Genomic DNA, 53664 nt, shown 5'->3' with positions numbered 1-53664 from the left:
GACGCCGGATTCGTCGAGACCGAGCAGTACTGACACACCCCGCAGGACACCCTGCCCCTGGCCGCGCGGAAACCAAGCCCCCCCCCCTCGGACCGCGCGGCCAGGCAGCAATCCAAGAGTCGGATTCACCGGATTCACGCAGGATGCCTCGACGCGACAGCGGACGGCACGGCTCCTGGGCTAATCTGCGGGTGTGAGCACCGGACGGGAAGGCCCAGAAGCCGAGAAGTGGTTGGCTGACACCCGGGCGTCCTACGATGCCGACGCCGTCAGCTACGCGGACGAGGTGCGAAACCTCCTGGCCGAGCTGCCTCCCGAGCGGGAGGTCATGGCGCTGTTCGCCGAGTGGGTGAGGGCGCGCGGCGGCGGGCCCGTCGCGGACGTGGGGTGCGGACCCGGGAGGATCACAGCCCACCTGAGGGACCTCGGAGTGGATGCCTTCGGCATCGACCTGTCGCCCCGGATGATCGAGGTGGCACGGCGTGAGCACCCCGGTCCGCGGTTCGAGGTGGGATCGATGACCCAACTCGACCTCGCGGACGGAGAGTTGGCCGCCCTGGTCGCCTGGTACTCGATCATTCACGTTCCCGATGACGCGATCGGCGCGGTCCTTGCCGGCTTCCGTCGGGTGCTGCGGCCCGGCGGTCTGCTGCTGCTGGGTTTCCACGTCGGTGAGGCCTCACCGCCCAAGCCGCAGGAGAACGGCGAGAGCTGGCCGGAGTCCTACGTCCGCCGTCGCCAGCCGAGTCAAGTGGCCGCCTGGGTCGACGAGGCCGGCTTCACCCTTGAGACCCACCCCACGCTCACGACGGCCGCGCGCACGCTCGGCGGAGTGCTGGTGGCGCGCCGCTAAGTGATGGTGGGCCTCGTCGTCGTATCGGCATAACCACGGCCCTTCGCCGTACCCGCGTGGGCGTGGAGGTAGGGGCCCGCATCCCCTATTGCGCCGGTGGCGGTCGCTCGGCTGACGAGTTATCAGCGGGTTATCCACCGGGTCTCAGGTAGGGCTAGCCCCATGTTCTTGGGCGGACTGGTTCCACTAGTTTCATCATCCGCACAGCGGTTTGGGCAACAGCCTGTGTATCCGTCAGATCCCAGATCTCGGGAGCGCTGTGCGGAGGAGTTCTGCTGCGTCGGGGCCTTCGTTCTCGACGGATTCACCGCCGAGCACATCAGCGCTTCCGAGCCACGGTTCGGAAGGTGAGCCCGACCGAGCTGATGGGCTCACCTGAGACTAGGAGATCTCCATGCGTTCGGAGCAAGTGCTGCCGGGCACAGCCGAGTTGCTGCGCTTACATGAGGTCCACAAGGTGTACGGGCGCTCGCGCAACAGCGTGGCCGCGCTTGCGGGCGTGTCACTCGGCTTCCAGCGGCACACGTTCACCGCTGTGATGGGACCCTCGGGCTCCGGCAAGAGCACCTTTCTGCACTGTGCGGCCCTCCTGGATCGACCGACGTCCGGCAGCGTCTTTCTGGACGGTCAGGATCTGACGTCGATGAACGAGCGCTCGTTGACCAAACTGCGCAGGAACCGGGTCGGGTTCGTCTTCCAGAGTTTCAACCTGCTGCCCGCGCTGAACGTCGTGGACAACGTCACGCTGCCGCTGCGCCTTGCGGGGAAGCGGCCCGACCGCGGGCTGGTGGACGACGTCATCGAGCGCACCGGCCTCACGCCCCGCCGCAAGCACCGCCCGGGCGAGCTCTCCGGCGGTCAGCAGCAACGCGTGGCGATCGCACGGGCCTTGGTCACCCGGCCGATCCTGCTGTTCGGGGACGAGCCGACCGGCGCCCTGGACACCGAGACCGCACTGGAGATCCTGGGACTGCTGCGCCAGGCGGTGGACAACGGCGAACAGACCGTGGTGATCGTCACGCACGACCCGGTGGCCGCATCGCACGCCGACCGCGTGGTCTTCCTCGTGGACGGGCGGGTGAGCGCCGAGCTCGAACGGCCCTCCGTCCAGCAGGTGGCCCGGGAGATGACCCAACTGGGCGCGTGGGCCCGGAGGCAGCAGCCCATGGACGCGGGACGGGTGATCTAGTGCTGCGTCTCGCGCTCAAGACCTTGTGGTACCGCAAGGGCGGGTTCCTCGCGTCGCTGATCGCGCTGTTCGTCGGCGCCGTCGTCGTACAGGGCTGCGGCGGTCTGCTGGAGACCGGCATCCGCGCCGACGTCAAGGCCGAACGTCTGGCCGCGGCGCCCGTCGTGGTGACCGCGAGTCAGGACTATCCCGGCCACGTGGTCGGCTCCGCGACCGATCCGATGACCGAGCGCGTCCTGCTGGACGAGAACCTGGCGGACGCCGTGGCAAGGGTGCCCGGCGTGACCCGGGCCGTGCCGGACGTCTCGGTGCCGATCACCGCGCTGGCCGGCCGTCCGATCTCCGCGTTCGGCCACGGCTGGGCCAGCGCGTCGCTCTCGCCCTACGAGCTGGTTGCGGGCGCCAAGCCGACCGGGTTTGGCGAGGTCGTGGTGGACAGCACCACCGCGAGAAGACTGGAGGTGCGGCCGGGCTCGCGGTTGAAGGCGTCGGTGCGCGGCGTCCCGCAGATGTTCCGGGTCAGCGGGATCGCCGAGAGCCACACCGCCACCCAGCCCGCGCTGCTGTTCTCCGACCGTGAGGCGACCCGGCTGTACGACCGGCCCGGAAAGATCGACGACATCGGGGTACTCCTCGCCCCGGGCACCGACACGGCGAAGCTTGCCACCGCGCTCGACGACGTCGTCGCCGGCCACGGTGCCCAGGTGCTCCGAGGCGATGACCGCGGGGTTGCCGAGTTCCCGGACGTGATCAGCGGCAAGCGGAACCTGATTCCGGTCGCGGGCGCGTTCGGCGGTCTGTCCACCATGGTCGCGATCTTCGTGGTCGGCAGCACCGTAGGCATGTTGATGCAGCAGCGCCGCAGGGAGATGGCACTGCTGCGCACGACAGGAGTCACGCCGGGGCAGTTGCGCCGCATGGTCATGGCGGAGACGTTCGTGATCGCGCTGCTCGCGGCCGGCCTGTCGCTGGTGCCAGGACCAGTGTTCGGTCACTTCATGTACGACGTCCTGGTCGAGCAAGGTCTCATCCCGGGCGAGATGGTCTTCAGCCAGGGGTTCGTCCCGAAGCTCGCCGGTTTCGGTGCCACGCTGTTCGCGGCGCTGGCCGCCGCGTTCATCGCCTCCCGCCGGGTGTCGAAGGTCCGGCCGACCGAGGCGATGGCCGACGCGACGCTGCAGACCCGCTGGATCAGCCCCATCCGCATGATCCTGGCCTTCCTGTTCCTGGGCGGTGCGACCGCGCTCGCGATCGTGACGGCCTCGGTGATGACCGGGCCGATCGCGGCCAGCACGGCCGGGCCCGCCGCGATGCTGTGGGCGGTCGGAGTCGCCCTGGTGTCCCCGGGGCTGTGCCGCTGGCTGGCGGCTCTGCTGCGTTGGCCCATCGGCTGGTTCACCGGTCTTGCGGGGCGGCTGGCGATGCAGAACGCCTCGGTGCGCAAGGTCCGCCTCGCGTCGGCGGTCATCCCCATCATGCTGGCGACCGGGCTGGCCACAGCACTGATCTACCTGCAGACAAGTCAGGACGATGCCAACAGCCGGATGTTCGCCGACGGACTCAAGGCGGACAGCCTGGTCAGTTCGCAGAGCGGCGCTCTTCCACCCGCGCTCGTGGAAACGCTCTCCCAGCTGCCACAGGTCGCCGGAGCGTCCGCCTCGGTCTCCAGCGAGGCGCGCCTGGAGACCGGTACCGGCCCCGATAAGGGCGACGGGGCGACGGCGGCGGACCGTCAGATCGAGCCGAGTCGGATCGACCTGCAAGGGGTCACTGCGTCCGGCGCGCGGCAGACGATCGGGTATCCGGCGGTGCGCGGCGACTACGGACGTCTGACCGGCGACAGCATCGTGCTGCCCAGGGGAGTGCTGAAGGACAGGGGCAAAGACATCGGCGACCGGGTGCGGCTGCGCTGGGGCAACGGAGAGGTGACCACGATGACGGTCGTCGGATCGTTCACCCCTCCACGCGGGTTCGCCTACGCGATGGTGCCCGCGGCCGAGCTGCTGCCCCGTACAACGACGGGCGTACTGCCGCAGATCCTGGTGAAAGCGAAGCCGGGGGTGTCGCCATCGGGCCTGAAGGCAGCGGTGCGGAAGGCGGCGAGCGGTGTGCCCGGAGTCGTCGTCGAAGACCGCACGGAAGCGACGGCGGCGCACGCGCGGAGCGACGAGAGTGGCCGGGTGGCGAGCTTCCTGCTGGCCGCAGTCGTCGTCGGCTATGCGGTGATCGCACTGATCAACTCGCTGATCGTGGCGACCGCCGAGCGGCGCGGCGAGTTCGCGCTGCAACGGCTGATCGGTTCGACCCGCGGCCAGGTGATGTGGATGATGTCGGTCGAGGCGCTGGTGACGGCGCTGGTCGGGATCGTGCTGGGCACCGCCGTCGCCGCCGGGTCACTGGTTCCGTTCGGGCTGGCCCTGGACGGATCGGTGCTGCCCAGCGGGCCCGCGTGGGTCTACCTTGCGATCGTCGCGAGCGCGGTGGTCCTGACGTTCGCCACGATCCTGCTCCCGACGTCGGTCGCGCTGCGGGCCAAACCCGCGGAGGCCGCCGTCGCTCCATGAACCGGGCCATGGTCGGGCGATGAACGGAAACCTGCCGTCGGGCATCCGCGGCGGGGCGCCGTCCAACGTGTCGACCTTGAGGGCCTGTTCCTCCACCCGGTGTTCTATCCGTACGCGCTTGGCCGAGTTCAGGAACGCGTGCAGTTCGTCCGTCACCGGGGCGCCGGCGCCGAGCCCTCGCGTGAGGTGCGGCCAGCCGGGAAGCGGCCCAGCCACGCGGGGTGGCCCTTGTGTATCACCACGTACCGGCCCGGTGCGAGCATGCCAGTGCCGACCGATCCGCCGCTGGAGCCGTTCCCGATCGGCCTCTGTGTGCGCCGGGCCGATCTACGGCGCCCCGTGATGGCCGCGCTGTGGAGCTTGGTGCCTTAGGAGTCTCCGGCGGACAGCGCGCAGCACTACACACATCCCTCCGCGGCATCGACGTATGCGCGCACGAGAGGGGTCTCGGCGTTGGTGCGCCAGACAAGGGCCCAGCGGCCGATCGGTGCGTCGTCGATGGGGAGATACCTGACACCGGGCCAGGGGTAGTAGACGGCAGCCTCGGCCTGGATCGGTTGGACTATCCGGCCGGAGCTGACGGCGATCAGCGTCTCCTGCCAGGTGGCGACCTTGGTGCCTCGCCTGATGGGGCGCCCGCTGGGCGTGTGGAAAGGAAGCAGCCCCTCTTCGAAGTACGCGGGAAGAGAATGCTGGGACGAGGCGACCTCGTAGTCCCCGAAATCTTCCATGCGTATCGAGTCCCGCTGCGCCAACGGATGCTCGGACGCGACCATGCAGACCAGTGGGTGCTCACTCATGACCGGGCCCACGGTGAGGTCGCTCTCGCGGACCGGCAGCCAGAGCATGGCGATGTCGACCTCCCCGGAACGCAGTCCGGCAAAGGGCATCGAGGGCTGGACCTCGACGAAGTCGACCTCCGCGCCAGGGTGCCGGCCGCGAAAGAGGGAGTTGGTGGCCGTGAGGATCTGGGACAGCGCCCCCATCGTGCCGATCCTGAGTGTGCCGTGCACGCCGCGTGCCGCCGACGCCGCCGCAGATCGGGTGCTGTCGAGAATCTGCTGGTAGGCGGGTCTGAGCTCCGCGTACAGGCGCCGCCCAATGGAGGTCAACTCCACCCGGCGGCTGGTGCGTCGAAACAGCGTGCCGCCGATTTGCCGCTCCTGTTTGGCGATCGACTGGCTCACCCGGGCTTGGGTCACGTGTAGGCGCTCGGCCGTCCGGCCGAAATGCAGCTCCTCGGCCAAGGCCAGGAATATCTCGATGTCTCGCAGCTCCATGCTTCTCCCCCGACTTCCTGCACCCGCCGTCCGCACAGACGCCGGACCCGATCCGCGCTCCCCCGCCCGCATCGATAAGCGAAAGGTAATCGATGGCCTGCGCAGACGGCTGTTGATCCGCCATTCCGGCGCTGACACCGTGAAGTGTCCGCCCAATTCAGGGCGCGACCACCATCGGGAGGGGCGCTTGTCCATGGGGATATGGCGACCTGGGCCCCGCCCAGCCGATCCGGTCCTACAACAACAGGCTCCCGGTCAAGGCTGAGCTCTGGTACTGGGACTCCGTCCGGGGAACGGGGTGGGTTTCCGGTGGCGCGATCAGGCCGGGCGGCTCCAGCAGCGACACGGGCGGCAACTTCGAGGGAGCGGATCTGGTGTGCACGGGCGGCCGGAGTCCCTACTGGTCCCAAGCCTGAGGAGTTCACCAGTGCCCACAGCAGCCGTGTAGGTAGTGGCAGTTCGGGCTGAGAGCCGCGCCCGGGTGGAGCCATGGCCCTTGGTCATGGCTCCACCAAACGCTCTTTGCCAATCATCGACAACAGGGGGAACGCGTGGAGTTGAAGCGTGCGGGATCGCTACTGGCGGCGGCACTTGTTCTGGGGTCCGGCGGTTCGCTGACGCTCTCGTCGGGTGCCTCGGCGGCCTCGCCGGAGTTCCGGTACGAGGTGACCCGCAGGGCGGAGGCCTACCGGGACATCCCCGGCACGGACATGGTGTTCACCGCCGCGGCGGGCCAGAAGTCTTATCTGTGGTCCCGCAACCTCTCGGTCGCCAGCGTCACCCCGCTCGGCAGCGGGGACAACATCGGCTCGACCGTGGCCGTGCGCTGCAAGAACTCCGACGGCACCACCCTGCCCGCTTCCACGGAGGCAGGGGCGTACTGGGCGACGAACCAGGTGCCGCCGGGTGAGACGTCGGTGGCGCCCGCGCTGCGCTGGGTGTTCACGGCGCAGACGGCAGGTACGTACAACTGCCGTCTTTCGGTGACCAGTTACTCCAGCATCATTCAGAACGGGCGCAGCGTGACCATGCGGATCCCCGCTGGAGCGGAGCTGGCGCGCGCCGTGTATCCGTCGGCAGCCCGCTGGACGCTTCCCGCCCGTACCACCGTGATCTCACGTGGGACCACGCACACCACACTCGGCTACTCGTACACCCCCAGCGGCGGCGACGGCATCACCGTCGTCCAGGATGCCGCCCTGACCACCTGCGTGGCCGGCTCGTCCATCTGCCCGGGCGGTTCGACCGCCAACGGCGGCACACGGGCCGAGACCTGGATCGAGGCGCAGCCACAGAACGCCGACGGGGCCAAGTGCGGCGGGCCGATCAAGTCGGCCGTGGGCAAGTGGAACATTTCCAACGCCAAGCATCACCAGACCGCCACGAACACACTGCACCTCACCAAGGCCCAGCTCGGCGGCTGCACGCAGATCCGCACCACCCTGAAGATCAAGAATGTCGAGGGGAACCCCGTCAATCTGCACACAGGCCACGCCCCCGGCGAGATCGCCGCCAGTCACGGGCTCGCCTTCACCGCACCGGCGGCCCGGATGTGACGTGCGCCGGTCCGCGCCAGCCCGCTCTCCCACCACCAGAACCAGGAAGTCCCTTCATGAGCGCGATGAACGCCACCCGTTCCGAACTCGTCATCGACGGCCGCCGGCTGTCCTACCTCGACTTCGGCGGTCCTGGCCGACCGCTTGTGGCCCTGCACGGCCACCTGTCCGAAGGGGCCACCTTTGCCGCTCTCGCGCAGGCCTTGAGACCCCAGTGGCGGGTCATCGCACCCGACCAGCGCGGACAGGGCGAATCCGACCGCGCCGCCGACTACTCCCGCGCCGGCTATCTCGCCGACTTGCAGGCGCTCCTGGACCATCTGGAGCTGGCCAGCGTCGTGCTGCTCGGCCACTCCCTGGGCGGCATCAACGCCTATCAGTTCGCCGCCCGTCACCCCGAGCGCGTCACGGCCCTGGTCAACGCCGAAGGGCCCACCGCCCTTGGGCTGGACGGCAGGAACCCCTTCGCGTTCCTGCTGAACCTGCCCTACCAGGCGGCCACGCGAGAAGCGCTCGTGGAAGGCCTGGGCCCCGCCGCACCGCACTTCAGCGACCGGCTGCGTGAGAACGCCGACCACACCTGGCGACTTCCCTTCCACCCGGTGGAGATGTACGAATCGGAGGAACAGATCCACGGCGATCACTGGAGCGACTGGACGGCGACCAGCTGCCCCGCCCTGCTGATCCACGCCACCAGGGGCGTTGTCCCGCCCGAGCAGATCAAGGAGATGATCGGACGTCGCCCCGGCACGACGGAGGCCGAGATCGATGCCGATCACCTGCTGTACACCACGGCGCCCGGACCCTTCGCCGCGGCGGTACGGGCATTCCTCAGCACCCTCCACCAGCCGGCGCGCATGCTGTGAGCAGCAAGAACGACGCCGCGTATGTCCACATCGTGGTCTCGGATACGGTGTCAGCCGCGTACGGGTGATCGGTCTAGGGGGATCCGCAGTGGTGGGCTGGCAGGGGCGGTTGGCGTGCGCCGTGGCGGTTGTCGTGCTGACGGCCGGGTGCGGCGCAGGCTCCGACGACGAACCCTGGAAGGCCGTCGGGGACCCTTCCGCACCCGGCGTGGACGGCTCGGCCAAACCCGGACGCGTCTTCAGCGACGGCGATCTGGCGCAGCAACTGGCGCCCTCCGAGACCTTCGGCAAGGGCGTCAAGGCCGGACGCCTGCACGAGGGGAAGTTCAATACGGACTGGGGCCTTCGGTCCTTGGACTGGGACGAGTGCGAGCCGGTGGAAGACGCGGAACCGTTCGCCTCGTACATGCGCGAACTTGGGGCGTACCGGGGAGCCAGCGCCCAGCAGACGGCCGTCAAGTGGAAGCGGCCGCAAGACAAGACGGACCCGGACGAGGGACCGGAGGTGGAGGTGATCCAGTCCCTGGTCTCCATGCGTGGCACGGACGCCAAGCGTTACCTCAAGCTCCAGCACGCCATCTACTCCCACTGTGCGGTGGTCGGTTACGACGCGGAGGCGGGAATCGCCGAGGACCACAACGAGGTCGCGCGGCTGGAGGGCGTGGGCGATGAGGCGCTCTTGCAGTCGACCGCGGTCACGGGAGACGACGGGGCCGAGAGCGAATACGACTCCCCGCGGCGCTACACCGTCGAGGCCCGCGTCGGCGGTGTGATCGTCAGCATCGGCAGCCACCACGACAAGGACAAGGTGATCGCCTGGGCGGCGCTGCTCGCCCGCGGTGTCGGCAAGGACCTCTACGGCACCAGGTAGGCAACCCCTCCCCCGCGGCCCGCACCGGGGGCCAAGTCCAGAGGGGGGGGCTCCCCAGCGGCCTGTGGTGGAGGCGGATGTCTAGTCAGGTGTCCCGTCGCGCGAGGTTCTTGGGGCGAGGCGCTGGAATTGACCCTCGTGCAAGTCGCTCACCCACTCCCAGCCGGGCTTGGCCGATGAGCCGATCCGTGGGTCGCTGGGAGCGTGCGCGTCACGCAGAGCGTGCACGTACGCTCGGTCCAGATTGATCCTCGCGCGTACCTGATCATTTCTGCCGACGGACCCGTGCCCGGGGATGACGACATCGGCGTCGTCCGCCACGTCCTCCAGCAGCCGCAGCCCGACGAGGTAGTCCCCGATCGGGTCGGCGGTGTCGTCGAACATCGGCACCAAGACATCAGAGAGCATGTCGCCTGCGACGAGAACCCTGCGTTCTTCGATCAACAGCGCCGCGTGGCCCTGAGCATGCGCCGGATGCTCAATGATCCGGACCTTAGGGCCGTCCCAGGGAATCTGCGCGGTGTCAGCAGGCAGACCCGTAATGAGGCCGAACAGGTCCAGCGGTACGTCCTCGGCGATTTCCGGTGGTAGCCCCTCGGCGGCGCGGGCCTTCCAGCCCGGTTTGGACAGCAGATCTTGCATGTAGGCCGCACAGCGGGCCGTACCGTACCGAGGCGCTTCGCCGAGTTCGGCATGCCAGAGAACGTGATCCCAATCGGGATGCGTGGAGAATCCCGCGACAACGGGCTGGGCCAGCTTACGAAGGTCGTTCGCCAGACAGGCCATCTCATCGCCTGTGATCCCGGCGTCGATGACCAATACGCCGTCCCTGCCCTCCACGACGACGGAGTTGTTCTGGAGTAACTCGCTCTGGTGGGTCAGCACACCCTCCGCGACCTGCTTCAGCATGGGGCTCCTTCCGCTCAAGATCGAAATCTCGGTCAGCCGTGGAATACCGTGGTCTCCCCCAGCGTGGCACGCTCAGTGATGATCTGGTTGACCGGTGCGGCGGCGTCGGCGTATCCGAAGGAGATGCCGACGAGTAGTTTCCCTGCGGTATCGCCGAGTTCGGAACGTACCTCGTCCGCGTAGAAGCTCAACAGTCCCTGCGGGCAACTGGCCACGCCGTACGCGGTCATCGCCAGCAGGAGCGTCTGCATGTAGGCGCCGACGTCGGCAGCCAGCCGCGCGTTGTCCTGTTCGGAGACGAAGAGGAACGCGACATGCGGTGCGCCGTAGAACCCCAGGCTCTCGGCGTCATAGGCCGCGCGCGCCGCATGGTCGTCAGAGCCGATGCCCAGTGTCCCGTAGAGCCGACCGCCGAAGGCGGCACGCCGCTGCTGCTGAACCGGCGAGTAGAGGTCATCGCTGTACGGGAAGTCGACCGAAATGCGCCGTGCGGCGTGGGCCGCCTGAAGGGACGCTGCCAGACGGTCGCGCGGCGCGCCACTGACGACCTCCACCCGCCACGGCTGCGCGTTGGAGTTCGACGGCGCCGTTCCCGCCAGCGAGAACATCGCGCGCATCGTCTCCTCGGGCACGGGCTCGGGCAGGAACGCGCGCGTGGCACGTCGGGCACGGATCAGCTTCTCCGCGTAGCTGCTCAGTTCGGTGTGGTCGGACCAGCTCATGGGGCTCCTCAACGACAATCAAAGTAAACGCGTTCGTTTACTTGAGATCGATGGTAGGCCCGCACCCCGGGCAAAGTAAACGTGACCGTATACTTTCTTCATGGACGCGACGAGTGAGACGACACGGCGAGGAGGGCGAGGGGCAAGGGAGCGCATCCTGGCTGCCGCCGCCCGGCTGTTCGCGGAACAAGGAATCACGGGGACCGGCATGGAGCAGGTCGCGGAGAAGGCACCGGTCTCCAAGCGGACCCTCTACGTCCACTTCCACTCCCGAGACGAACTGGCGATCGCCTACCTGCGCGCGCTGGTCTCGTCGGGAAACACCATGGAGAGTGTGCTGATCCGCGACGACCTCAGCCCTCGCGAGCGGATTCTCCGCTTGTTCGACCAGCCCGCCACGGACGCGTCCTCGGTGCGAGGGTGTCCCTTCATCGACGCGGCGGCAGAGTTCCCCGACCCGAAGAATCCGATCCACGCCTATGCCCGTGAACAGAAGCTCCGGATGGCGCAGTTGGTCACGGACCTGGTGGCGGAACTGGGCTGCCGTGAACCGGCCGCACTCGCCGAGCAACTGGTGACCCTCGCGGACGGAGCAGCCAGCCGTGCCATGGTGCTGGACCAGGCGGACTACGGCCGGCACGCCCGCGCGGCCGCGAAGATCCTCTTGGAACAGGCTCTCACGCCTCCCTCAGGACACTGACGCGCCGAGGAGGACAAACGCCCCCTACAGCCGAAGCCATCCAGGGTCAACCACCGCGTCCACCTCGGCAGGCGCGCGGGCGCGTTGATCCTGGACGCTCACGCTCACGCTCACGCTGCGCTTCCGCTTCCCAGCGCATCTGCTGAGCCCGTAACCGCACCTCCACGGCATCCGCCCGCGCGGCACGGGCCCGGTCGCAGGTCTGCCGGAAGGCGAGGCGCAACTGCTCGTGCTTCTCGACTGCCCGGGCCACCTGAACTCGCTCAACGGCATCGCCCATGGTCACTCCGTGCGGCTCGGAGAACAGTCGCAGCCCACCTTGCCTCACAAGAGGCCGACGGGCAGGGCGCATTCGCGCCGATGAGTTTCCAGGGCCGGGTCGGCCTGTAAGGACGGGCGGCCCGGCAGCCGTGCGCGCGCGGGCCGGTGTCCGGGAGGCGTACGAGCAGCGGGTTCCGCGACGGCGAGTTCGGATACCCGGGGAAGCCGGACGAGTTCGCGCATCGGCTGCGGGAGGTCCTCGACGGCGCCTCGTGAGCACCCGCCGGCGGCCGTCTCTGCCCCCGGTGTTGCATCCCGGTGCCGTCGTGCGTCCGAACGACCCCAGGACCGTACCGCCACGCGTCCCGGCAGCCTGGACGAGTAGGTCGGGTCTCGATCGTGGGCCCGGGTGGACTGCCTTGCGCGACGTCGCAGGAAACCGATTGACGCTCTGTTGGCGTTCGGGAACCATTTTGGACCGTGACGACGAACACCGATCATGACCAGTCCACCCACGGGCAGGGCCCTCACGCCGACCGCCCGATCGCCCTGATCACCGGCGTGGGCCGCACCGTCGGAATCGGCGCCGGTATCGCCCGTCGGCTCGCCTCATCTGGATGGGACATCGCTTTCACCTACTGGAGCCCCTATGACGACCGTATGAGCTGGGGCAGCGAGCCCGGCGCGACCGGAGCGATCGGCCAACTGCTGGCCGAGCAGGGTGCGTCCAGCATCGCCATCGAGGCGGATCTCGCCGACCCGGACACCCCGGCACGCGTCTTCGACGAGGTCGAAGAACGGCTGGGCAGCGTCACCGCACTGGTGATGAGCCACTGCGAATCCGTCGACTCCGGACTCCTTGACACCACCGTCGAGAGTTTCGACCGGCACTTCGCCGTCAACGCGCGTGCCGGCTGGCTGCTCATCCGCGAGTTCGGACGCCGCTTCGCCGCAGAACGGGGAACCGGCCGGATCATCACCCTCACCAGCGACCACACCGCCGGCAACCTGCCCTATGGAGCGAGCAAAGGGGCCCTGGATCGCATCACCCTGGCCGCCACGCACGAACTCGCCCACCTCGGCGTGACCGCCAACGCGATCAATCCCGGGCCGATCGACACCGGTTGGATGCCGGAGGAAGTGCGGGAGCAGTGCCTCCGCAGCACCCCGCTCGGCCGGCTGGGGACTCCGCAGGACACCGCGCACCTCGTCGACTTCCTGTGCTCCAGGGAGGGCGAGTGGATCAACGGTCAGCTCCTGATGAGTAGCGGCGGCATCGCATGACAGGTAGGTCCGAGGCGTGTACACGTGACAGCCGGTTGCGCGCGAGGCCGCCCTATATGCCGATGTCCCCAGGCCAGTTGAGGCCCGGGGACATTCGGCGTCACACGTGCGGTGGCGTGTCAGGACAGGGGGTGCGTCAGGTCGAGATGCTGGTGACTGCCTCGACGCCGTAGGTGCTGGCGTAGCCGTTCTCGGCGCCTACGAGAAGGTCAACCACCGTGAAGTAGCGGTCCCAGAAAGGGGTTTCGCGCAGTGCGTCGATGAGGAGCTGGTAGGCGCCGTGATCGTCGGCTTCCCAGACCCAGACGTCGGTGACGCGGGTGGAGTAGAACTCCGTGTCGTAGAAGCGCGAGCGGACGCCGGTGGTCTTGGCCTTGATCGCGGGGACGACCTGGGTCGTAAAGGCGTCCACGCGTTCCTGCGGGGTCATGGCGAGCCACTCAGGTGTGGTCTTGACGAGCATGAACGCCGTGACCGGCGGTGTGGTTTTATCAGCGGTCATTGCGGGTGCCTTCCGAGAGGACTGCGGGCTTGAGGGTCTGGGCGCACCAGTGCTCGAAGGTGGTGGGGGAACCGGTGGCCGGCGTGCGGGTGACGCCCGCGTCGAGGCCCTCGTTCTTGGCCCTCTTCATGTCGACGATGCCCTGGGCGAACGCCTTGTTGAGGCCGTAGCCGACGAGGGCGGTGTGCAGCTCGTCGAGCGGCTGGCGTGCGTAGCGGACGGGCCGACCGAGCTGTTCGGTCATGATGCGGGCCAGGTCGTTGGGGGAAAGGTCCTCGGGGCCGAGGACGGGGACGCTGTCGCTGCCGGACCATGAGCGGTTGAGCAGCAGGTCGGCGGCGGCCGCCGCGATGTCGGCGACGGCGACGAGGGGGGCCTTGCGGTTGGCGTCGACGGCGTCGGTGAAGACGCCCGTCTCCCGGATCGTGTCCGCGTCCTCGAGAAGGTTGTCGAAGAAGGACGGGTTGGCCAGGGCACGGTAGGCCACACCGGTGTCGGTGATGAGGTCGTCCATCGCGAGGGATGCGGTGACGAGTCCGGCGCGGTGGGCGAGCGGGGTGCCGTGGCCGAGCGCGGAGACGCCGACGACGTGGCCGACGCCGTGGGCGACGAGGGCCTTCGCGGCGGGCCGGGTGAAGCCGCAGTAGGCGTCCTCGGGGGTCTGGGACGCGTCCGGGGGGACGAGCCAGAACACGGCGTCGGCGCCCTCGAAGGCGCGGTCGACGACCTCGGCGTCGCCGTGCGAGCCGGTGATCACCTCGGCGCGGTCGCGCACCGCGTCGGGCAGCCGGGCGGGGTCACGTACGACCACGCGCAGTTCCTCGTTGTGGGCGGGGGCGGATTCCAGGAGCAGGGGCAGCAGTTGACGGCCGATGTTCCCGGTGGGGGCGGTGATGACGATCATGGAATCCTCGTGGGTTGTGCTGGATCGGTACGACCCCCATCCTGCGGAGACCCGAGGTATTGCCACAATGGGAACTTGAGCACGGAATCATTGCCTGAAATGGAATAACGCCCATGAGCAGCAGTACAGAGCCTGTCATCGACGCCAATCTCGCCGTCGCGCTGGACGCTTTGCTGACCGAGCAGAGCGTCACTCGCGCCGCTGCCCGCCTGCACACGTCGCCCGCCGCCATGAGCCGCACCCTCGCCCGGCTGCGGCGCATCCTCCAGGACCCGCTGCTGGTCCGGGCCGGCCAGACCATGGTCCCCACGCCCCGGGCCCAGGCTCTGCGCGAAGAGACGGCTGCGGTGGTGCACCGTCTGGGAGCGCTGCTGGCTCCTGGCGCCGGCGTCGATCCCGCCGTCCTGCGCAGCACTTTCACCCTCCAGGCGGCCGACTTGATCGGCGCGGCGCTGGCCCCGGGGATGCTGCGGCTGGCCCAGCAGGAGGCGCCGAGGATTTCGTTCCGGTTCCGGGCCGAGGATCTGGAAGCCGGGCCGGCTCTGCGCGACGGCCGGATCGACCTGGAGATCGGGTCCATCGATCACGTGGACCCCGAGACCCGGATCGAGGAACTGGTCACCCTACGGATGGCGGCGGCCGTCCGGCCCGGCCACCCCCTCACCGAAGGGACGCTCACCCCGGAGCGGCTGGCCGCCGCAGATCACGTGGTGGTGAGCCGCCGCGGCCGGTTCACCGGTCCCCTGGACACAGCTCTGGCCGAGCGGAACCTCCGTCGGCGAGTCGCCGTCGTCCTGCCCAGCCACATGGCGGCGATGACCCTCGCCGCCAGCAGCGACATCGTCTGCCTCATCCCCACCGCACCCCCCGGCGCCGCGCCCTCGCCCTTGACCGACCCCGCCACCACCCTGGGCCTTCGCCTCCTCGACATCCCGTTGCCACTGCCGCCGCTGACCATCGGCATGGCCTGGCACCCTCGCCATGCCGCCGACGGAGGCCATCACTGGCTCCGCAACGCGGTTCGCCGGACGCTGCATGCACCCGGGGGCTCGGCCGACTGACGTCACATGCCGTGCTGCCAGCGGGCCGCCGGTCTTTCGCCCTGAGGACTCTCAGGAACCGACTCGCGCCACCAAGGCGCCCAGCGCCTCCCCGAGGGGCAGTTCGACCCGCAAGGTGGCCCAGCGGTCGCCCCGGGTCGGGCCCTGGTTGACGATCAGGACCGGCGTGCCGGACTCCGCCGCCTGGCGCACGAAACGCAGCCCGGACATGACGGTGAGGGAGGATCCGAGCACGAGCAGGACGGCGGCCTCCTCCACAAGGCGCCGACACGCCGCGACCCTCTCGAGGGGAACGTTCTCTCCGAAGAAGACGACGTCCGGCTTGAGCACTCCGTCGCCACAGGCCGAGCACGCCACCACCCGGAACTCGCGAACCGCCTCATCCGGCAGTTCCACGTCACCGTCCGGATTGACCCGCGCCGCGCGGTAGCGCTCGGCGGCGGCCTCGAACCCCGGATTGGCTGCACGCAGCCGTTGGTCGAGCTCCGCACGGGTACTGCCTTGCCCGCAGAACAGGCAGATAACCCGGTTCAGGCTCCCGTGGAGTTCGATGACGTCCCGGGCCCCGGCGGACTGCTGGAGACCGTCGACGTTCTGTGTGATCACACCGGTGACCAGACCTGCTTCTGCCAAGGCGGTCACCGCCCGATGACCGGCGTTCGGATGGGCCCGCGTCATGGCCCGCCATCCCAGCTGACTGCGCGCCCAATACCGCTGCCGGGCCTGTTCGGCGCCGACGAACTCCTGGTACGTCATGGGGGTGTGCCGGCGCAGGGAGCCGTGCTCCCCTCGGTAGTCCGGGATGCCCGACTCGGTGGAGAGCCCGGCCCCGCTCAGTACCGCGACCCCGCCGCCGCGCACCGCCTGGACGACTGGCGTGAGGTCGGTCGAGGCCGGCAGCAGGCCGCCGGTGGGCTCCCAGGTCAGCGTAGGTCGCGTCCGCATACCTGCCAGCTTACGTTTCGGGCGCCGATCCCCATGTCCCACGCCGGGCTCGGCCTCAGGAGGACGCCGCGGCCTTCAGCGTGAGTTCGGCACTGGACGCCACCTGGCCGAAGCGGGGCAGGTTCAGGGCGATCGCGGCCTGGTGCTCCGCCGAGGTGAGAGCGGTCATCGCGTCCTCCGCGAAGACCAGCTCGTAGCCATGGTCGGATGCGGTGCGGGCCGTTGATTCCACACCCATGTTGGTGGCGATCCCGGCCAGGACGAGGGTCGTCACCTTCCGCCCCTGCAAGAGGTCGTGCAGGCCGGTGTGGTGGAACGAGCCGATGGTGCCCTTGACGACTGTCTCGTCCGCCAGGGCCGCCACCCGCTGATGCAGTTCGCTGCCTGGGGGCTGCTCGGCGACCTGGGGCCGTTCGACCCGCACCGCGACCACCGGCGCACCGCCGGCCCGGAATCGTTCGGCCAGAGCGCAGGCGGCGTGCAGCGCCTCGGCGCCGGAACGGGGGCCGAGCGACAGGTCAATGATCCGGGGCATGAAGTCGACCAGGACGAGAGCCGTGCTCGCGGGTTCCAGAATGACCATGGGCGCAGCCTACGCACGGCCGGGAGTCTGCAAGGGGTCAATGACCGCACCGGGGTTGAGGATCCCGGCCGGGTCGAGGACCTTCTTGCCCGCCTGCAGGGCGGCGGCGAAGAGATCGGGGCGTTGCTGGTCGTACCAGGGCCGGTGGTCGCGGCCCACCGCGTGGTGGTGGGTGATGGTGGCGCCCGCCGTGATGAGCGCCTGGGAGACGGCTTGCTTGATCTCGTCCCACTGCTCCACGGTCCTGCCCCACCGGCCCGCGGCGTAGATGCCGAAGTACGGCGCGGGGCCGTCCGGGTAGACGTGGGTGAACCTGCACGTCACCACGCCTTCCGCGCCGACCTGGCGCATGGCGTCCTGGGCGGCGTCGTGCACGGCCGCGCGCAAGGCGTCGAACCGGTCCCAGGTGCAGGCCGTCTCGAAGGTTTCCACGATCATGCTCTGCGCGGCCAGGGCGTCTCGCTGATACGGCATGCGCACGAACGAGGAGCGCCAGGTGTCGGCGGCGGCGGTGCGCACAATCCTCGCGGAGCTGTCGGTGTGGCGCGGCGGTTCGCTCAGGGTCCCGCCGTGGTCGCGGCAGAGCTCCAGCGCGCGCTCCATCCAGGCGTCGACGGGATGGTCCGCGGATTCGAAGCCGAGGACCAGGACGGCGGTCGCGGAGCCCGCGTTGATCAGGGCCTCCATGGGGTCAAGGAGGCGGCAGTTGGCCGGGTCGAGGCCCGACTGGGACAGCGCGCGCACCGCCTGCACGCCCGCGTCGTACTGGGCGAAGGAGACCGAGGCACCGGCCCGCCACCGCGGCCGGTCCTGCAGGCGCACCCAGGCCTGGGTGATCACGCCGAGCGAGCCTTCGGAGCCGAGGAACATGCGGTCGGGAGAGGGGCCGGCGCCCGAGCCGGGGAGGCGGCGGGACTCGACGACGCCTGCGGGGGTGACGACCCGCAGCGATTCTGCGAGGTCGTCGATGTGGGTGAGGCGCGTGGCGAAGTGCCCGCCGGCCCGGGTGGCCAGCCAGCCGCCGAGGCTGGAGAACTCGAAGGACTGGGGGAAGAACCGCAGGGTGTATCCCTGGGGCCGCAGTTGCTCCTCCAGGTGCGGGCCCAGGACACCGGCCTGGACGAGGGCGGCCCGGCTGGTGGGGTCGACTTCGAGCACCTGGTCCATCGACGTGAGGTCGAGGCTGACCACTCCTGAGTACCGCTCCCCCACCCGGGGTTCGACGCCGCCCACCACCGAGGAGCCGCCGCCGAAGGGTATGACCGCGATGTTCGCGTCGTGGCACCAGTCGAGTACGTGGACGACCTGGGCTTCCGAGGCCGGGCGTACGACGAGGTCGGGCACGTGGGGCAATGCGCCGAGGAGCGCGCGTACGACATCGCGAAAGGCCTGCCCGTGGCTGTGCGCCAGGCGGTCGCGCACGTCCGCGGAGACGATGGCGGCCAGAGAGTCCGGCGCCTTGATCCTGCTCGCACCCACGCCGAACGCCTCGATCGGAGGAGCCTCATGGATGGTCAGATCGGCCTTCGGCAGCAGGGCGGCAGGGCGGCGGGTGAGCTCCTCGCGTTCGGATCCGCAGACCGCGTCCTCCGTGTTTCCCCAGCCCCACCACGAACGCGTTTTGCCCTTCATGGCCCGCACCGCCCATCTGAACACAGGGTAAGTTACCTGCCGGTCACCTTGGCATAGGGTACGGACATGGGCAAGCAGGAGAAGGGCACGCGCGGGGTCGGCACCAAGGGGATGCCGCGAAAGGACCGGGAGCGGCTGATCCTTGACGCGGCGGCCGACGAGTTCGGCAGGAAGGGCTGGGCGCGCGGGTCGACCGCGGAGGTGGCTGCACGGGCGGGCATCACCAAGCCCATGATCTACGAGTACTTCGGCTCCAAGGACGGGCTCTACCTGACCTGTCTGGAGCGTGCCGGCAGCCACCTGGTGGCGGCCGTGGAGAACGCGCAGGAGGGCTCACCCGACATCACGCGTGCGGCACGCACCCTCAGGGCCATCTTCCACGCACTCGAGTCGCGCCCGCACGACTGGGAATTGGTGTACGACTCCACGCTGCCGACCGACGGCGACCTGCACAGCGCGGCGACCGTCCACCGGAGAGAGCTCAACCGGCTGGGTGCGGTGGGCGTTGCCGAGTTCCTCCATGCCGCTCCGGCCGACGACCCGCTCGACGCCGACCTCGCCACGCATCTCTGGTACGGGACGGTGAGCGCCGCCGTCGCCTGGTGGCGCCACCACCCCGAGCAGAGCGCCGCGCAGATGACGTCCCGCTTCGAACGGATCGTCACCATGCTCTGCCCGGACAGGACTGGACCCGGGCAAGACTGAAGCTGAGGTTCAGGGTGAGGGTTAAGGGTTCGACATCGGCGGTGGATCACTCGATGTGACCATTACTCCTCCGGAGACCGTTCAGAAGGGTGAGCAGGACCGCGAGGCGGTGGGCGCGGAGTCGCTCCGCCGCTTCCGACCCGTCCTGGGGCACGTCCGACTGGCTGAGGGCCTTGCGCGTGGCGTGCGCGGCGAGCAGCCCGAGAAGCAGCCGCAGCAGGGCGTGGCTCGCGGCGGCGCAGGCCAGGAGCAACAGAGCGAGGCCGGTACTGGAGAAAGGCATGTCGACCGTCCTTCTGGAAGAGGGAAGGGGAGCTGCCCGGTCTACCGCCCTGGACCCGCGATTCGATGCCCCGCAGGAGCGTGGAGTTGTGTGGGCGCGAGTGGGACCCCGGCCCCCTCCCCGCGAATGCGGCCACCTCCACGCGCCTGAGGGGTTGTTGGCCGTCACCGCTGCGGCGAGCATGCGCGCATGAAGACCAGGGACGACAGGGACGGCAGCGATGACCTGGACGACCGGCGCGAGCCGCGCACGCACCGCAGGAAGCGGGACCTGCCCTTCCCGTACGACCAGGACCTGTCAGGGATCCTGCCGCGCCTCAACCGACGTACCGCCTGGGGCCGCGCCCGGCTCGCGAACCACCGCGTGACGGCGTCCCTCCTGGCCGCCGGAATGCGGCTGCTGGAACAGCACTTCGGTCCGTGTGCCGAGCGGCCGGTCACGAGCAAGAGTCTGCTGCTGGGCCCGTTGTCGCAGCGCTGCGTGGGCGAGGCGTTCGGCCACAACGCCGGCCCCTTCGACCGCCACGGCGACGGCGCGGGGCTGCTGCGGGACCGTTGGACGCCGTACTCGAACTTCATCGTCGATCTGATCAACTTCGCCGTGTGGAAGGAGAACTACCGCCCGGAGTTCCGCACGCAGCGTGCGGCGAACACCAGGCGGCTCGTGCACGGGCGCGACGGCCGCGACTTCGTGCGCGCCGTCCACGACATCGCCCACCGGCACACCACGGAGGGCATGGACTTGCCCTCCGTACGACTCGGCCTCGCCCTCATGACGGTGGCCGACGCCGACGAGGAGATCGCACGGATCACCTCGGGCATCTACGCCGACTACCTGGGCTCGTGGAAGGAGCTGTACGCCGCCGTCCTGCGGGAGCGCGGTCTGCGCCTGCGTCAGGGGCTCACGCTCGACGACCTGGCCGACGCGCTCTCCGCCGCCAATGACGGCGTGACGCTGCGCGCCCTCGGCGACCCGGCCTCCGGTGTCGTCGACGACGCCCGCCAACGCTCCCTGACCGGCACCCTCACCCTCGCCGTGATCCACGCTTTCCTCGAACCGGAGGACGAAGCGAGCGGCCTGTCCCTGGAGCAGGCGGTCGCGGCGCGCTTCGGCGGGCACGGCTAGGTCGTACACGGCGGGACGCGGGGCGCGCGTGCGGCGACCGGGCAGCTCCCCCGCGACGGACGACGGCGTGCCGGTGCCCATCCGGCCGCCGCTCATGGTGGGCACCTGCACATGGCCGGGGCGCTCGGCCGTCCCCGAAGCTGAACGTCCACGAGCGACGCACCCCCGCAACCGCTGAGCGGCGACGTGCGGACCGCTTCTCCTCCATCACGGCCTGCTGCGCTCACTTGCGCCCGCGGGAAGGACTGCCATGCCCACTTCCTCCGAAGCGCTTCACACGGCCGCGACCCGCAGGGCGATACGCCGGCTGCTTCCCCTGCTCGGTCTGGCGTACTTCATGTCGTACGTGGACCGGACGAACGTCGCGCTGGCCAAGACGCAGCTCGAGGCCGACATCGGCGTGAGCGCCGCCGCGTACGGGCTCGGCGCGGGCGTCTTCTTCGTCAGTTACGCCCTCTTGGAGGTCCCGAGCAACCTGGTGCTCTACCGGGTGGGAGCCCGTGCCTGGATCGCACGCATCGCGGTCACCTGGGGTCTGGTGTCGGCCGCCATGATGTTCGTCCAGGGGGAAACCTCCTTCTACGCCCTGCGGTTCGCCCTCGGCGCCGCCGAGGCCGGCCTGTACCCGGCGCTGATGTACACGGTCACCCTCTGGTTCTCCCAGCAGTACCGCGTCACCGTCGTCGGCCTCATCTACACCGCGCCCGCGGCCGCGACGATCCTGGGCGCCCCGGCCGGCGGGGGACTCATGGCCCTGGACGGCGTCGCCGGATTCCAGGGATGGCAGTGGATGTTCCTGGTCGAGGGCCTGGTGACCGTCGGCGTCGGCATCGTGGTCTGGATCGCCCTGCCCAACCGCCCGCAGGACGCGCGCTGGCTCTCGCCGGAGGAGGCCACCGCCCTCTCGGAGCGCGCCGCCGCCGGTGAGCCCTCGCCGCACCGCCTGCGCGGCAACTTCAAGCTGGCCTTCGGTCGCCCGGTGGTGCTGCTGCTCGCCGGCACGTACTTCGTCAACCAGCTCGTCACCTCGGCCATCGGTTTCAACTTGCCGTCCATCGTGGAAGGGCTCGGCGTCGAGGGCTCCCTCAACATCGGGCTCGTCACCGGCAGTATGGGCGTCGCCATCCTCGCCGGGGTCCTGTTCTTCCCCTGGCTGCACGGCCGCATCGGCAACGACACGGGGCTGATCGTGCTGTGCGCCGTCGCCGGGACGGCCGCCATGGGCGCCTATCTGCCCACCGACTCCGTGGGGGCCCGCTACGCGCTGCTCTTCGCCGCCAACTTCTTCCTGACCGGCACGCTGCCGCTGTTCTGGTCCGTGGCGATGTCACGGATGTCGGGCCTGATGGCCGCCGTGGGACTGGCCTTCATCAACACCATCGGGCTACTCGGCGGCTTCTTCGGCCCGATGGTGTTCGGCCTGATCGAGGGCCGCACCGGCAGCGAGCGCACCCCGTTCGTCTTCGTCGTCATCGCGGGCCTGGCCGGAATCGCCCTGGCCACGCTCCTCAAGCGGACCGTGGGCCGCGAGGACGGGGTGCTGCCGGGCCGGGTCCCGGCGATCGCCGACTGAGCACCGGCGCCGACCGCCCCTACGCCCCTCGGTGCACCGCTTCCCTCGCTTTCGGGACCGGTGCGCCGGGGGGCCGCGCTGTGCGGCTGCCCACTGCCTGATCGGACGGCTTGGGCCATCGCACGATTTCAGCCACCGCGGCGCGTGCTTATCCTTCAGCCATGCACGACGCCGTGAACGCCGCCACGAACGAGGAGCTGGCGCTGCGCCGCGAGCTGGCCCTGACCCTGGTCGAGGACATCGACCGGCTCGTCGACAGGCTGGCGGCCGACATCTGCGCCCACAGTTCGACGTACGCGAGCGGTCGCCCGGTCTCGCACGAGGATCTGCGGCTCGTCCTGCGCGGCAACATGGAGCTGGCCCTGGACGAGTTCGGCGGAATGGCCAGCGATCACCGCTTCGAGGCGGTCGCGGCCGAGAACGGGCGGCTGCGCGCCGAGCAGGGCATGGCCCTTGACACGGTCCTGCGTGCCTACCGGCGCGGCGGACGCGTGCTGTGGCAGGCGATGGCCGACTGGATGCGCGATCGCTCGCCCGCCCAGCAGCACCTGGTGGGCGACATGGCCGGCGCGGTGTGGGAGACCATCGACCGGTTCTCCTCCGCGATGGCCGACGCCTACCGGCTGCGCACCCTTGAGCTCGTGCACCGCGAGGCGTCCCGGCGCGGCGCCCTCTTCGAGGCGCTCCTGGACGGCCGGGGCGGCGACCCCGCCGTGGCCTCCGCTGCGGCCACGGCCCTGGGGGTGCCCCGGCAGGGCCGGTACGTGGTCGTCGTCATCGCCCAGGACGACCTGGATCCGGCCTCCCCGCCCGACCCCGGCCCGGCGCTCGAGTCCCTGGGCATGTGGTCGTTCTGGCGGCCCCGCGCGGAGACGGTCGCGGGCCTGGTGCGGGTCAGGGCGGCCGATTGCGCCCCGCTGGCCGACGTGCTGCGCGGCCAGGGTGTCTGCCGGGCCGGGATATCGCCGCCCTTCGAGGAGTTGCCCGCCGCCGCCCAGGGGCTGCGCCTGGCCCGGCGCGCCCTCGACACCCTCCCGCCGGGCAGCGGCGAAGTCGCCTCGCTGGACGAGCGCCTGGTGCACGCCGCGCTCGGCGCGGAGCCGGAGATCGCCGACCGGCTTGCGACCCGCTACCTCGATGGCGTTCTGCGCAGCGGGGCCGAGTGCCCGGTGCTCCTGGAGACGTTGGGCGTCTGGCTCGACTCGGGCTGTTCCGCGTCCGCCGCCGCCACGCGCCTGTTCTGCCACCGCAACACGATCCTCAACCGCATCAGCCGCGTCGCCGAACTCACCGGCTGGCCCGCCGACTCCGGTGAGGCCCGGCTCGGCTGGGCGCTCGCCCTGCGGGCCCTGGAGCTCGCGCACTGAACCGGCAGCGGGCGACCAGTGGGGTGCGGTGCCGCTGCCCACCGTACGCACGGTGACGTTGGGCCCTTGCACATGGCCCCGCGACGGCGGGGTGCCAGAAGCTGAGGCCGTCGGACACCACCGTTCGTACGCGCAAGGGAGCAACCGTGCAGTTGAGCGTCGCCAGCATCCTCAAGGAATCCGCCGTCCGCCATCCGGGCCGGACCGCGGTGATCGACGGCGACGTCCGCGTCTCCTACCGCGCGCTGTGGCTCGACGTCCTGCGCTTCGCGGCCCGGCTGCGCGCCCAGGGCGTCGGTCCGGGGGTCCGGGTCGCCCTGCTGCTGCCCAACACCACCGACTTCCCGCGCGCCTACTACGCGGTCCTCGCGGCCGGCGGCACGGTCGTCCCCGTACACGCCCTGCTCGTCGCCGACGAAGTGGCCTACGTGCTGCGGCACAGCGACTGCCGCGCGATCATCACCGCCGGGCCCCTCGAAGCCGTCGCGAAGACGGCGGCGACCGAGGTCGGCATCGACGTACTGCACGTGAGCACCGACGGCGAGCCCCTGGAGAGCGTCGAGCCCCGCGAGGCGGAGGACACCGCCGTGATCCTGTACACCAGCGGCACCACCGGCAGGCCCAAGGGCGCGCTGCTCACCCACGGCAACCTGGTGATGAACGCGAGCGTCTGCGCCCAGGACCTGTTCGCCCTCACCCCTGATGACGTGGTCCTCGGCTGCCTGCCGCTCTTCCACAGCTTCGGCCAGTCCTGCGCCATGAACGCCGCCCTGCGCGCCGGTTCCGCCCTCGTCCTGTGTGCCCGCTTCACCGGCCCCGGCGCACTGGACCTGATGGCAGCCGAAGGCGTGAGTGTCTTCATGGGCGTGCCCACCATGTACCACGCCCTGACCGAGACCGTGGAGCACGGCGCGGACCGTCCCGGCGGCCTGCGCATGGCCGTCTCGGGCGGAGCGGCCCTGCCCACCGCGCTGCTCGAACGCTTCGAGGCCGCCTTCGGCACCGTCGTCCTGGAGGGCTACGGGCTCACCGAGACCTCACCGGCCGCCCTGTTCAACCAGCTCGCCACCGGCCGCCGCCCCGGCACCGTCGGGCACCCCATCTGGGGCGTCGAAGCCGCCGTCGCCGACGCGGAGGCCGACGACCGGATCGTGTTCCTCGCGCCCGGCGACGTGGGCGAGGTCGTACTGCGCGGCCACAACATCTTCGCCGGGTATCTCGACGACCCGGCGGCGACCGCGGCCGCCGTCGTCGACGGCTGGTTCCGCACCGGCGACCTCGGCGTGCACGACGCCGACGGCTATCTGAGCATCGTCGACCGCAAGAAGGACCTCATCATCCGCGGCGGCTTCAACGTCTACCCGCGCGAGGTCGAGGAGACCCTGGCCCGCCATCCCTCCGTCGCCCAGGTCAGCGTCCTGGGCCTGCCCGACGAGACCAGGGGCGAGGAGATCTGCGCTGCCGTCGTCCTGCGCCCCGGCGCCACCGACGCGCCCGAGGACATCGTCGCGTGGGCGCGCGAGCATCTCGGCAGACACAAGTACCCGCGTGTCGTGCGGCTGTTGGACCATCTGCCGCTCGGGCCGAGCGGCAAGGTCCTCAAGCGCGAGCTGAAGGAGTCCTGCGCATGAGCGTCGTCGACACCGCCTGCGGCCCGGTACGCGGCACCGTCCAGGACGGCATCGCCGTCTTCCGCGGCATCCCGTACGCCGCGGCGCCCGTCGGCCCCCTGCGGTTCGCTCCCCCGGCGTCCGTACCACCCTGGGAGGGCGTCCTGGAGGCCGGCGGCTACGGGCCCACCGCCCCCAAGAATCCCTACGCGCCGCCCCTGGACGCGCTCCTGCCCGACCCGGACGTCCCCGGCGACGCCTGCCTCAACCTCAACGTCTGGACCCCAGCGCCCGGCGACGGCGCCCGCCCGGTCATGGTGTGGATCCACGGCGGCGCCCTGCGCAACGGCTCGTCCGCCGTGTCCAGTTACGACGGCCGGGCCTTCGCCCGCGACGGCGTCGTCCTGGTCTCGCTCAACTATCGCCTGGGCATCGAAGGGTTCGGCGTCTTTCCCGACGCCCCCGCCAACCTCGGCCTGCGCGATCAGATCGCCGCACTCGCCTGGGTGCGCGACAACATCGGTGCCTTCGGCGGCGACCCGGACAACGTCACCGTCTTCGGCGAGTCCGCCGGCGCCATCAGCATCGCGGCGCTGCTCGCGAGCCCGCACGCCAAGGGCCTCTTCCGGCGGGCGGTTCTGCAGAGCGGAGCTCCCACGGCCGTCGACCGGGCGGAGGCGGCGCGCACCACGAAAGCCGTCGCCGAGCACCTCGAAGTCCCGGCCACCGCGGCGGACTTCGCCCGTGTCGACCGTGCCCGGCTGCTCGCCGCCCAGCGGGCCGCCACCGCGGGAGGCACCCCGCTGACCGGAGGCCGCGGCTTCCACCTCGTCGTCGACGGCGACGTTCTGCCCGAGGACCCCGCCACCGCGCTCGCCCGGGGCGCCGCCGACGGCATCGACGTCCTGATGGGCGGCAACACCGACGAGTACCGGCTGTGGTTCGTTCCCAGCGGCCTCGTCGACCGCATCGGCAGGGCCACCCTGTGGGCCGCCGTCCTCAAGGACCGTGCACCCCTCAGGGCCCCCGGCGTCTACCGCGCCACCAGGCCCGGCGCGTCGCCCGGCGAGATCCTCGGCGCCATGGTCACCGACAAGGTGCTGCGCATCCCCCTCAACCGCCTCGCCGACGCCCGCGTGGACCGCCCCGGCCGGACCTTCGTCTACGAGTTCGCCTGGCCGTCCCCCCAGCACGGCCTCGGCGCCTGCCACGCCCTGGAGATCGGCTTCGTCTTCGACACCCTCGACACACCCGACAGCCTGCTCCTCGCGGGCGAGACGGCGCCGCGCCACCTGGCCGAGGCGATGCACCGCGCGTGGGTCGCCTTCGCGTGCGGCGGCGACCCCGGCTGGCCGCAGTGGAGCACCGAGCGGCCCGTCATGACGTACGCAGCCGACGGCGCCCGCGTCGTGCTCGCGCCCCGGGAGCGCGAACGCCGCCTGTGGTCCTAGGGCCGCAGCCCCCGTACCACCATCATCGCCTTCGCCCAAGCACGCACCGGCATGCCCACGCACTCGCACGAGCCCACACTCTGACGCCCCATCACCCGCCCAGCCATGAAAGGGACATCCCCATGAGAACACCTCTGCGCGCCCTGCTGGTCACCTCCCTGCTCTGCGGAACCGCCGCCGCGGCACCGACCGCCACCGCGGCGGAGAAGGACCGCCTCCAGTACGTGGCACTCGGCGACTCCTTCGCCGCCGCCCCGCTGGTCCGCCCGGCCGACCCCGCCGACCCCAAGTGCGTCCGCTCGCTCGCCGACTACCCGCACATCGCCGCCGGGGCGCTCGGCGCCGACCTGACCGACGTCAGCTGCTCCGGCGCCACCGCCGACGACTTCACCGCTTCGCAGCACCCCGGCACCGCGCCCCAGTACGACGCGCTCTCCGCCGGAACCGACCTCGTCAGCATCACCATCGGCGCCAACGACAACGCGCTGTCCAGCCTCCCCTCCGACTGTCTCAACCTGCTGCCCAAGCCGCTCGGCAAGAGCTGCGCGGCCACCTACACCCAAGGCGGCACCGACCGCTACGGCACGGCCATCGACGCCTGGGCCCCCAAGTTCGACGTCGTCCTCGACACCGTCCGCCAACGCGCCCCGAACGCTGAGGTGTTCGTCGTCGGCTACGGCAAGTACTTCCGTACGGGCGGCTGCTTCCCCGTCCAGCCCTACTGGGGCCAGGACGCCGACTACATCCAAGCGAAGATCAATCAGCTCGGCCGGGTACTGCGCACCACGGCCGCCCGGCACGGGGCCACGTTCGTCGACACCGACGACCTGGGCACCGACCACGACTCCTGCGCCCCCGCGGCCGACCGTTACATCGAGGGCGCCGTCTCCACCAGCGACGCGTTCCCCCTGCACCCCAACGCCCGGGGTTCGCGCGCTAACGGCCGGGCTCTGGCCGATGCCGTACGGGCGGATGTGTCGCCGCGCTGACAGCGGGGAACCCCGGACCCGGCGCCATGACCGGGCCACCAACCTGTGGCCCCTGGCCCTGCTCTCCTTCGGTGAGAGCTGGCACAACCTCCACCACGCCGACCCCACCAGCGCCCGCCACGGAGTCGACCGCGGCCAGATCGACCCCTCCGCCGCCGTCATCCGCCTCCTCGAACGCCAGGGCTGGGTACGGGACGTGCGCTGGCCCGCTACGGACCGCATCGCCGCCCGTCGTAGGTGAACTCCCAGTGGCGAGAAGAGGAGGTGTCTCAGGTGCGCAGCAGCCGCTGTGTGATCTCTCGGTACTGCCGCATCGTTTGACGGAGTTCGTTCGACTGCGTTTCGGGGTCGTGGCCCTGCCAGCCCTCGTGGAGGGCGCGCCGGTGTTCCGCGAGAGCGCTCATGAGCTGGGCGGTGACTTCATCGAAGGTGCCCTCAGCTTCTTCCAGTGCCTCGAGAGGGCTGCCGGCGAAGTTGTTGACGGCCTCTTGCAATCGCAGGGCGAGCCGGTCGCGTTCGCCCGACGTAAGAAGCGGCTCCGGGCCCGGAGCTCGGCGTTCGGTAGAGCCCCGGACTTTGTCCGGCGGCTGCTGAGCACGTGCCTGGTCGTACATCATCGTGTGTCGCTTTCCTGTGTGTCGTGTCGGCGGCTTGGAAATGGGCCGACGGGGCCGATGAGCTGTGGGCCGGTCAGAACCCAGGTCGGCGTGGAGGATCCGGAGTTGTCGATGAGACGCGAACCACGTACGACACGCGGCGGTTGTGGGAGCCCAGCGTAGTTGCACAGCGCGGTGAAGGCAGCCTGCTCCACGTCGACACCCTTGTGCTCGGCCGGTATCCCTTGGTCTGTTCGATCACCACCCTGCAGTTCCACGGCGAGCACACCGAGGCCCTGGAGGAACTGCAACTGGTCCAGGGCCAGGGCCCCAGCCTGGACACCGCCCAGTACGGAATCATGGTGCTGGCCCCCGACCTCGCCCAGCTCTCCCCCTCCCGCTGGCCCGGCCTGCCCACCGCCATCAACAACCTGGGGGTGCACGCCGTGTTCGCCTTCCCCCTGCGCATCGGGATCATCGCGCTGGGCGTGCTGACCGGCCACCGCACCACCCCCGGCCCGATGACCCGCGAGCAGCTCACCGACGCCCTCGGCCTCGCCGACGCACTCGCCCAACTCCTCATCGGCCTGACCGCCCGGCCCGGCGCCCCCGCCGCCCTGCTCCTCGACGACCCCGGCCTGCGCTTCAGCGAGGTCCACCAGGCCACCGGCATGCTCTCCGCCCAACTGGGCATCACCTGCGCCCAGGTCCTGCTCAGACTCCGCGGCTACGCCTTCGGCCACGACCGCCCCCTTCTGGAAACCGCCCGCGCCATCCTTGCCCGTCAACTACGCCTGGACGACCCCGACGGCGGCTCACGACGGCCCTGACGGATACGGCCCTATGAGCGGCGGGAGCAGACTGCGCCGCCCCGCAGGCAGCGGTCCGTTTCCCCGCGGGCGGCTGCGGGCATCTTGCTGGCGAGGGCCGGGCTCACGCCCTGGCCCCGGGCTCCCAGCCCCCGAGCCGTGACAGACTTCACGCTTTCACGAGACCGGCTGGAGCCGTATCACCGACAACGCAGCTCCAGCCGCCGCCCACCGGGGCGTGACGGCCAGCGAGGCTACTCCCGCAGCCCCCGCCGCCCGGAGGGCACCTCGCGCGAGGGCCGGTCGAGGGGGAGCCCCGGTACCTCGCGCCCCCGGCCGCTGCCGCGTCCGCGCGGCGGCGGCCGCACAGACGCGCTACAGCTGGGTGGCGGCGGTCGCGGCGAGTCGATCGAGCCTTTGAGTACCCGTCGTTCGGCACCGCGCTCTTGCTGCTGCGCCAACGGATCCTTGAGCGGCCGTTGGCGAGCCACCGCCTCACGAGGAGGAGCCGGTTGCCTCGCTGTTCGTGATGAGGAGCGCCACACCGTCGAGCAGCCGCCCAAGGCCGTACTCGAAGAGCGACTGCACGCTGATGTCGACGCCGGGCCTTCGCCTGATGGCAGCGAAGGCCGGGAGTGCGCCTCCGGCCAGCAGGGCGTTCATCGCCTCCTCCTGGTCCTCCAGCCATTCCTCGCCGCTGATGCCGGTGTCCCGGCTGGCCTGCACCTCTGCTTCCAAGTCGGCGGCCGTGCCGCGCACGTAGCCGAACAGGGTGATGGCCGTGTGCAACATGGCGTTGTCGTCGAGGCCGTGCCCGTCGAGCGCGCGCAGCGCCCTGTCGATGTGCAGCATGCCGTTGGGTGCCAGCACGGGTCTGCTGAGACTCATGGTCCGGGCGAGCCACGGATGGGCGCGGTAGAGCTTCCATTGGGTCCGGGCGCAGTGCTCGAGCTGGGCGCGCCACCCTTCCTGCGGCTCGGGCAGCGGTTCTTCCGCGAAGGCCGCGTCGGCCATGAGGGCGACGAGTTCGTCCTTGTTCCGCACATGCCGGTAGAGCGACATCGTGGCCACGTCCTGCTCGGTGGCGATGCGCCTCATGGTCAGCGCGGTCAGCCCCTCGGTGTCGGCGATCCGGATCGCGGCACGCACGATGCCCGCGCGGACGGCTTCGTCGGGGGTGTCCGCGCCGGCGGTGCGGGCAGCGTTCCGTCCGGAGCGGCTGGGCCTCGGCACGGAGGCGGACGACGGACTGACCACCGTTCCGACTCCCGGCACAGCACGTACCAGCCCGTCCTGGCGCAGTGCGCTCAGCGCCTTGGTGGCCGTGGCGGTGGCCACGCCCCAGCGCAGGGCGATCTGACGGGTTGACGGAACCCGTTCCCCGGGGCGCAGTTCGCCCGTCTCGATCCGCCGTCGGATCTCGGCGGCGATCCGGGCGTAGGGCGGCTGCTCGGGCATGACGCTCCCTCTGCATATCGGCAGTGTGCTAGCACACCAACTCTAGCGAGCTAGCACGCTTTTCGCTCAAGACCCCTTCCCTGCATGGATTTTATGTCCGTACGTTGTACACATCACAACGACGTACAGGAGCTTCCCATGAACATCCTCATCTCTGGTGCCAGCGTCGCCGGTCCCGCCCTCGCCTACTGGCTGCGCCGCCACGGCTTCACCCCCACCGTGGTGGAGCGAGCGGAGCAGGTACGCGACGGCGGGTACGCAGTCGACTTCCGCGGTGAGGCTCTCGACGTCCTCGACCGGATGGGCATCCTGGATCAAGTACGCGCTCTCGACACCGAGATGAGTGATGCGGCGCTGATGGACGGGGACGGCAAGCAGTACGCCACCCTCCCGGCGGTGGTCTTCGCGGGCGACCTGGAGATCCTCAAGGGCGATCTGACCCGCATCCTCTACGAGGCCACCCGTGACGACGTCGAGTACGTCTTCGGCGACTCCATCGCGAGTCTGGAAGAGGACGAGACCGGCGTGCACGTGACGTTCGAACGCGGCGAGCCCCGCACCTTCGACCTGGTGGTGGGCGCCGACGGGCTGCACTCGCGCACCCGCGCCCTCACGTTCGGCCCCGAGGAGCAGTTCATCCGCCACCTGGGCATCTACACCGCCATCTTCAGCCTGGACAACTACCTCGGGCTGACGAACACCGGCCAGCTCTACAGCGTGCCGGGCAAGGCGGCCAACATCTTCAGCGCCCGCCACAACACCGAGGCCAGGGCCGCACTGCACTTCGCCTCCGATCCGCTGGAGTACGACCGGCGCGATGTCGCGGAGCACAAGCGCATCGTGGCCGAGCGGTTCGCCGACGACGGCTGGCAGGTGCCGCGACTGCTGCGGGAAGCCGCCGACGCGCAGGACTTCTACTTCGACGCCAACGCCCAGGTGGAGATGGAACGCTGGTCCAAGGGCCGGGTGGTCCTGCTGGGTGACGCGGGCTACTGCGCGGCGCCGACCTCGGGCCGGGGCACCTCACAGGCCCTGATCGGCGCCTACATCCTGGCCGGGGAACTCGCGGCGGCCGGCGGTGAGCACACTGCGGCGTACGCGGCGTACGAGCAGCAGATGCGTGCTTACGTCAGTGAACACCAGCAGGCCGGCCGGGAGGGGGCCAAGCACTTCTTCATGGGCACACCGACCCAGGAGATGCTCGACATGATCGCCGCGGGCATGCCGGAAAGTGTCCGAGGACAGGCCATCAGGCTCAAGGACTATCCGGTCGCCGACCGCTCTACTGCCGCGTCGGCTGGCTGAGGATCCAGCGGCCGGGCTCGGCCCGTGGGCAAGCCCCCCTCCAGCGGAGGGGAGAAAGCGGCTCCGCCCCACGGACCTGTCCGGAGGGGGAGCCACTGCAAGCGAAATCCAGCACTACCCGTCCCGCAACCGGACCCTCGCGTGCCCGGAAGTCGGGTCATGCTCCAAAATCACGTACCGGCACAGGACGGCGAGGGCGACGATGCAGCCGCCCATCTCCAAACCCTCCTCCACGATCGTTCCCAGCATGAGCACGGTGCTGTGGCCGTTCGCGTGTGCCCAGCCGTTGAACGCCTCAACCAGCAGCGCTCCCCCCAGATACACCGCCAGCGCCCCCAGCAGCCCGTTCCGCAGATCGCGCGGGAGCTTGCGCGCCCACAGCACGGCGCACACGGTGCCCGCCGCCGCGAGGACCGCGCCCGGCAACACCCAGGCGTGCGTGGGCAGCGAGCCCCCGGCCCACTGCTTCCACGACCGGCCGACCTCGCCCAGGCGCTCGTGCCACGAAATCGTCTCGTCCGCGCTGAGCAGTGCGGTCGCGGCGGCAAGACCCAGCCAGGACACGCGCCCGGGGCGCGCGCCGTGCGTGCTGAGCAGCGCGGCGGTCAGCGCCATGCCCGCCACGGCAAGCAGCAGCGTGCTGTTCCACCAGGTGGCCAGGTTGGCCTCGACGTCGACGTTCACCAGCCTGCGGATGCCCGGTATGGGGTCGTAGTGGTTGTAGGCGCGCGTGGCGAGGTCGGCGACGAGTAAGGCCACGGTGGCGCCTGCGGCGAACCGCAGTACGCGGCGGGCCGGCGGTCTCGCGAGATCACCGACGAGTCGGTCGCGAGTTCGAAAATCGGTCATACCCATGGAGATTAGCGGCCTGATCGGAGGACCAAGTGGCCGGGGCATCCCGTGAGTTGGACAGGCGGGCAGGTCAGACCGAAGTGGCCTCGGGCGCTGCCGTCGTGTCCCGGTGGCGCGGTGCTCGGGCGTTGACCAGGAGGAAGGCGACCGCGGAGGCGGCGAGCATGATCAGGGCTGCCCAGCCGGTGGCGACGGTGAAACCGTGGACCACGCCGGAGTCGAGGATCTCGGCCTTCCCCTTGGGCGTCAGCTGTCCGGTGCGTTGCGCCTCCCCCATGTGGGAGGTGACGTAGGTGGCGGTGCTCGTGGTCGCGATGGTGTTGAGCAGGGCCGTGCCGATGGAACCCCCGACCTGCTGGGCGGTGTTGACGGTCGCCGAGGTCACGCCCGCGTCCTGCGGGGCCACTCCCGCCGTGGCGGTCGCCATGACGGGCATGAAGGTGAGACCAAGGCCGAGGCCCAGCATCAGCATTCCGGGCAGGATGTGTCCGGCGTAGCTCGAGTGGGTGCCGAGGAAGGTCAGGGTGAACAGGCCCGCCGCTCCGAGCAGCAGTCCGGGGCCCATCAGAAGCCGGGGCGGTACGTGGTGGAGCAGTCGGGCGGAGATCTGCGTCGACCCGATGATGATCGCGATCGACATGGGCAGGAAGGCGAAGCCGGTCTTCACCGGTGAGTACCCGAGGATGCTCTGCAGGTAGTAGGTCATGAACAGGAACACGCCGAACATGCCGATGGTGGCCAGGCCCATGGTGAGCATCGAGCCGCCGCGGTTGCGGTTCTTCACGATGTGCAGCGGGAGCAGGGGATGCGCCGCCCGCGCCTGCCACCAGGCGAACACCGCCAGTAGAGCGACACCTCCGACGAGCAGTGCGAGGACCATGGCCGATGTCCAGCCGCGCGACTCGGCTTCGCTGAGCCCGTAGACCACGGCGACCAGTCCACCGCAGCCCAAGACCACTCCTGGGACGTCCAGCTTGGCGTCCTTGTGTCCGGTGCGGTCGTGCAGGAGGGAGACGGCACCGAAGACGGCGAGCACGGCGATGGGCACATTGACGTAGAGGCACCAGCGCCAGTCCAGGTACTCGGTCAGGATCCCGCCGAGCAGGAGACCGAGCGCACCTCCGGCGCCCGCGATGGCTCCGTAGATGCCGAACGCCTTCGCCCGCTCCTTGCCGTCGCTGAAGGTGGTGGTCAGCAGCGACAGAGCCGACGGGGCGAGGACCGCCGCGAACACCCCCTGGAGGGCGCGCGAGGCGAAGAGCATGGTGGGGCCCGTGGCCGCACCGCCCAAGGCCGAGGCGGCGGCAAAGCCGACCAGCCCGACGATGAACGACCGCTTGCGCCCCACCAGGTCGGCGATCCTGCCGCCCAACAGCAGCAGACCGCCGAAAGCCAGCGTGTAGGCGGTGATGACCCACTGGCGGTTGCCGTTGGTGAGACCCAGTTCCCGCTGCGCCGAGGGCAGCGCGATGTTCACGATGGTCGCGTCCAGGACGACCATCAGCTGCGCCAGCGCGATCACGGCCAGAGCCCACCAGCGACGGCTGTCCGGCTCCGTCCCGGACCCGGCCGAACCCACCTGACCAGCAGAAGTTTGCTCTCCTGAGCTACTCATAAACAACAGAACACCACGAACCGCCCAATCCGGCAGCGGCGAGAGACCCATGTATCGAGCACCCAGGCCGGTCCGCCCCGGAAGCACCCCGTGGTCCCACCGCACTTCACGCCCACCGCACTTCACGGCTAGGACGAGTGGCGCCTGGGGAAGTCGTCGAGGTCGTCCTGGTAGACAATGGCGACGGCGCGCATACCGAGGGCTTCGCAGAAGGCCCGGCCGCCTTCATCGCGGGGCGAGCAGTGGACGACGGGGCGGGTCCCCCCACGGCTAGGATGAGGGCCGTTTGCCCGCAGGGAGTTGAAGATGCCGAGCCGTCGCCCGGAGGGGACAGCCTCCGACACGCCGTGGAACCAGACGTTCAGCCATTCGATGTGGCGGGCGAACAACTCCGTGCATCGCGCCCTGAACGAGCGGCTGCGCTCCCTGGGCGTCACGATGACGCAGCTCGGGATCGTGATGACGCTGGACCAGTACGGGCCGCTGTCCGGGGCGGATCTGGCCCGGGGGCAGAACATCACTCCGCAGAGCGTGACGACGGCGCTGGCGCGTCTGGAGCAGATCGGGTGGATCGATCGGCATCCGCACCCCGTACACAAACGGGTCGTGCTGGTCGAGCCGACCGAGGCGGGGCTGCTGGGCATGGCCCAGGGGCGGAAGCTCGTCGAAGCGGTCGTCGAACGGCTCTGCGAAGTGGTCGGCGGGCCCGATGAACTGAACCGTCTCACGCTCGGCATGCGCCGCATCGCCGTGGCCCTCGACGGCCCCGACTCCCCCGTAGCCCGCATGTGGCCGGATCCGCCCACGGCCGGCTGACAGCCCTTCGCGGCCGGGGCCGACCGGCGCCGGACTCTCACGACGAACAGCCGCCAGCCCGCCAGCCATGTACGGACCGGCCACGCCCCGGCGACCGTCCCGGGTCTCCCAGCCGTACCCCAAGAACGGCCCTCAGCTCCCGCATCGGCGCGCACCGTGCCCTCCAGTCTCAGTCATTTGGGACTTTGACAGGCAACTGATAACTTGACCGGCGCGTTCGATCAGGAGGGCCCTCTCACCATGTCCGCGATATCCACCCCCCACCACCGCGCCGTCGCGCGCCCGGCACTGACCACCGTCTTGGCGTGTCTCGGGATGTTCGCCGCCTACGTGCCCATCGGCAGCGTCTCGGTGTCCCTTTCCCGTATCCAGCAAGGGCTCGGCGCCTCCACGTCCGACCTGCAATGGGTCTCCGACGCGTTCATCCTGCCGATGGCCGCGCTGATCCTCACCTTCGGCCTGATCGGTGACCTGTACGGCCGCAAGAAGGCCTACCTCGCGGGCATGCTCCTGTTCGCCGCCGGTTCCGTGACGTCCCTGACCGCGCACAGCGTCGAGCAGGTCTGGGCCGGCCAGGCCATCGCCGGTGCGGGCGCCGCGGCTCTCGCCTCCTCCACACTGGCCCTGATCAGTCACGCCTACCCGGACTTCCGGGCCCGCGCCAAAGCCATCGCCGCCTGGGCCGCGTCCCTGAGCATCGGCATGGCCCTGGGCCCGCTGATCAGCGGTGTCATCCTGGAGCACGCCAGCTGGCGCTGGATCTTCCTGCCTGCCGCCGTCATCACCGCCGTCACCGGCCTGGTGGCCGTGCGGATGCTGGAGGACTCCCGCTCCGCGCACGGCCGCGCCATCGACGTCCCCGGCCAGATCGCCGCGATCGTCTTCATCATCGGCCTGATCTACGGCGTGATCGAGGGCGGCGGGGTCCACGGCTGGGCCCAGACCAAGGTCGTCGTCGCGTTCGCCGCCGCCGCGCTCGGCCTGATCGCCTTCATCGTCGCCGAGCTGCGCTCCCCCTCGCCGATGCTCTCCCTGAAACTCTTCGCGGTGCGTCCCTTCACCGGCGCCGGTGTCGTCAACGCGATCGTCATGTTCGGGATGATCGGCTCCGTCTTCACCCTCAGCCTCTTCTTCGGCAGCGTTCAGCAGCTCTCCGTCCTCGACATCGCCTGGCGGATGCTCGTCTTCAACGGCGTCTCCATCATCACCGGCCCGCTCGTCGGCCGTCTGATGGGCAAGGTCGCACCTGGCGTACTCCTGTGCGTCGGCCTGCTCGGCACCGGCGGCGCCATGTTGTGGCTGACCGGCCTGCAGACCGACTCGGGGTTCGGCGCGATGGCAGGGCCCCTCGCCCTGTTCGGCCTCGGCATGGGCTTCGTGATGACGCCGATCAGCGCGGTCGCCGTCGGCAGCGTCCCGCACCACCTGGCGGGCATGGCGGGCGCGGGCAACAACACCCTGCGTCAGCTCGGCGGCGCCCTCGGCCCCGCCGTCCTCGGTGCCGTTCTCACCAGCCGGCTCACCTCCGCACTGCCCGGACACCTCGCGGACTCCGGGCTGCCCGCCGCCGACCAGCAGCGGGTGGGCGAGGCCCTCGCGCAGGGCGGCGTGGGCGCCGCGGGTCACCTCGGGCTCTCCCCCGAGGCGACCGGCCCCGCACTCGGCGCGATCGGCGCGAGCTTCACCGACGCGGTCCACGTCTGCATGACCATCGGCGCGGTCGGCATGCTGGTGGCCCTGATCGCCACGGCCACCCTGATCGGCTTCCGCCGCCCTCAGCAGGCCCGGCCGGCGGCTCCGGCCCAGGAAACCCCGGCCCCCGCAACACCCTCTGCCGAGGGCCAGGAAACGCCCGGTCAGGTCGGCCCCACCCTCCACGGACACATCCGCACCTCCACCGGTGCCGTTCACGCCACCGTCACCCTGATCTCCCTGACGGGACGTCAACTGGGCCGCACCGTGGCCCGCCCCGACGGAGGCTACGAACTCACCGCACCCGGCGCCGGCACCTACGTACTGATCGCTGCCGCCACCGGACACGAGCCGCAGGCGGCCACCGTCAGCATCGGTGAGGAGCCGCTCGCGTACGACATCCTGCTCTCCGGTCCGCAGGGCCTGAACGGGTGTGTCACCGGCGCCGACGGGCTTCCGGTCGCCGCCGCCGTCGTGATCGTGACCGATGTGCGGGGCGAGGTGCTCGCCACCGGACAGAGCGGCCAGGACGGGGAGTTCACCTTCGAGGAGCTGCCCGCCGGTGAGTTCACCGTCGCCGTGCAGGCAGAGGGGCACCGGCCGACCGCCGTTCCCGCAACGGTCGGCGACGGCGGACCCGGCCGGGTGGAGATCGCCCTCATCGCGGGCGCCCGGCTCCAGGGCTCGGTGCACTCCCCCGATCTGCGCCTGCTGCCGGACGCCCGCGTCACGCTCGTCGACGCGGCGGGCAACGTCGCCGCGACGGCCACCACCGGCGCGGACGGCGCATACGCCTTCACGGACCTGGACGCCGGGGAGTACTCCGTCATCGCCAGCGGCTACCCGCCCGTCGCCACCCCGCTGCGCGTGACGGGCCCAGGCTCCGACGCCCTCGACATCGAGCTGTCCCACCCGGCGCCCTGAGCTTTCCACCGTCCACCCAGTACCTGTTGGGCCGGCCTTAGTAGCAGCCCACAACCGGCGACCGGCCCCGGCTTCCTTGAGAGCGGGGCCGGTCTTCTGGCATACAGCGCCTACCGGCTGACCCGACGGCCCGGCCTCACCTCAGGTGCCGGCCGAAGAACCGGTTCCCGTCCTCCACCTCGAACCACGGGGTGCCGGTGTGTCCGCCCAGGTTGGCGTGCAGCGTCTTCTCCTTGCTGGCGAAGGCGTCGAACAGGTCCAGGGCCCGCTGCCGGGGGTTGCCTTCGTCGTCCCACTGCAGCAGGAACAGCAGCGGAACGGTGACCTGCCGGGCCTCCTCGCGCTGGGCCCGGGGCACGAAGCCCCCCGCGAAGAATCCGGCGGCCGCGATGCGCGGCTCGCTCACCGCGAGGCGGATGCCGACGGCGGTCCACCCCGAGTACCCGACCGGGCCGCCGATCTCGGGCAGCGCGAGCAGGGCGTCCAGCGTGGTCCGCCATTCCGGAACCGCACCGTCCACCAGCGGGCCGATCAAGGACTCGAAGATCTCATCGACCGGCTCACCTGCCTGCATCGCCCGGCGGAGGTCCGCGCGCGCCTGCTCGTCGGCGGCGGAACGGGGCCGGTCACCGCACCCGACGGCGTCGATGGTGGCCACCGCGTAGCCGCACGCCGCGGATTGCCGGGCCCGGGCCACAAGCCGGGCCGACCCCTTGGGCAGGCCGTTGTTGTGGGCCATCAGGATCAGCGGGGCCGGTGCGGCGGATTGAGGCGTCCACAGGGTGCCGGGAATCTCGCCGAGGGTGAATTCGCGCTCGAGGACGCCGTCGTCGAGGCGCTGTTCGGAAGTGAAGTGCATGGTCGTGCCTTTCGGGAGTGCGCTTGATCGGCGCTCCCGGACGACCTATCGCCCGACCGTGACCCCGGAGGAGAGCACCCATGTCAATGCTGTGTTCACGGGTACCACCTCCTCGTTCTCTCGCACGGCCTCCGAAAAAGTAGCAGTGGCCGTCGTGGCCCGCCAACAGGTTTTCCGCGGAGGCTCCGTGGCTCCTCATGGCTCGGCACGACGCATGGCTCCGCACGCTGCACATGACCGAAACCGTGCCCCGCGTACGTCATGTGACGCATTGACCCCACAGCGCCATCAGGGTTGCATTCATGGGGTCCTCCGGTGGGGAGCCGGAGAGACCGACGTCTACGAGGGGGAAATATGCGGGGAATCTCGAACCGGAGCACCACCAGACGTGTACGGGCCGCCCTGACCACGGCGGTTGCGCTCTGCGCGGTCACGGCGGCGCTGCCCGGCACCGCCTCGGCCCGACCCGCGGCCGTGGCGGACGATGGCGGAGCCGATGTCGAGAGGATCAGTGTCGCGGCCGACGGCACCCAGGCCGACGACAACTCCACCGGTGCCTCGATCACGCACGACGGCCGCCGCGTCGTCTTCGCCTCATCGGCGAAGAACCTCACGTCCGACGCCACCACGGGAGGCGAGAGGGTGTTCGTCCGCGACCAGCGGACGCGGACGAACGCGCGGATGGGGAACCTCGCCCCGCTCCAGCCACCGGTGATCAGCGGCGGTGGGGGATACATCGGCTATGCGCATCAGTGGATCACCAACGTACGCATTACCCAGTACCAGGTGAGCACGGGACGCACCGCCTCCCTCAACTGCTCCGCCTACACCTGCGACCAGCCGTCGCTGAGTGCGGACGGCCGCTACACCGCGCATGTCATCCGCTCCGTCAGGCAACCGTCGTTCGGCCAGCGCATCGAGGTGCAGGACTGGAACAACGGTGGCGCCAACCAGACCGTCGCCACCCTCGACCACACCCAGCCGTCCCGGCCGTCCATCAGCGGCGACGGCCGCTATGTCGCCTACCAGGACGGCAAGACGAAGGACGTCTTCGTATGGGACCGGACGGGCGGCACCACCTCCGCCCCGATCGAGGGCCCCTCCCAGGAGGCGACGCTCGTCCAGCTCAGCGACGACGGCGGCAAGGTCGTCTACCTCTCGGGCTCCGACACCTACGTCCACGACGTACGCACGGGCAGCGCCCAACTGGTGGCGAACGTACGGGGCGTGGCCATCGATCCCACCGGCCGCTATCTGCTGTACGCCCCGCACGACACGAGTGGGGCATCGCTCGCGCTGCGCGACCTGGAGACGGGCACCGACGAGATCGTCTCGAACCAGCCCGCTTCGGCCGGAACCGACGCGGTCAGCTCCGGTGGGCGTGACGTGGTCTTCCAGTCCGCGGCCGACGACATCGTGCCCGGCGACACCAACGGCAAGTCGGACGTCTTCGTCCGCCGCTTCTACTGATCAAGGCACGGGTTCGTAGCTGAACCACGCGAGGTGGAGGGTGCCGCCGGTGGCGAGCAGTCCGGTGAGGCGTGGCCACCCGCGAACCCCTCCCCCGTTACCGCCTATGCCTGAGTGGCCTTCACACTCTCACGACGGGTGTCGAGTTGAGAGCGGTGATTGCCCGCTCAGGCGGACAGGCGGGCGTCGTCCTGGGAGACCACCCCGGTGAGCTGCGCCCGCGCGGCGGCCAGCGCTGCCTCGGGAGTCCGCGTACCGGTGGACACGCACAGCGTGTACGACACGTCGTCCAGTCTGCGCCGGACCTCGGCCGAGTCGTGCCGGGCCTGCAGGTCTCGCAGCGAAGTGTGCATTTCGAGCAGGCTGTGCAGGGCGGCGGGGTGGGGCTTGAGCACCGTGTGCTCCCTTCATCGTGTGCGGACACAGGCCGTGGGCCGGCCCTTGGCTGACCTCTGGTGCCCATCGGTGGGGCCGGTATTCACAGAGATTTGATACGGCCGCATCAAGGCCCCGTGGGCTTCCTGTCAGCCGAGCGGGGCACCCGCGCCCACTCGTGACTTCTTGCCCACCGCCCCGGCCATGGAGGGCTGCGGGCCTTTGGCACCGGCCGTGTCAGGACCTTGGTCACCGGGATGGATGAGGAAGGTCCCGGTATGCGGCCCCGTCTCTGCGGAACGACAGCCGAGACCGCCACAACCAGGTGAGGAGAAGGTCCTGTGCCAAGGCACATCGGGGTGAGCGATGCCCAGGAACGACAGATCCAGCCAGCGTGCTCCGCTTCGCGCGCGGAGAACCGCACCGGCGAGGCACCACGTACGCGGGCCGGTTCCTTCCGTCAATCCGGCCGGGCGGCCGGGGGCCTGCGGCTGGTCCCGGACGGCGACAGGCGGTCCCCGGCTCCGGTCGCCGGCCTGACCCCATGCGTCCCGGGAATGGCGGAGGGCGGACCGTGCTGGCTGAGCCTGGCCGCACGCGACGTCATGGCCGCCAGGGAGTTCTACGCCCGGGTGCTCGGCTGGTGCCATGTCCCGCTGCTCGGCCCGCCGCGCCCTGCGCGTTTTCTGGCCCTGAAGGCCGGTGCGCCGGTGGGAACCCTCAGTCAGGCGACGTGTGATCTGGGCGTCTCCGCGGGGTGGATCCCCTACTTCGCTGTCACCGACATGGACACCACCGTGGGCCGGCTGCGCGAGCGCGGCGCCACCGTAGCCGTCGGGCCGCTGGCCACCAGCACCGGGCGGATCGCCGTGGCGGCGGGTCACCAGAACGCCGTGTTCGGCCTGCGCGAACAGGCCCCAGACGATCGCTGGAGGTCAGGCGATGGTCCCGTCGCCCGCCTTGAGCTGTACACCCGGGACATCTTCGCCGCCGCCCTCTTCTACGGGGGCGTGCTGGGCTGGGCCGGCGGGGCGAGTGACAACTGCGAAGTGGAGTACACCGACGGGCAGATCGCGGTGCGCGACGGGCTGCGCACGGTCGCCACCCTCAAGGAGGACGCGCCGCAGGACGCTGCGCCTCCGGGCTGGCACGCGTGTTTCCGGGTGGCAGACGTCGACGTGGCCGCCGCGGCGGCCGTGGGCTGGGGCGGGCGAGTCGTCTCACCGCCCCGAGGACCCCTCAGGCGGCGTGAGGCCGTGCTGGGCGACCGTGAGGGCAACCCCTTCACGGTCATCACAGGCTGAGACATACAAGGCGAGAACGTGAGGAGTCAGACGATGTTTCAGCAGGCCGTGGACATGGACGACGCCGGGCCGGCCGAGCGGGCGCGGGACGAGATCGCCGGGCTGCCGCGGATCGTGGAAGCCGACCAGGTCGCGCCGAGGGACGCACGGGAGCTGTCGAAGCTCTTCTTCGATCAGCTTCAGACGCTCGAGGAGGGGTCCGCCGGCTATCTGTACACGCGCAACACACTGATCGAGATGAACCTCAGCCTGGTGCACTACGTGGCCCACCGTTTCCGCAACCGCGGCAACGGTCAGATGGAGGACATCGTCCAGGTCGGAACCATGGGGCTCATCAAGGCGATCGACCGGTTCGACGTCGACCGCGGGGTCGCGTTCATCTCCTTCGCCGTTCCGTACATCCTCGGAGAGATCAAACGCCACTTCCGTGACACCAGTTGGGCCGTGCACGTGCCGCGCAGGCTGCAGGAACTGCGCACCGAGCTGCTCAAGTCCAAGGACCGGCTGGCCTCCTCGCTCGGCCGCGAACCGACCGTCACGGAGCTCGCCGCCGACCTGGGGGTGAGCGAGGAACAAGCCCTGGAGGCGCACGTCGCCGCCAACGGCTACGTCGCGGGCACTCTGGAGATTCCGCACGGCGTGAGCGAGAACGGTGACGCCCGCACCGGCGGACTCTGTCTCGCCGACGTCATGGGTACGGCGGACCCTGCCCTGGAGAGGTTCGAGAACCTCCATGCTCTGGCACCGCTCCTGGCCGGACTGGACGAGCGCGAACGCCGCATCATCGAGATGCGCTTCGGTCAGGAGATGACCCAGACCCAGATCGGCGCCGTGCTCGGCATCTCACAGATGCACGTCTCCCGGCTCCTGTCCTCCACCCTCGCCCACCTCCGGACCGGCCTGCTCGCCCACGACTAGCCCGCCTGTCCCTGTCACTCCGGGCGCAGCCACACCGTCGCCAGGGGTGGCAGGGTCACGCGCAGGCAGGCCGGGCGGCCGTGCGCGGCATCGGGGTCCGGTTTCAGCGGGTCCGCGTTGCCGACGTCTCCTCCCCCGTAGCACGCCAGATCGGTGTTGAGGGTCTCCCGCCAGACAGTGGCGGTGTCCGGCACACCCAGCGCATAGTCGCGACGGACCACGGGCGAGAAGTTGCACACGGCCATCAGGGGAGCGCCGTCGGCGGCGAAGCGCAGGAACGCAAGGACATTGTCCTCCGCCGCGTTCGCCTCGATCCAGGAGAATCCGGCAGGCTCGGTGTCGCGCTCCCACAAGGCTGGAGCGGCCCGGTACTCACGATTGAGGTCGCGTACGAGGTCGCGTACGCCCCTGTGGTCCGGTTCCGCCGGGTAGGCCGGGTCCAGAAGCCCCCAGTCCAGGCCGCGCTCCTGCGACCACTCGGCGCCCTGCGCGAACTCCTGTCCCATGAAAAGGAGTTGCTTGCCGGGGTGGGCCCACATGAAGCCGAGGTAGGCGCGGTGGGTGGCGCGCCGCTGCCACCAGTCCCCCGGCATCTTGGAGACCAACGCCTGCTTGCCGTGGACGACTTCGTCGTGCGAGAGGGGCAGGACGTAGTTCTCGCTGTAGGCGTACACCATCGAGAACGTCATCTCGCCGTGGTGGTGGACGCGGTGCACCGGGTCACGCTTGATGTACTCCAGCGAATCGTGCGACCAGCCCATGTTCCACTTCATGCCGAACCCCAGGCCGCCGAGACCGCCGGGTCCGGTCTCGTGGGTGGCCCGCGTCACGCCGTCCCATGCCGTCGACTCCTCGGCGATCGTGACCACCCCGGGGCAGCGCCGGTAAACCGTGGCGTTCATCTCCTGCAGGAACGCCACCGCGTCGAGGTTCTCCCGGCCGCCCGACTCGTTGGGTGCCCACTGCCCCTCTTCACGTGAGTAGTCGAGGTAGAGCATCGAGGCGACGGCGTCGACGCGCAGGCCGTCGATGTGGAACTCCTGGCACCAGTAGGTGGCGTTGGCGACAAGGAAGTTGCGGACTTCCTTGCGGCCGTAGTCGAAGGTAAGGGTGCCCCAGTCGGGGTGTTCGGCGCGTCGGGAGTCCTTCGGTTCGTACAGGTGCTCCCCGTCGAAAGCGGCCAGCGCCCAGTCGTCCTTGGGGAAGTGTGCGGGCACCCAGTCGAGGATGACGCCGATGCCCGCCTGATGCAGCGTGTCGATGAGGTACTTGAAGTCGTCGGGGGTGCCGAGTCGGGCCGTGGGCGCGTAGAAGCCGGTGACCTGGTAGCCCCACGATCCGCTGAAGGGGTACTCGGCGACAGGGAGTAGTTCCACGTGGGTGAAGCCCGTGTCCGTGACGTAATCCGTGAGCTCGTCGGCGAGTTGACGGTAGGAGAGGCCGGGCCTCCAGGACTCCAGATGGACCTCGTAGACGGAGAAGGGGGCCCGATGGACAGGACGGTCCGCGCGGTGTGCCATCCACTGCGCGTCCGCCCACACGTGGGTCGACCGGGTCACGACCGAGGCGGTCGCCGAGGGCACCTCGGCGCGGCGGGCCATCGGGTCCGCGCGCAGGGTATGGGTCCCGTCGGGGCGGGTGATGTCGAACTTGTACAGGGCCCCTTCGCCGATTCCGGGAACGAACAGCTCCCACACACCGGTCGAGCCCAGTGAACGCATCGGGTACGCGGCTCCGTCCCAGTGGCAGAAGTCCCCGCAGACCCTGACCCCGCGCGCGTGGGGCGCCCACACCGTGAACCGGGTGCCCAGCACGCCCTGGTGGGTCATCCGGTGCGCTCCCAGCGCCTTCCACAGCTCCTCGTGCCGACCGTCGCCGATGAGGTGCAGATCGAATTCCGCCAGTGCGGGGAGAAGGCGGTAGGAATCCTCTTGCTCGCCGCTCCAGCCGTCGTAGGTCACGTGCAGCAGGTACTCGGGGATCGCGTCCAACGGCAGCACACCGGAGAAGAAGCCGTCGCCGATGTCGCTCAGGTTCACGCGTCGCCCGCCGGTGAGGAGTGCCACCGCTCGGGCGCCGGGGCGCAGGGCCCTGAAGGCCACGCCTCCGGATACCAGGTGGGCGCCGAGCACGGCGTGCGGGTCATGATGCGTGCCCGACAGCAGGCGCTGTCTGTCCTGTGCGTCGAGCGGGGCCGCGGGAACGCGGTCCTGACCGTCGACGACCGTCACGGCGGGGGCGGGAGAGAGGACGGCCAGGGCGCGGGCAGCGGATGCCTCGGTGGTGTCCACGGTCCTCAACTCCCTTCTGCGAGGCGGGCGATGGCCGCCATGGGGACGGGCACCCAGTCAGGGCGGTGGCGGGTCTCGTACAGCACTTCGTAAACCGCTCGGTCCGTCTCGTACGCACGCAGGAGTTCGGCGTCCGCCCGCGGATCCCAGGGGGATTCCGCCGCATACCCCGCGCAGTAGGCCTCCCTGCATCGGTCCACCCACTGGGCACGCCAGGGACGCCGGGTGTAGGCCGCGTAGTCGAAGGAGCGGAGCATGCCCGCCACATCCCTTACGGGAGCCTGCGCGTGCCGGCGCTCGGCCAGCGGACGGGCTGGTTCGCCCTCGAAGTCGATGACGAACCAGCGCTGTTCGGCCTGGAGAACCTGGCCCAGGTGCAGGTCGCCGTGGATCCGCTGGGTCGGGCGGCCCAGGCCGCGTGCGGCGACCGCGCCGTACGCGGCCTTCAGGCGAGGCATGTAGGGAGCGAGCTCCGGCACCTGGGCGGCGGCCTTCTCCAAGCGGCCCGTCATGGCGGCGGCCAGCCGTCGGCCGCCGTCCGGGTCCAGCGGCTCGGTCGCGAACGCCCGGGTCAGCGCGAGGTGCACTTCGGCGGTGGCCCTGCCCAGTTCGTACGCCTGGTCGCTGAAGTCCTCGCCCGAGGCGAGGGATTGGAGCGCCAGTGTCCAGCCGTCCGTCGCCTCGGGCAGGAAGGGCTGGAGTACCCCGAGGGTCATCTTGTGCGGCTCGGTGGTCCAGAACCAGGCCACGGCCTCGGGCACGCGGGCGCAGCCTCCACGAGCCAGCGCCCGCGGCACTTCCAGGTCCGGGTTGATGCCGTAGTGGACGCGGCGGAAGAGCTTCAGGATGAAGGAATTGCCGTACACCAGTGAGGTGTTGGACTGCTCGCCCTCGAGCAGCCTGGGCTCGAGCCCTTCCGGCACCATGGTCCGCGCGTCCCGTTCGAAGCGCAGGGGACCTAGGGTGCCGGGCGCCCTCAGGCGTTCCAGGAGCAGCGTCGCCGACCGCGGATCCAGGAGGGCGTCGTACACGGTGAGTCCGGCCAGCGGTCCCGTGTCCGGTCGGCCGATGAACGCGTGCTGGAGCCGGAAGGGCAGGTACTCACGGACTCCGAGTATCAGTTGGTAGCAGTCATCGGGCTGCCCGGCATGGCTCGTGCGGATCAGCAGGTGCAGGCACCCCGGGTGCAGAGCCGTCGTCGACAGCACTGCCAGGTCCGTGACGGGCCCGCCTTTGCCCGCGAACCACCTCTGCCTGGGCAGCCACTCCCGCAGGAGCCCGGCCAGCGAGGTCAGCAGTTGGGGAGGGCTGAGGCTGCTCGGCGACTGCGATGCCGTCTTCAGCATGAGGCACGTCCCTTCAAAGGTGCACCATGGGTGCGGCCGGAGATCGGGGCCCGTCGGTCAGCCGGAACCAGTAGAAGCCGTGCCCCGCCAGTGTCAGCAGGTAGGGGAGTTCGCCGATGGCCGGGAAGCGCACCCCGCCGATCAGTTCCACAGGGTGGCGGCCGTTGAAGGTCTGCAGGTCCAGCTCGGTGGGCTGCGCGAACCGCGAGAAGTTGTGCACGCACAGCACCAGGTCGTCCCCTCCTTCCCTCGATGGAGGGGCCTCCCGCAGGAAGGCGATCACCGCCGGATTGGACGAGGGCAGTTCGGTGTAGGAGCCGAGTCCGAAGGCGGGGTTCTGTTTGCGGATCTCGATCATCCTGCGGGTCCAGTGCAGGAGTGAGGAGGGTGAGGACATGGAGGCTTCGACGTTGGTGACCTGGTATCCGTAGACCGGGTCCATGATCGTGGGGAGGTAGAGGCGTCCGGGGTCGCAGGAGGAGAAGCCGGCGTTGCGGTCGGGGGTCCACTGCATGGGGGTGCGTACCGCGTCGCGGTCGCCGAGCCAGATGTTGTCGCCCATGCCGATCTCGTCGCCGTAGTAGAGGATCGGGGATCCGGGCAGCGACAGGAGCAGGGCGGTGAACAGTTCGATCTGGTTGCGGTCGTTGTCCAGGAGGGTGGCCAGGCGTCGGCGGATGCCGATGTTGGCGCGCATGCGCGGGTCTTTGGCGTATTCCGCGTACATGTAGTCGCGTTCTTCGTCGGTGACCATTTCGAGGGTGAGCTCGTCGTGGTTGCGCAGGAAGATGCCCCATTGGCAGCCGGCCGGGATGGCGGGGGTCTTGGCCAGGATTTCGGAGACGGGGTAGCGCGATTCGCGGCGTACGGCCATGAAGATGCGGGGCATGACGGGGAAGTGGAAGGCCATGTGGCATTCGTCGCCGCCGTCGGTGAAGTCGCCGAAGTAGTCCACGACGTCTTCGGGCCACTGGTTGGCCTCGGCCAGCAGGACGGTGTCGGGGTAGTGGGCGTCGATCTCGGCGCGTACGCGTTTGAGCAGGTTGTGGGAGCGGGGCAGGTTTTCGCAGTTGGTGCCCTCCTCGGCGAAGAGGTAGGGCACCGCGTCCAGGCGGAAGCCGTCGATGCCCAGGTCGAGCCAGAAGCGCAGGGCGGAGATGATTTCTTCCTGGACGGCCGGGTTCTCGTAGTTGAGGTCGGGCTGGTGGGAGAAGAAGCGGTGCCAGAAGTACTGTCCGCGTACCGGGTCGAAGGTCCAGTTGGAGGCCTCGGTGTCGACGAAGATGATGCGGGCGTCCTGGTACTGCTTGTCGTCGTCGGCCCAGACGTAGTAGTCGCCGTAGGGGCCCTGGGGGTCGCTGCGGGACTCTTTGAACCAGGGGTGCTGGTCGCTGGTGTGGTTCATGACGAAGTCGATGATCACGCGCATGCCGCGCTGGTGTGCGGAGTCCACGAACTCCACGAAGTCGGCCAGGTCGCCGAATTCGGGCAGGACCGCGGTGTAGTCCGAGACGTCGTATCCGCCGTCGCGCAGCGGGGACTTGAAGAACGGCGGCAGCCACAGGCAGTCCACGCCCAGCCACTGCAGGTAGTCGAGTTTGGCGGTGATGCCCTTGAGGTCGCCGATGCCGTCGCCGTTGCTGTCCTGGAAGGACCGCACCAGGACCTCGTAGAACACGGCACGCTTGAACCACTCCGGATCGCGGTCCTTGGCGGGCGTGTCCTCGAAAGTGTCCTGGACGGGCTCATTGATGATCATGGTGTGGGTGACCCTCCGATCAACGGTGCTTCGTCCGGTTCTTCCGGCCCGCCCACTGCCGCCAGCACGTGCGCCCCGCCCGGACCGAGGCGCACGTAGTTGGCCTTGCCCCAGTGATAGGTGTCGCCCGTGAGCTCGTCGCGCACCGGCACGCTCTCGTCCCAGTCCAGGCCGAGTTCCGGCATGTCCAGCGAGACGGTGCCCGCCTGGGTCCGATGAGGGTCGAGGTTCACGACCACGACGACCAGGTCCCCGCCGTCGCGCTTGCTGTAGACGATGAGCGCGTCGTTGTCGGCCCGGTGGAAACGGAGATTCCGCAGTGACTGCAGGGCGCGGTGGCTCCGTCGTACCCCGTTGAGCGTGGTGACCAGGGGCGCGATGGAGCGTCCCTCACGCTCGGCCGACTCCCAGTCGCGCGGGCGCAGTTCGTACTTCTCCGAGTGCAGGTATTCCTCGCCGCCCGCGCCGACCGCGTCGTTCTCGCACAGCTCGTACCCGGCGTAGATGCCCCAGCTCGGCGAGAGGGTGGCGGCGAGCACGGCCCGTGCCTCGAACGCCGGACGGCCGCCCTCCTGGAGATATCCGGGCAGGATGTCCGGGGTGTTCGCGAACAGGTTGGGGCGCAGGTACGCGGCGCTGTCGACGCTGAGGTCGGTCAGGCAATCGGTCAGTTCCTGCTTGGTGTTGCGCCAGGTGAAGTAGGTGTACGACTGCTGGAAGCCCGCCTGGGCCAGGGCCCGCATGACCGCGGGTCGCGTGAAGGCCTCCGCGAGGAAGATGACGTCCGGGTCGGAGGCGTTGATGCGGGCGATCACCTGCTCCCAGAACACGACGGGCTTGGTGTGCGGGTTGTCGACGCGGAAGATGCGTATCCCGTGCCCCATCCAGAACCGCAGCAGCCGCACCGTCTCCGCGATCAGCCCCGGCAGGTCCGCGTCGAAGGCGATCGGGTAGATGTCCTGGTATTTCTTCGGCGGGTTCTCGGCGTACGCGATGGTGCCGTCCGCCCGGTGGCGGAACCACTCCGGGTGCTTGTCCACCCACGGGTGGTCCGGCGAGCACTGGAGCGCGAAGTCCAGGGCGACCTCGAGGTCCAGGGCGGCGGCCCGGCGCACGAAGGCGTCGAAGTCGTCGATCGTGCCCAGGTCGGCGTGGACCGCGTCATGGCCGCCCTCGGGGGAGCCGATCGCCCAGGGCACACCGACATCCTGCGGGCCGGAGGAGAGAGAGTTGTCGGGACCCTTGCGGAACGTGCTCCCGATCGGATGGATCGGCGGCAGATACACGACGTCGAAACCCATCGCGGCGATCGCCGGCAGGCGCTCGGCGGCGGTGCGGAAGGTCCCCGACCTCGGTGGCTCGCCCTCGCGGACGACGGCCCCCTCCGAGCGCGGGAAGAACTCGTACCAGGACCCGAAAAGAGCGCGGCGCCGCTCGACGAGCAGCGGCAAGGCGTGCGAGCGAGTGACGCGCTCCCGCAGGGGGTGGCGCGCGAGAACCTCGTCCACCCGAGGAGCGAACGCGGCCTCCAGGCGGAGGGCCGGCGGCCGCAGTTCGTCACGCAAGGCCGTCGCGGCGTCGAGGAGAACCTGGCGTCTGCCGCCTTGCGGTACTTCGCCGGCGGCACGCTCGTACAACAACGCGCCTTCTTCGAGCGTCACTTGAGTGTCCGCACCGGCCGGGATCTTGATCGCGGCACAACGACGCCACCCGGCCACCGGATCGACCCAGGCCTCCACGGCGTACGTCCAGCGCCCCTCGGCGTCCGGTGTCACATCCGCGCCCCAGCGGTCGGTGCCCGGGTCCAACTCGCGCATGGGCACACGGGGCCGGGCCCGGCCATCGGGATCCAGCAGTACGACCTCGGCGCCGACCGGCACGTCACCCTCGCCGAACACGGTGGCCGTCACCTGGAAGGTCTCCCCCGCCACCGCCTTCGCGGGACGGCGGCCACCATCGACGGCCGGGCCGACGTCCAGAACGGGCACGGTGAAGGGCACCGGGGCCTCCTCCACGGCCGGACTCGTCCGGGGCGGTCGGGTCATCGCTCTCTCCTTTGCCCCGCTCTGACGCATGCTTGCCCCGCTCTGGCACATGGCCGCCTGCCGCCGAAGCTCCGGCCGCGGGCTCAGGTAGCGCTCGGCGGTGTCAGCGGCGAGCCGTGCCGTGCGCTCGCCCATCAGGACGCACAGCGTGTAGCCCCTGTCCTCGAACTGCTCGCGCGCACCCAGGTCCGCGGGATCGGCCAGCAACAGCCGTTCCCAGGCGCGGTACTGCTCCAGGTGCCGCACGACCTCGGCTCTGGCGGGCAGCAGCATCACCTTGGTCACCTTCCCGCTCTCCCCGGATGTCCGTGACGCACCGAACTGGTGCCGGAGGGCGGGTCGACGAATCGACGTGAGTCCCGGCCGCACTTCCTGACCCATAGTGCACGCCTGTGCACGCAGCGTCCTGTTGGATCTTCAATCAACGGCCTGACCTGCTCGTGTTGCACGAATGGAGCAGTGCTCCCACGCTGAAATGACTCAGAAGCGATCAGTACTCACGCTTCGTGTTCGAGGTGGCGGCTCGCCGAGCAACCACCTCGGAAGCCTCGTTGAGAGGAACCAATAGCGATGAAGGCTGCAATCCCCTGCTACTGCCACCTCGAGGCGGAGATCGACCCGCAGAGGGTCGAACAGGTCAGGCGCATCCTGGCCGCACATCTCCGGCACTGGGGTCTGGGAGCTCTTGTCGAACCCGTGAGCCGCTGCGCGGGCGTACTGCTGGACGCGATCGAGGCGCACGCGACGGACAAGCACACGGTCGTCGAGATGTGGTGGAACGGAAAGCACCTCATCACCGCCGTGTCCGACAACGAACGCGATCTCCCCCGTCCGCACTACGGGCCCCAGGGCTACCTGGCGCAGATCGCCGCGCTGAGCGACGGCTGGGGCAACTACCCGGCGACCAACGGCAAGATCATCTGGTTCTCGCACCGTGCCCGGTCCGCCGACGGCGCTCTGCTGGCACCGGCGCCGCCCGCGCCCAGTCTGCGCCCGGGGTGCCTGGTACCGCGCGAACTGCCGCTCACCGCCAGCGCCGCACCGGTGTAGCCCCCGCCCATGGCCGCTTCCGCGGTCGCACACGCCTCCGCCTCCGTCTCCGCGGTCGCGCACGCCGAGCAGACGGACCAGTCGTGCCGCAGGCTGGGGAAACGATCAGCCTCCGCCTGCCGGCGTCCACGGGCGCCGAACGCGCGAGAGACCGAAGACCACGCTCATCCGTACGGAGGCAGCAGCGTGCGCACCTGGATCGGACGCCCCTTCCCCCTCGGCGCCACCTACGACGGCGAAGGGACCAACTTCGCTCTGTTCAGCGAGGTCGCCGACCGCGTCGACATCGTCCTCTTCCATGAGGACGGCACACACCACAGCGTCTCCCTCACGGAGGTCGACGGCTTCGTCTGGCACTGCTACCTGCCCGGTGTCGGTCCGGGCCAGCGCTACGGATACCGGGTGCACGGCCCCTGGGACCCGGCCGCGGGACACCGGTGCAACCCCGCCAAGCTGCTCCTGGACCCCTACGCCAAGGCTTTCGACGGACAGGTGGACAACGCCCCCGCACTCTACGAGCGCGCGGCGCAGGGCCCCGATCCGGCCGACAGCGCCGCCCACACCATGCTCTCGGTGGTGACCGACTCCTCCTTCCCCTGGGAGGGCGACGTACTTCCCAGGCGTCCCTACGCGGAGACCGTGATCTACGAGGCTCATGTGCGGGGTCTGACCCGCAGCCACCCCGGGGTCCCCGAGGAACTGCGGGGCACCTACGGAGGGCTGGCGACCGAGCCGGTGATCGACCATCTCCTCTCGCTGGGCGTCACCGCCGTCGAACTGATGCCGGTGCACCAGTACGTGCAGGACGGCTTTCTGCGCGACCGCGGCCTGTCCAACTACTGGGGGTACACCTCCATCGGCTTCTTCGCCCCCCACCACGCCTACGCGGCTCACGGCGCGCGCGGCGGGCAGGTCACCGAGTTCAAGTCGATGGTCAAGAAGCTGCACACGGCCGGGCTCGAAGTGATTCTCGACGTGGTCTACAACCACACGGCGGAGGGCAACGAGAACGGCCCGACGCTCGCCTTCCGCGGCATCGACAACGCCTCGTACTACCGCCTGGCGGAAGGCGATCCGGCGCAGTACTTCGACACCACCGGCACGGGCAACAGCCTGCTGATGCGGCACCCCAACGTGCTGCAACTGGTCATGGACTCGTTGCGCTACTGGGTCACCGAGATGCACGTGGACGGGTTCCGGTTCGACCTGGCCGCCACCCTAGCCCGGCAGTTCCACGACGTGGACCGGCTGTCGGCGTTCTTCGACCTGGTCCAGCAGGACCCGGTGGTCGGCCGCGTCAAACTCATCGCCGAGCCCTGGGACGTCGGCGAGGGCGGCTACCAGGTCGGCAACTTCCCGCCCCTGTGGTCGGAGTGGAACGGCAAGTACCGCGACGCGGTACGGGGCTTCTGGCGCGGTGAGGACAACTCGCTCGCGGAGTTCGCCTCCCGCCTTGCCGGCTCGTCCGACCTCTACCAGCACGATCGTCGCCGTCCGCGGGCGAGCGTCAACTTCGTCACCGCCCACGACGGCTTCACGCTGCGCGATCTGGTCTCGTACGACGACAAGCACAACGAGGACAACGGCGAGGGCAACCAGGACGGCGAGAACGCCAACCGGTCCTGGAACTGCGGCGTCGAGGGCCCCACCACCGACGAGGGGGTCCTGGAACTCCGCGCGCGCCAGCAGCGCAACTTCCTCGCCACACTCCTGCTGTCGCAGGGGATTCCGATGATCGCCCACGGTGATGAGCTGGGCCGCACCCAACTGGGCAACAACAACGCCTACTGCCAGGACAGCGAGCTCTCCTGGGTCGACTGGGATCTCGACGAGGACCAGCGCGACCTGCTGGACTTCACGCAGCGGGCCATCGCCCTGCGCGCCGCCCACCCGGTGCTGCGAAGACGCCGCTTCTTCCGTGGCGAAACCTCGCCCCTGGAGGGGCAATCCCTGCCGGACCTCGTGTGGTTGAGGCCGGACGCACACGAGATGACGCAGCAGGACTGGCAGCGGCCCGACTCCCACGCCGTCGGCGTCTTCCTCAACGGTGAGGCGATCACGGAGCCCGACGCCTGCGGCAGACCCGTGGTGGACACCTCGTTTCTGCTCCTGCTGAACAGCTACCGGGAGCCGATCGTCTTCCACCTTCCTGGCCCCCTGTACGGGGAACGCTGGGCCACGAGGATCGACACCGCGGAGGCGCGCGGCCTACCGGACGAGGCCGAGCACAAAGCGGACAGCCACATCGCCGTGGGGGCCCACAGCCTGCTCCTGCTCTCCCGCTCCCCCGACCCGTGACAGCCCCGAACTGAGCAAGACCCCCTACCCGCGGGCATCTTCCCCGCGGAACGAGGAACACGCACTGAATGAACGCACACCGCATTCCCGCATCCGG

45 protein-coding genes and 2 pseudogenes (1 of these 47 cut by a window edge) are annotated in these 53664 nt (G+C 69.9%); 28 read left to right on the top strand and 19 right to left on the bottom strand.

What is annotated here, in order from left to right:
* Positions 1 to 193: 193 nt before the first annotated feature.
* The 4 genes and pseudogenes from ACFUPX_RS18300 to ACFUPX_RS18285 all read left to right on the top strand — a co-directional run.
* On the top strand, positions 194 to 853 hold the full coding sequence (locus ACFUPX_RS18300; protein ID WP_383322916.1) for a class I SAM-dependent methyltransferase: 660 nt from the start codon (positions 194 to 196) through the stop codon (positions 851 to 853).
* Between the two features lie 394 nt (positions 854 to 1247).
* Positions 1248 to 2042, top strand: a complete 795-nt coding sequence (locus ACFUPX_RS18295; RefSeq protein ID WP_383322913.1) for an ABC transporter ATP-binding protein — start codon at positions 1248 to 1250, stop codon at positions 2040 to 2042.
* Positions 2042 to 4606, top strand: coding sequence for an FtsX-like permease family protein (locus tag ACFUPX_RS18290; protein WP_383322910.1), 2565 nt, complete (start codon positions 2042 to 2044; stop codon positions 4604 to 4606). Before ACFUPX_RS18295 ends, ACFUPX_RS18290 begins: the two co-directional genes overlap by 1 nt.
* Positions 4607 to 4873: 267 nt before the next feature.
* A pseudogene (locus tag ACFUPX_RS18285) lies at positions 4874 to 4978 on the top strand (transcriptional regulator); the annotation flags it as partial.
* A 26-nt stretch (positions 4979 to 5004) separates the two neighbouring features.
* On the opposite strand, the gene ACFUPX_RS18280 reads toward ACFUPX_RS18285, so the two are convergent.
* A complete protein-coding gene (locus ACFUPX_RS18280; RefSeq protein WP_383322907.1) occupies positions 5005 to 5886 on the bottom strand; it encodes a LysR family transcriptional regulator in 882 nt (293 codons plus the stop codon).
* A gap of 551 nt (positions 5887 to 6437) precedes the next feature.
* On the opposite strand from ACFUPX_RS18280, the gene ACFUPX_RS18275 reads away from it, so the two are divergent.
* The 3 genes from ACFUPX_RS18275 to ACFUPX_RS18265 all read left to right on the top strand — a co-directional run bounded on the left by ACFUPX_RS18275 (position 6438) and on the right by ACFUPX_RS18265 (position 9179).
* Positions 6438 to 7442 (top strand): hypothetical protein, encoded by a 1005-nt coding sequence (locus tag ACFUPX_RS18275; RefSeq protein ID WP_383322904.1) that lies wholly within the window; start codon positions 6438 to 6440, stop codon positions 7440 to 7442.
* 56 nt (positions 7443 to 7498) lie between these two features.
* Entirely contained in the window at positions 7499 to 8308 is an 810-nt protein-coding gene (locus ACFUPX_RS18270; RefSeq protein ID WP_383322901.1) for an alpha/beta fold hydrolase, read from the top strand.
* A 121-nt stretch (positions 8309 to 8429) separates the two neighbouring features.
* Positions 8430 to 9179, top strand: coding sequence for a hypothetical protein (locus tag ACFUPX_RS18265; RefSeq protein ID WP_383322898.1), 750 nt, complete (start codon positions 8430 to 8432; stop codon positions 9177 to 9179).
* Positions 9180 to 9260: 81 nt separating this feature from the next.
* Here ACFUPX_RS18265 and ACFUPX_RS18260 read toward each other — a convergent pair whose 3' ends face one another.
* The gene (locus tag ACFUPX_RS18260) at positions 9261 to 10088 is read right to left on the bottom strand and encodes an MBL fold metallo-hydrolase (protein WP_383322895.1); all 828 of its coding nucleotides are present in this window, start codon (positions 10086 to 10088) and stop codon (positions 9261 to 9263) included.
* 32 nt (positions 10089 to 10120) lie between these two features.
* The gene (locus ACFUPX_RS18255) at positions 10121 to 10810 is read right to left on the bottom strand and encodes a nitroreductase (RefSeq protein ID WP_383322892.1); all 690 of its coding nucleotides are present in this window, start codon (positions 10808 to 10810) and stop codon (positions 10121 to 10123) included.
* 100 nt (positions 10811 to 10910) lie between these two features.
* Here ACFUPX_RS18255 and ACFUPX_RS18250 point away from each other — a divergent pair, with 100 nt between their 5' ends.
* The gene (locus ACFUPX_RS18250; protein ID WP_383322889.1) at positions 10911 to 11510 is read left to right on the top strand and encodes a TetR/AcrR family transcriptional regulator; all 600 of its coding nucleotides are present in this window, start codon (positions 10911 to 10913) and stop codon (positions 11508 to 11510) included.
* 741 nt (positions 11511 to 12251) lie between these two features.
* Positions 12252 to 13055 (top strand): SDR family oxidoreductase, encoded by an 804-nt coding sequence (locus tag ACFUPX_RS18245; protein ID WP_383322886.1) that lies wholly within the window; start codon positions 12252 to 12254, stop codon positions 13053 to 13055.
* A gap of 136 nt (positions 13056 to 13191) precedes the next feature.
* Here the strand turns inward: ACFUPX_RS18245 and ACFUPX_RS18240 are convergent, their stop codons facing one another.
* Both ACFUPX_RS18240 and ACFUPX_RS18235 read right to left on the bottom strand, forming a co-directional pair.
* Positions 13192 to 13557, bottom strand: coding sequence for a darcynin family protein (locus ACFUPX_RS18240; protein WP_383322883.1), 366 nt, complete (start codon positions 13555 to 13557; stop codon positions 13192 to 13194).
* Entirely contained in the window at positions 13547 to 14461 is a 915-nt protein-coding gene (locus ACFUPX_RS18235) for an NAD(P)H-binding protein (protein WP_383322880.1), read from the bottom strand. Before ACFUPX_RS18235 ends, ACFUPX_RS18240 begins: the two co-directional genes overlap by 11 nt.
* A gap of 113 nt (positions 14462 to 14574) precedes the next feature.
* On the opposite strand from ACFUPX_RS18235, the gene ACFUPX_RS18230 reads away from it, so the two are divergent.
* Positions 14575 to 15522: a LysR family transcriptional regulator gene (locus tag ACFUPX_RS18230; protein ID WP_383322877.1), complete on the top strand. Its 948-nt coding sequence runs from the start codon at positions 14575 to 14577 to the stop codon at positions 15520 to 15522.
* A 51-nt stretch (positions 15523 to 15573) separates the two neighbouring features.
* On the opposite strand, the gene ACFUPX_RS18225 is transcribed toward ACFUPX_RS18230, so the two are convergent.
* Genes ACFUPX_RS18225 through ACFUPX_RS18215 form a run of 3 tightly spaced genes read right to left on the bottom strand, consistent with a single transcriptional unit; the run spans position 15574 to position 18682 of the window.
* Entirely contained in the window at positions 15574 to 16467 is an 894-nt protein-coding gene (locus ACFUPX_RS18225) for an NAD-dependent protein deacetylase (protein WP_383322874.1), read from the bottom strand.
* A gap of 55 nt (positions 16468 to 16522) precedes the next feature.
* Positions 16523 to 17050, bottom strand: a complete 528-nt coding sequence (locus ACFUPX_RS18220; RefSeq protein ID WP_383322871.1) for an isochorismatase family protein — start codon at positions 17048 to 17050, stop codon at positions 16523 to 16525.
* Positions 17051 to 17059: 9 nt separating this feature from the next.
* Positions 17060 to 18682 carry an FAD-binding oxidoreductase gene (locus ACFUPX_RS18215; RefSeq protein WP_383322868.1) on the bottom strand — a complete coding sequence of 541 codons (1623 nt, stop codon included), beginning with the start codon at positions 18680 to 18682 and terminating at the stop codon, positions 17060 to 17062.
* Between the two features lie 66 nt (positions 18683 to 18748).
* Between ACFUPX_RS18215 and ACFUPX_RS18210 the strand changes: the two genes are divergently transcribed.
* Entirely contained in the window at positions 18749 to 19387 is a 639-nt protein-coding gene (locus ACFUPX_RS18210) for a TetR/AcrR family transcriptional regulator (RefSeq protein WP_383322865.1), read from the top strand.
* Between the two features lie 46 nt (positions 19388 to 19433).
* Here ACFUPX_RS18210 and ACFUPX_RS18205 read toward each other — a convergent pair whose 3' ends face one another.
* Positions 19434 to 19670: a hypothetical protein gene (locus ACFUPX_RS18205; protein WP_383322862.1), complete on the bottom strand. Its 237-nt coding sequence runs from the start codon at positions 19668 to 19670 to the stop codon at positions 19434 to 19436.
* Between the two features lie 189 nt (positions 19671 to 19859).
* Here ACFUPX_RS18205 and ACFUPX_RS18200 point away from each other — a divergent pair, with 189 nt between their 5' ends.
* The 7 genes and pseudogenes from ACFUPX_RS18200 to ACFUPX_RS18170 form a co-directional block, all read left to right on the top strand.
* Positions 19860 to 20795 (top strand): hypothetical protein, encoded by a 936-nt coding sequence (locus tag ACFUPX_RS18200; RefSeq protein ID WP_383322859.1) that lies wholly within the window; start codon positions 19860 to 19862, stop codon positions 20793 to 20795.
* A 250-nt stretch (positions 20796 to 21045) separates the two neighbouring features.
* On the top strand, positions 21046 to 22368 hold the full coding sequence (locus ACFUPX_RS18195; protein ID WP_383322856.1) for an MFS transporter: 1323 nt from the start codon (positions 21046 to 21048) through the stop codon (positions 22366 to 22368).
* A gap of 161 nt (positions 22369 to 22529) precedes the next feature.
* Positions 22530 to 23735 carry a PucR family transcriptional regulator gene (locus tag ACFUPX_RS18190; RefSeq protein ID WP_383322853.1) on the top strand — a complete coding sequence of 402 codons (1206 nt, stop codon included), beginning with the start codon at positions 22530 to 22532 and terminating at the stop codon, positions 23733 to 23735.
* 146 nt (positions 23736 to 23881) lie between these two features.
* On the top strand, positions 23882 to 25366 hold the full coding sequence (locus tag ACFUPX_RS18185) for a long-chain fatty acid--CoA ligase (protein WP_383322850.1): 1485 nt from the start codon (positions 23882 to 23884) through the stop codon (positions 25364 to 25366).
* A complete protein-coding gene (locus tag ACFUPX_RS18180; protein WP_383322847.1) occupies positions 25363 to 26796 on the top strand; it encodes a carboxylesterase/lipase family protein in 1434 nt (477 codons plus the stop codon). The genes ACFUPX_RS18185 and ACFUPX_RS18180 overlap by 4 nt, the downstream gene beginning before the upstream one ends.
* A gap of 122 nt (positions 26797 to 26918) precedes the next feature.
* Positions 26919 to 27785, top strand: a complete 867-nt coding sequence (locus ACFUPX_RS18175) for an SGNH/GDSL hydrolase family protein (RefSeq protein ID WP_383322844.1) — start codon at positions 26919 to 26921, stop codon at positions 27783 to 27785.
* 10 nt (positions 27786 to 27795) lie between these two features.
* A pseudogene (locus tag ACFUPX_RS18170) lies at positions 27796 to 28026 on the top strand (acyl-CoA desaturase); the annotation flags it as partial.
* A gap of 28 nt (positions 28027 to 28054) precedes the next feature.
* Here the strand turns inward: ACFUPX_RS18170 and ACFUPX_RS18165 are convergent.
* Positions 28055 to 28402 (bottom strand): hypothetical protein, encoded by a 348-nt coding sequence (locus tag ACFUPX_RS18165; protein ID WP_383322841.1) that lies wholly within the window; start codon positions 28400 to 28402, stop codon positions 28055 to 28057.
* Between the two features lie 143 nt (positions 28403 to 28545).
* Here ACFUPX_RS18165 and ACFUPX_RS18160 point away from each other — a divergent pair, with 143 nt between their 5' ends.
* The gene (locus ACFUPX_RS18160) at positions 28546 to 29211 is read left to right on the top strand and encodes an ANTAR domain-containing protein (protein WP_383322838.1); all 666 of its coding nucleotides are present in this window, start codon (positions 28546 to 28548) and stop codon (positions 29209 to 29211) included.
* 474 nt (positions 29212 to 29685) lie between these two features.
* Here ACFUPX_RS18160 and ACFUPX_RS18155 read toward each other — a convergent pair whose 3' ends face one another.
* A complete protein-coding gene (locus ACFUPX_RS18155; RefSeq protein WP_383322835.1) occupies positions 29686 to 30648 on the bottom strand; it encodes a TetR/AcrR family transcriptional regulator C-terminal domain-containing protein in 963 nt (320 codons plus the stop codon).
* 138 nt (positions 30649 to 30786) lie between these two features.
* Between ACFUPX_RS18155 and ACFUPX_RS18150 the strand changes: the two genes are divergently transcribed.
* Positions 30787 to 31953 (top strand): FAD-dependent monooxygenase, encoded by a 1167-nt coding sequence (locus tag ACFUPX_RS18150; RefSeq protein WP_383322832.1) that lies wholly within the window; start codon positions 30787 to 30789, stop codon positions 31951 to 31953.
* Between the two features lie 114 nt (positions 31954 to 32067).
* Here the strand turns inward: ACFUPX_RS18150 and ACFUPX_RS18145 are convergent, their stop codons facing one another.
* Positions 32068 to 32802, bottom strand: a complete 735-nt coding sequence (locus ACFUPX_RS18145; protein WP_383322829.1) for a hypothetical protein — start codon at positions 32800 to 32802, stop codon at positions 32068 to 32070.
* A 73-nt stretch (positions 32803 to 32875) separates the two neighbouring features.
* On the bottom strand, positions 32876 to 34306 hold the full coding sequence (locus tag ACFUPX_RS18140; RefSeq protein WP_383322931.1) for an MFS transporter: 1431 nt from the start codon (positions 34304 to 34306) through the stop codon (positions 32876 to 32878).
* Between the two features lie 420 nt (positions 34307 to 34726).
* Here ACFUPX_RS18140 and ACFUPX_RS18135 point away from each other — a divergent pair, with 420 nt between their 5' ends.
* Both ACFUPX_RS18135 and ACFUPX_RS18130 read left to right on the top strand, forming a co-directional pair.
* Positions 34727 to 35236 carry a MarR family winged helix-turn-helix transcriptional regulator gene (locus ACFUPX_RS18135; protein WP_383322826.1) on the top strand — a complete coding sequence of 170 codons (510 nt, stop codon included), beginning with the start codon at positions 34727 to 34729 and terminating at the stop codon, positions 35234 to 35236.
* Between the two features lie 240 nt (positions 35237 to 35476).
* Entirely contained in the window at positions 35477 to 37852 is a 2376-nt protein-coding gene (locus ACFUPX_RS18130; protein WP_383322823.1) for an MFS transporter, read from the top strand.
* Positions 37853 to 37988: 136 nt separating this feature from the next.
* Here ACFUPX_RS18130 and ACFUPX_RS18125 read toward each other — a convergent pair whose 3' ends face one another.
* Positions 37989 to 38711 (bottom strand): alpha/beta hydrolase, encoded by a 723-nt coding sequence (locus tag ACFUPX_RS18125; RefSeq protein ID WP_383322821.1) that lies wholly within the window; start codon positions 38709 to 38711, stop codon positions 37989 to 37991.
* A gap of 354 nt (positions 38712 to 39065) precedes the next feature.
* Between ACFUPX_RS18125 and ACFUPX_RS18120 the strand changes: the two genes are divergently transcribed.
* Positions 39066 to 40181, top strand: coding sequence for a hypothetical protein (locus tag ACFUPX_RS18120; protein WP_383322818.1), 1116 nt, complete (start codon positions 39066 to 39068; stop codon positions 40179 to 40181).
* A gap of 167 nt (positions 40182 to 40348) precedes the next feature.
* Here ACFUPX_RS18120 and ACFUPX_RS18115 read toward each other — a convergent pair whose 3' ends face one another.
* The gene (locus ACFUPX_RS18115) at positions 40349 to 40576 is read right to left on the bottom strand and encodes a DUF5133 domain-containing protein (protein ID WP_383322815.1); all 228 of its coding nucleotides are present in this window, start codon (positions 40574 to 40576) and stop codon (positions 40349 to 40351) included.
* A gap of 537 nt (positions 40577 to 41113) precedes the next feature.
* Here ACFUPX_RS18115 and ACFUPX_RS18110 point away from each other — a divergent pair.
* Both ACFUPX_RS18110 and ACFUPX_RS18105 read left to right on the top strand, forming a co-directional pair.
* Positions 41114 to 41860, top strand: a complete 747-nt coding sequence (locus ACFUPX_RS18110; RefSeq protein ID WP_383322812.1) for a VOC family protein — start codon at positions 41114 to 41116, stop codon at positions 41858 to 41860.
* Positions 41861 to 41914: 54 nt separating this feature from the next.
* The gene (locus ACFUPX_RS18105; RefSeq protein WP_383322928.1) at positions 41915 to 42778 is read left to right on the top strand and encodes a SigB/SigF/SigG family RNA polymerase sigma factor; all 864 of its coding nucleotides are present in this window, start codon (positions 41915 to 41917) and stop codon (positions 42776 to 42778) included.
* A gap of 14 nt (positions 42779 to 42792) precedes the next feature.
* On the opposite strand, the gene glgB is transcribed toward ACFUPX_RS18105, so the two are convergent.
* From glgB to ACFUPX_RS18085, 4 genes are all read right to left on the bottom strand, one after another.
* Positions 42793 to 45009, bottom strand: a complete 2217-nt coding sequence (glgB, locus tag ACFUPX_RS18100; protein ID WP_383322925.1) for a 1,4-alpha-glucan branching enzyme — start codon at positions 45007 to 45009, stop codon at positions 42793 to 42795.
* A 65-nt stretch (positions 45010 to 45074) separates the two neighbouring features.
* Positions 45075 to 46415 carry a maltokinase gene (locus ACFUPX_RS18095; protein ID WP_383322809.1) on the bottom strand — a complete coding sequence of 447 codons (1341 nt, stop codon included), beginning with the start codon at positions 46413 to 46415 and terminating at the stop codon, positions 45075 to 45077.
* 13 nt (positions 46416 to 46428) lie between these two features.
* Positions 46429 to 48174, bottom strand: a complete 1746-nt coding sequence (gene treS, locus ACFUPX_RS18090; protein ID WP_383322806.1) for a maltose alpha-D-glucosyltransferase — start codon at positions 48172 to 48174, stop codon at positions 46429 to 46431.
* Positions 48171 to 50504, bottom strand: coding sequence for a maltotransferase domain-containing protein (locus ACFUPX_RS18085; RefSeq protein ID WP_383322803.1), 2334 nt, complete (start codon positions 50502 to 50504; stop codon positions 48171 to 48173). Before ACFUPX_RS18085 ends, treS begins: the two co-directional genes overlap by 4 nt.
* 285 nt (positions 50505 to 50789) lie before the next feature.
* Between ACFUPX_RS18085 and ACFUPX_RS18080 the strand changes: the two genes are divergently transcribed.
* The 3 genes from ACFUPX_RS18080 to ACFUPX_RS18070 all read left to right on the top strand — a co-directional run.
* On the top strand, positions 50790 to 51269 hold the full coding sequence (locus ACFUPX_RS18080) for a pep a2 (protein ID WP_383322800.1): 480 nt from the start codon (positions 50790 to 50792) through the stop codon (positions 51267 to 51269).
* A gap of 186 nt (positions 51270 to 51455) precedes the next feature.
* Positions 51456 to 53567 (top strand): glycogen debranching protein GlgX, encoded by a 2112-nt coding sequence (gene glgX / locus ACFUPX_RS18075; protein WP_383322797.1) that lies wholly within the window; start codon positions 51456 to 51458, stop codon positions 53565 to 53567.
* 68 nt (positions 53568 to 53635) lie between these two features.
* Positions 53636 to 53664 carry the start of an FAD-dependent oxidoreductase gene (locus tag ACFUPX_RS18070; protein ID WP_383322794.1) on the top strand. It continues 1555 nt past the right edge of the window, so 29 of the gene's 1584 nt are visible here — the first part of the coding sequence; the start codon lies at positions 53636 to 53638; its stop codon lies beyond the right edge, outside the window.

This window comes from Streptomyces sp. NPDC057302, from assembly GCF_042667685.1.
Classification (GTDB): Bacteria; Actinomycetota; Actinomycetes; order Streptomycetales; family Streptomycetaceae; genus Streptomyces.
This window is presented reverse-complemented; position numbering and strand designations above follow the sequence as displayed.

Bases quoted from the DNA above. Each gene is read 5' to 3' on its own strand.
- ACFUPX_RS18295 (WP_383322913.1), top strand. From the start codon at position 1,248: ATGCGTTCGGAGCAAGTGCTGCCGGGCACAGCCGAGTTGCTGCGCTTA.
- ACFUPX_RS18280 (WP_383322907.1), bottom strand. From the start codon at position 5,886: ATGGAGCTGCGAGACATCGAGATATTCCTGGCCTTGGCCGAGGAGCTG.
- ACFUPX_RS18270 (WP_383322901.1), top strand. From the start codon at position 7,499: ATGAGCGCGATGAACGCCACCCGTTCCGAACTCGTCATCGACGGCCGC.
- ACFUPX_RS18260 (WP_383322895.1), bottom strand. From the start codon at position 10,088: ATGCTGAAGCAGGTCGCGGAGGGTGTGCTGACCCACCAGAGCGAGTTA.
- ACFUPX_RS18255 (WP_383322892.1), bottom strand. From the start codon at position 10,810: ATGAGCTGGTCCGACCACACCGAACTGAGCAGCTACGCGGAGAAGCTG.
- ACFUPX_RS18250 (WP_383322889.1), top strand. From the start codon at position 10,911: ATGGACGCGACGAGTGAGACGACACGGCGAGGAGGGCGAGGGGCAAGG.
- ACFUPX_RS18240 (WP_383322883.1), bottom strand. From the start codon at position 13,557: ATGACCGCTGATAAAACCACACCGCCGGTCACGGCGTTCATGCTCGTC.
- ACFUPX_RS18235 (WP_383322880.1), bottom strand. From the start codon at position 14,461: ATGATCGTCATCACCGCCCCCACCGGGAACATCGGCCGTCAACTGCTG.
- ACFUPX_RS18230 (WP_383322877.1), top strand. From the start codon at position 14,575: ATGAGCAGCAGTACAGAGCCTGTCATCGACGCCAATCTCGCCGTCGCG.
- ACFUPX_RS18225 (WP_383322874.1), bottom strand. From the start codon at position 16,467: ATGCGGACGCGACCTACGCTGACCTGGGAGCCCACCGGCGGCCTGCTG.
- ACFUPX_RS18220 (WP_383322871.1), bottom strand. From the start codon at position 17,050: ATGGTCATTCTGGAACCCGCGAGCACGGCTCTCGTCCTGGTCGACTTC.
- ACFUPX_RS18215 (WP_383322868.1), bottom strand. From the start codon at position 18,682: ATGAAGGGCAAAACGCGTTCGTGGTGGGGCTGGGGAAACACGGAGGAC.
- ACFUPX_RS18210 (WP_383322865.1), top strand. From the start codon at position 18,749: ATGGGCAAGCAGGAGAAGGGCACGCGCGGGGTCGGCACCAAGGGGATG.
- ACFUPX_RS18205 (WP_383322862.1), bottom strand. From the start codon at position 19,670: ATGCCTTTCTCCAGTACCGGCCTCGCTCTGTTGCTCCTGGCCTGCGCC.
- ACFUPX_RS18200 (WP_383322859.1), top strand. From the start codon at position 19,860: ATGAAGACCAGGGACGACAGGGACGGCAGCGATGACCTGGACGACCGG.
- ACFUPX_RS18195 (WP_383322856.1), top strand. From the start codon at position 21,046: ATGCCCACTTCCTCCGAAGCGCTTCACACGGCCGCGACCCGCAGGGCG.
- ACFUPX_RS18190 (WP_383322853.1), top strand. From the start codon at position 22,530: ATGCACGACGCCGTGAACGCCGCCACGAACGAGGAGCTGGCGCTGCGC.
- ACFUPX_RS18180 (WP_383322847.1), top strand. From the start codon at position 25,363: ATGAGCGTCGTCGACACCGCCTGCGGCCCGGTACGCGGCACCGTCCAG.
- ACFUPX_RS18175 (WP_383322844.1), top strand. From the start codon at position 26,919: ATGAGAACACCTCTGCGCGCCCTGCTGGTCACCTCCCTGCTCTGCGGA.
- ACFUPX_RS18165 (WP_383322841.1), bottom strand. From the start codon at position 28,402: ATGATGTACGACCAGGCACGTGCTCAGCAGCCGCCGGACAAAGTCCGG.
- ACFUPX_RS18155 (WP_383322835.1), bottom strand. From the start codon at position 30,648: ATGCCCGAGCAGCCGCCCTACGCCCGGATCGCCGCCGAGATCCGACGG.
- ACFUPX_RS18150 (WP_383322832.1), top strand. From the start codon at position 30,787: ATGAACATCCTCATCTCTGGTGCCAGCGTCGCCGGTCCCGCCCTCGCC.
- ACFUPX_RS18145 (WP_383322829.1), bottom strand. From the start codon at position 32,802: ATGACCGATTTTCGAACTCGCGACCGACTCGTCGGTGATCTCGCGAGA.
- ACFUPX_RS18140 (WP_383322931.1), bottom strand. From the start codon at position 34,306: ATGGTCGTCCTGGACGCGACCATCGTGAACATCGCGCTGCCCTCGGCG.
- ACFUPX_RS18135 (WP_383322826.1), top strand. From the start codon at position 34,727: ATGCCGAGCCGTCGCCCGGAGGGGACAGCCTCCGACACGCCGTGGAAC.
- ACFUPX_RS18130 (WP_383322823.1), top strand. From the start codon at position 35,477: ATGTCCGCGATATCCACCCCCCACCACCGCGCCGTCGCGCGCCCGGCA.
- ACFUPX_RS18125 (WP_383322821.1), bottom strand. From the start codon at position 38,711: ATGCACTTCACTTCCGAACAGCGCCTCGACGACGGCGTCCTCGAGCGC.
- ACFUPX_RS18120 (WP_383322818.1), top strand. From the start codon at position 39,066: ATGCGGGGAATCTCGAACCGGAGCACCACCAGACGTGTACGGGCCGCC.
- ACFUPX_RS18110 (WP_383322812.1), top strand. From the start codon at position 41,114: ATGGCGGAGGGCGGACCGTGCTGGCTGAGCCTGGCCGCACGCGACGTC.
- ACFUPX_RS18105 (WP_383322928.1), top strand. From the start codon at position 41,915: ATGGACGACGCCGGGCCGGCCGAGCGGGCGCGGGACGAGATCGCCGGG.
- ACFUPX_RS18095 (WP_383322809.1), bottom strand. From the start codon at position 46,415: ATGCTGAAGACGGCATCGCAGTCGCCGAGCAGCCTCAGCCCTCCCCAA.
- treS (WP_383322806.1), bottom strand. From the start codon at position 48,174: ATGATCATCAATGAGCCCGTCCAGGACACTTTCGAGGACACGCCCGCC.
- ACFUPX_RS18080 (WP_383322800.1), top strand. From the start codon at position 50,790: ATGAAGGCTGCAATCCCCTGCTACTGCCACCTCGAGGCGGAGATCGAC.